General features: G+C 34.2%; 56 protein-coding genes and 1 other RNA gene (1 of these 57 running past the window's edge). 41 read left to right on the top strand and 16 right to left on the bottom strand.

From position 1 onward, the window contains the following. The 14 genes from BLQ56_RS09525 to BLQ56_RS09460 all read left to right on the top strand — a co-directional run. Positions 1–818: the 3' portion of a CCA tRNA nucleotidyltransferase gene (locus tag BLQ56_RS09525; RefSeq protein WP_090852832.1), read on the top strand. It extends 379 nt beyond the left edge of the window; the window shows 818 of its 1,197 coding nt (coding positions 380–1,197); its start codon lies beyond the left edge, outside the window; it ends in the stop codon at positions 816–818. Beyond that, positions 803–1,789: a biotin--[acetyl-CoA-carboxylase] ligase gene (locus BLQ56_RS09520; RefSeq protein WP_090852829.1), complete on the top strand. Its 987-nt coding sequence runs from the start codon at positions 803–805 to the stop codon at positions 1,787–1,789. Before BLQ56_RS09525 ends, BLQ56_RS09520 begins: the two co-directional genes overlap by 16 nt. Before the next feature lie 354 nt (positions 1,790–2,143). After that, positions 2,144–2,980 carry a 3-methyl-2-oxobutanoate hydroxymethyltransferase gene (gene panB, locus BLQ56_RS09515; RefSeq protein ID WP_090852826.1) on the top strand — a complete coding sequence of 279 codons (837 nt, stop codon included), beginning with the start codon at positions 2,144–2,146 and terminating at the stop codon, positions 2,978–2,980. Further along, positions 2,981–3,832, top strand: a complete 852-nt coding sequence (panC, locus tag BLQ56_RS09510) for a pantoate--beta-alanine ligase (protein ID WP_090852823.1) — start codon at positions 2,981–2,983, stop codon at positions 3,830–3,832. A 45-nt stretch (positions 3,833–3,877) separates the two neighbouring features. Further along, a complete protein-coding gene (gene panD, locus BLQ56_RS09505) occupies positions 3,878–4,261 on the top strand; it encodes an aspartate 1-decarboxylase (RefSeq protein ID WP_090852820.1) in 384 nt (127 codons plus the stop codon). 144 nt (positions 4,262–4,405) lie between these two features. Further along, on the top strand, positions 4,406–7,189 hold the full coding sequence (dinG, locus tag BLQ56_RS09500) for an ATP-dependent DNA helicase DinG (RefSeq protein ID WP_090852817.1): 2,784 nt from the start codon (positions 4,406–4,408) through the stop codon (positions 7,187–7,189). Positions 7,190–7,249: 60 nt separating this feature from the next. After that, positions 7,250–8,092, top strand: coding sequence for a ComEC/Rec2 family competence protein (locus BLQ56_RS09495; RefSeq protein WP_090852815.1), 843 nt, complete (start codon positions 7,250–7,252; stop codon positions 8,090–8,092). A gap of 287 nt (positions 8,093–8,379) precedes the next feature. After that, positions 8,380–8,550, top strand: a complete 171-nt coding sequence (locus tag BLQ56_RS09490) for a YpmA family protein (RefSeq protein WP_090852812.1) — start codon at positions 8,380–8,382, stop codon at positions 8,548–8,550. Between the two features lie 15 nt (positions 8,551–8,565). Then, positions 8,566–9,066, top strand: coding sequence for a cell wall elongation regulator TseB-like domain-containing protein (locus BLQ56_RS09485; protein ID WP_175490251.1), 501 nt, complete (start codon positions 8,566–8,568; stop codon positions 9,064–9,066). A gap of 17 nt (positions 9,067–9,083) precedes the next feature. Further along, complete coding sequence (locus tag BLQ56_RS09480) at positions 9,084–10,265, top strand: pyridoxal phosphate-dependent aminotransferase (protein WP_090852807.1); 1,182 nt, start codon at positions 9,084–9,086, stop codon at positions 10,263–10,265. A gap of 224 nt (positions 10,266–10,489) precedes the next feature. Further along, positions 10,490–11,782, top strand: coding sequence for an asparagine--tRNA ligase (gene asnS, locus BLQ56_RS09475; RefSeq protein WP_090852804.1), 1,293 nt, complete (start codon positions 10,490–10,492; stop codon positions 11,780–11,782). Between the two features lie 112 nt (positions 11,783–11,894). Beyond that, on the top strand, positions 11,895–12,602 hold the full coding sequence (locus tag BLQ56_RS09470; RefSeq protein ID WP_090852801.1) for a DnaD domain-containing protein: 708 nt from the start codon (positions 11,895–11,897) through the stop codon (positions 12,600–12,602). 39 nt (positions 12,603–12,641) lie between these two features. Then, on the top strand, positions 12,642–13,316 hold the full coding sequence (gene nth / locus BLQ56_RS09465) for an endonuclease III (RefSeq protein ID WP_090852991.1): 675 nt from the start codon (positions 12,642–12,644) through the stop codon (positions 13,314–13,316). Continuing rightward, positions 13,294–13,821: a YpoC family protein gene (locus tag BLQ56_RS09460; protein ID WP_090852799.1), complete on the top strand. Its 528-nt coding sequence runs from the start codon at positions 13,294–13,296 to the stop codon at positions 13,819–13,821. The genes nth and BLQ56_RS09460 overlap by 23 nt, the downstream gene beginning before the upstream one ends. A 40-nt stretch (positions 13,822–13,861) precedes the next feature. On the opposite strand, the gene BLQ56_RS09455 is transcribed toward BLQ56_RS09460, so the two are convergent. Together BLQ56_RS09455 and recU are read right to left on the bottom strand one after the other, a co-directional pair. Then, a complete protein-coding gene (locus tag BLQ56_RS09455) occupies positions 13,862–16,396 on the bottom strand; it encodes a transglycosylase domain-containing protein (protein WP_238457225.1) in 2,535 nt (844 codons plus the stop codon). A gap of 26 nt (positions 16,397–16,422) precedes the next feature. After that, entirely contained in the window at positions 16,423–17,022 is a 600-nt protein-coding gene (gene recU / locus BLQ56_RS09450; RefSeq protein ID WP_090852795.1) for a Holliday junction resolvase RecU, read from the bottom strand. Positions 17,023–17,188: 166 nt separating this feature from the next. On the opposite strand from recU, the gene BLQ56_RS09445 reads away from it, so the two are divergent. The 3 genes from BLQ56_RS09445 (at position 17,189) to BLQ56_RS09435 (ending at position 19,239) form a co-directional block, all read left to right on the top strand. Next, positions 17,189–18,241: a DUF2515 family protein gene (locus BLQ56_RS09445; RefSeq protein ID WP_090852790.1), complete on the top strand. Its 1,053-nt coding sequence runs from the start codon at positions 17,189–17,191 to the stop codon at positions 18,239–18,241. Positions 18,242–18,572: 331 nt separating this feature from the next. Continuing rightward, entirely contained in the window at positions 18,573–18,830 is a 258-nt protein-coding gene (locus BLQ56_RS09440) for a hypothetical protein (RefSeq protein ID WP_090852788.1), read from the top strand. Positions 18,831–18,885: 55 nt separating this feature from the next. Further along, on the top strand, positions 18,886–19,239 hold the full coding sequence (locus tag BLQ56_RS09435) for a YppE family protein (RefSeq protein ID WP_090852785.1): 354 nt from the start codon (positions 18,886–18,888) through the stop codon (positions 19,237–19,239). Positions 19,240–19,372: 133 nt separating this feature from the next. Here BLQ56_RS09435 and yppF read toward each other — a convergent pair whose 3' ends face one another. After that, entirely contained in the window at positions 19,373–19,570 is a 198-nt protein-coding gene (gene yppF, locus BLQ56_RS09430; protein ID WP_090852780.1) for a YppF family protein, read from the bottom strand. 195 nt (positions 19,571–19,765) lie between these two features. On the opposite strand from yppF, the gene BLQ56_RS09425 reads away from it, so the two are divergent. Next, entirely contained in the window at positions 19,766–20,188 is a 423-nt protein-coding gene (locus tag BLQ56_RS09425; protein WP_090852776.1) for a YppG family protein, read from the top strand. A gap of 164 nt (positions 20,189–20,352) precedes the next feature. After that, entirely contained in the window at positions 20,353–21,609 is a 1,257-nt protein-coding gene (locus BLQ56_RS09420) for an MFS transporter (protein WP_090852774.1), read from the top strand. A gap of 58 nt (positions 21,610–21,667) precedes the next feature. On the opposite strand, the gene BLQ56_RS23470 is transcribed toward BLQ56_RS09420, so the two are convergent. The 4 genes from BLQ56_RS23470 to BLQ56_RS09405 form a co-directional block, all read right to left on the bottom strand. Then, a complete protein-coding gene (locus BLQ56_RS23470) occupies positions 21,668–21,814 on the bottom strand; it encodes a hypothetical protein (protein WP_175490250.1) in 147 nt (48 codons plus the stop codon). Between the two features lie 21 nt (positions 21,815–21,835). Further along, positions 21,836–22,090: a sporulation protein gene (locus tag BLQ56_RS09415; RefSeq protein ID WP_386756482.1), complete on the bottom strand. Its 255-nt coding sequence runs from the start codon at positions 22,088–22,090 to the stop codon at positions 21,836–21,838. Between the two features lie 15 nt (positions 22,091–22,105). After that, positions 22,106–22,306: a hypothetical protein gene (locus BLQ56_RS09410; RefSeq protein WP_090852768.1), complete on the bottom strand. Its 201-nt coding sequence runs from the start codon at positions 22,304–22,306 to the stop codon at positions 22,106–22,108. Positions 22,307–22,438: 132 nt separating this feature from the next. Then, on the bottom strand, positions 22,439–22,912 hold the full coding sequence (locus BLQ56_RS09405; RefSeq protein WP_090852767.1) for an Hsp20/alpha crystallin family protein: 474 nt from the start codon (positions 22,910–22,912) through the stop codon (positions 22,439–22,441). A 337-nt stretch (positions 22,913–23,249) separates the two neighbouring features. Between BLQ56_RS09405 and BLQ56_RS09400 the strand changes: the two genes are divergently transcribed. Then, positions 23,250–23,720, top strand: coding sequence for a hypothetical protein (locus BLQ56_RS09400; RefSeq protein WP_090852764.1), 471 nt, complete (start codon positions 23,250–23,252; stop codon positions 23,718–23,720). A gap of 87 nt (positions 23,721–23,807) precedes the next feature. Here BLQ56_RS09400 and BLQ56_RS09395 read toward each other — a convergent pair whose 3' ends face one another. Beyond that, the gene (locus BLQ56_RS09395; protein ID WP_090852761.1) at positions 23,808–24,089 is read right to left on the bottom strand and encodes a DUF6509 family protein; all 282 of its coding nucleotides are present in this window, start codon (positions 24,087–24,089) and stop codon (positions 23,808–23,810) included. A gap of 58 nt (positions 24,090–24,147) precedes the next feature. After that, positions 24,148–25,650: an HD-GYP domain-containing protein gene (locus BLQ56_RS09390; protein ID WP_090852758.1), complete on the bottom strand. Its 1,503-nt coding sequence runs from the start codon at positions 25,648–25,650 to the stop codon at positions 24,148–24,150. A 430-nt stretch (positions 25,651–26,080) separates the two neighbouring features. Here BLQ56_RS09390 and BLQ56_RS23465 point away from each other — a divergent pair, with 430 nt between their 5' ends. Next, positions 26,081–26,254 (top strand): hypothetical protein, encoded by a 174-nt coding sequence (locus BLQ56_RS23465; RefSeq protein WP_175490249.1) that lies wholly within the window; start codon positions 26,081–26,083, stop codon positions 26,252–26,254. Positions 26,255–26,362: 108 nt separating this feature from the next. Here the strand turns inward: BLQ56_RS23465 and BLQ56_RS09385 are convergent, their stop codons facing one another. Next, complete coding sequence (locus BLQ56_RS09385; protein WP_090852756.1) at positions 26,363–26,563, bottom strand: cold-shock protein; 201 nt, start codon at positions 26,561–26,563, stop codon at positions 26,363–26,365. A 385-nt stretch (positions 26,564–26,948) separates the two neighbouring features. On the opposite strand from BLQ56_RS09385, the gene BLQ56_RS09380 reads away from it, so the two are divergent. Then, complete coding sequence (locus BLQ56_RS09380) at positions 26,949–30,158, top strand: DEAD/DEAH box helicase (RefSeq protein WP_090852753.1); 3,210 nt, start codon at positions 26,949–26,951, stop codon at positions 30,156–30,158. Positions 30,159–30,485: 327 nt separating this feature from the next. On the opposite strand, the gene BLQ56_RS23460 is transcribed toward BLQ56_RS09380, so the two are convergent. The 3 genes from BLQ56_RS23460 to BLQ56_RS09370 all read right to left on the bottom strand — a co-directional run bounded on the left by BLQ56_RS23460 (position 30,486) and on the right by BLQ56_RS09370 (position 33,359). Next, positions 30,486–30,641: a hypothetical protein gene (locus tag BLQ56_RS23460; RefSeq protein WP_175490248.1), complete on the bottom strand. Its 156-nt coding sequence runs from the start codon at positions 30,639–30,641 to the stop codon at positions 30,486–30,488. Between the two features lie 74 nt (positions 30,642–30,715). Next, positions 30,716–31,645: a glutaminase A gene (gene glsA, locus BLQ56_RS09375; RefSeq protein ID WP_090852750.1), complete on the bottom strand. Its 930-nt coding sequence runs from the start codon at positions 31,643–31,645 to the stop codon at positions 30,716–30,718. A gap of 88 nt (positions 31,646–31,733) precedes the next feature. Then, a complete protein-coding gene (locus BLQ56_RS09370; protein ID WP_090852741.1) occupies positions 31,734–33,359 on the bottom strand; it encodes a sensor domain-containing diguanylate cyclase in 1,626 nt (541 codons plus the stop codon). A gap of 199 nt (positions 33,360–33,558) precedes the next feature. Between BLQ56_RS09370 and BLQ56_RS09365 the strand changes: the two genes are divergently transcribed. From BLQ56_RS09365 to BLQ56_RS09320, 10 genes are all read left to right on the top strand, one after another. Further along, a complete protein-coding gene (locus BLQ56_RS09365; RefSeq protein ID WP_090852738.1) occupies positions 33,559–35,808 on the top strand; it encodes a DEAD/DEAH box helicase in 2,250 nt (749 codons plus the stop codon). A gap of 35 nt (positions 35,809–35,843) precedes the next feature. Beyond that, positions 35,844–37,103 carry a ribonuclease H-like domain-containing protein gene (locus BLQ56_RS09360; RefSeq protein ID WP_090852735.1) on the top strand — a complete coding sequence of 420 codons (1,260 nt, stop codon included), beginning with the start codon at positions 35,844–35,846 and terminating at the stop codon, positions 37,101–37,103. 370 nt (positions 37,104–37,473) lie between these two features. Continuing rightward, positions 37,474–37,764 carry a spore coat protein gene (locus BLQ56_RS09355; RefSeq protein ID WP_090852732.1) on the top strand — a complete coding sequence of 97 codons (291 nt, stop codon included), beginning with the start codon at positions 37,474–37,476 and terminating at the stop codon, positions 37,762–37,764. 82 nt (positions 37,765–37,846) lie between these two features. After that, positions 37,847–38,404, top strand: coding sequence for an SLOG family protein (locus tag BLQ56_RS09350; RefSeq protein WP_090852985.1), 558 nt, complete (start codon positions 37,847–37,849; stop codon positions 38,402–38,404). Between the two features lie 90 nt (positions 38,405–38,494). Beyond that, a complete protein-coding gene (gene gpsB / locus BLQ56_RS09345; protein ID WP_090852728.1) occupies positions 38,495–38,788 on the top strand; it encodes a cell division regulator GpsB in 294 nt (97 codons plus the stop codon). An 87-nt stretch (positions 38,789–38,875) separates the two neighbouring features. Beyond that, positions 38,876–39,258: RNase P RNA component class B (rnpB, locus tag BLQ56_RS09340), an RNA gene on the top strand. Between the two features lie 193 nt (positions 39,259–39,451). Further along, positions 39,452–40,591: a THUMP domain-containing class I SAM-dependent RNA methyltransferase gene (locus tag BLQ56_RS09335; protein ID WP_090852725.1), complete on the top strand. Its 1,140-nt coding sequence runs from the start codon at positions 39,452–39,454 to the stop codon at positions 40,589–40,591. 171 nt (positions 40,592–40,762) lie between these two features. Next, the gene (locus tag BLQ56_RS09330; RefSeq protein WP_090852722.1) at positions 40,763–40,957 is read left to right on the top strand and encodes a hypothetical protein; all 195 of its coding nucleotides are present in this window, start codon (positions 40,763–40,765) and stop codon (positions 40,955–40,957) included. Between the two features lie 147 nt (positions 40,958–41,104). Further along, a complete protein-coding gene (locus BLQ56_RS09325) occupies positions 41,105–43,042 on the top strand; it encodes an ATP-dependent DNA helicase (RefSeq protein ID WP_090852719.1) in 1,938 nt (645 codons plus the stop codon). Between the two features lie 22 nt (positions 43,043–43,064). After that, a complete protein-coding gene (locus tag BLQ56_RS09320) occupies positions 43,065–44,576 on the top strand; it encodes a carboxypeptidase M32 (protein ID WP_090852716.1) in 1,512 nt (503 codons plus the stop codon). Between the two features lie 78 nt (positions 44,577–44,654). On the opposite strand, the gene BLQ56_RS09315 is transcribed toward BLQ56_RS09320, so the two are convergent. From BLQ56_RS09315 to BLQ56_RS09305, 3 genes are all read right to left on the bottom strand, one after another. Beyond that, positions 44,655–46,307: a b(o/a)3-type cytochrome-c oxidase subunit 1 gene (locus tag BLQ56_RS09315; RefSeq protein ID WP_090852713.1), complete on the bottom strand. Its 1,653-nt coding sequence runs from the start codon at positions 46,305–46,307 to the stop codon at positions 44,655–44,657. Next, positions 46,304–46,777, bottom strand: coding sequence for a cytochrome c oxidase subunit II (locus tag BLQ56_RS09310; RefSeq protein ID WP_090852710.1), 474 nt, complete (start codon positions 46,775–46,777; stop codon positions 46,304–46,306). Before BLQ56_RS09310 ends, BLQ56_RS09315 begins: the two co-directional genes overlap by 4 nt. A 61-nt stretch (positions 46,778–46,838) precedes the next feature. Further along, a complete protein-coding gene (locus tag BLQ56_RS09305; protein WP_386756483.1) occupies positions 46,839–46,946 on the bottom strand; it encodes a cytochrome c oxidase subunit 2A in 108 nt (35 codons plus the stop codon). An 826-nt stretch (positions 46,947–47,772) separates the two neighbouring features. On the opposite strand from BLQ56_RS09305, the gene BLQ56_RS09300 reads away from it, so the two are divergent. From BLQ56_RS09300 to BLQ56_RS09265, 9 genes are all read left to right on the top strand, one after another. Continuing rightward, positions 47,773–48,546, top strand: a complete 774-nt coding sequence (locus tag BLQ56_RS09300) for an SDR family NAD(P)-dependent oxidoreductase (RefSeq protein WP_090852704.1) — start codon at positions 47,773–47,775, stop codon at positions 48,544–48,546. Between the two features lie 254 nt (positions 48,547–48,800). Continuing rightward, positions 48,801–49,889, top strand: a complete 1,089-nt coding sequence (locus BLQ56_RS09295) for a type III polyketide synthase (RefSeq protein WP_090852700.1) — start codon at positions 48,801–48,803, stop codon at positions 49,887–49,889. A gap of 6 nt (positions 49,890–49,895) precedes the next feature. Then, positions 49,896–50,456: an isoprenylcysteine carboxyl methyltransferase family protein gene (locus BLQ56_RS09290; RefSeq protein WP_090852697.1), complete on the top strand. Its 561-nt coding sequence runs from the start codon at positions 49,896–49,898 to the stop codon at positions 50,454–50,456. 369 nt (positions 50,457–50,825) lie between these two features. Continuing rightward, positions 50,826–54,506, top strand: a complete 3,681-nt coding sequence (locus BLQ56_RS09285; RefSeq protein WP_090852694.1) for a dynamin family protein — start codon at positions 50,826–50,828, stop codon at positions 54,504–54,506. Further along, positions 54,496–55,296 (top strand): nucleotidyltransferase domain-containing protein, encoded by an 801-nt coding sequence (locus BLQ56_RS09280; protein WP_090852691.1) that lies wholly within the window; start codon positions 54,496–54,498, stop codon positions 55,294–55,296. The genes BLQ56_RS09285 and BLQ56_RS09280 overlap by 11 nt, the downstream gene beginning before the upstream one ends. Before the next feature lie 16 nt (positions 55,297–55,312). Further along, on the top strand, positions 55,313–55,573 hold the full coding sequence (locus tag BLQ56_RS09275; RefSeq protein WP_090852689.1) for a DUF2533 family protein: 261 nt from the start codon (positions 55,313–55,315) through the stop codon (positions 55,571–55,573). A 49-nt stretch (positions 55,574–55,622) separates the two neighbouring features. Further along, positions 55,623–56,459, top strand: coding sequence for a sulfurtransferase (locus tag BLQ56_RS09270; protein ID WP_090852686.1), 837 nt, complete (start codon positions 55,623–55,625; stop codon positions 56,457–56,459). A 72-nt stretch (positions 56,460–56,531) separates the two neighbouring features. Then, positions 56,532–56,663 carry a hypothetical protein gene (locus BLQ56_RS24050; protein ID WP_274380217.1) on the top strand — a complete coding sequence of 44 codons (132 nt, stop codon included), beginning with the start codon at positions 56,532–56,534 and terminating at the stop codon, positions 56,661–56,663. 135 nt (positions 56,664–56,798) lie between these two features. Then, positions 56,799–57,662, top strand: coding sequence for a 5'-3' exonuclease (locus BLQ56_RS09265; RefSeq protein WP_090852683.1), 864 nt, complete (start codon positions 56,799–56,801; stop codon positions 57,660–57,662). Positions 57,663–57,671 lie beyond the last annotated feature (9 nt).

The raw sequence follows: 57,671 nt of genomic DNA, 5'->3' as shown, positions 1-57,671 counted from the left end.
TCGATCCCTTTAATGGAAAAGAAGCGATAAAAAATGGTGTGATTGAAACTGTTGGAAACCCAAATGAGAGATTCTATGAGGATGCACTAAGAATGATGAGAGGTATCCGTTTTGTTAGTCAATTGAACTTTTCGTTAAGTGCTCTTACTGAAGAGGCTATTAAGACAAATGGATATCTATTGAGAAAAATTTCAGTTGAGAGGTTGACAAAGGAATTTGAAAAAATCATACTGGCGCATAATACTTCGGAAGGACTTTCACTTTTGGTAAAAACAAACATCTTCAAGTATTTACCAAATCTTTCAGTATATAGAGATGCTTTAAATGAGATGCACTTGTTTAGGTGGAACTTGTTGAAAGATAAGTCTGAAGCATGGTCATTATTCCTGGTTTTATTAAACATATCAGATATTAAGGGATTCCTAAAGGATTGGAAGCTTCCGAATAAATTAATTGTATCGATTGATAAAAATGTAAAGGGATTAAGAAAGGTACAAGAAAATGGCTGGTCTGTTGAAATTTTATATGAATTAGGCTTTGACCATTCCAGGCAAGTCGAAACGATTAGATCTATTCTTTCAAGTGAAGATGTGGAGAACAATATTAACAAAATTAAACAACAATATTTACTGTTACCTATAAAAACTAGAAATGATTTAGTCATTTCGGGGAATGATTTGTTGCTTTGGTCTGATAGAGAACCTGGTCCATGGGTGTCAAAGTCCTTGAGTGAAATTGAAAATTATGTTCTCAGAAATGAACTTCAAAATGATGAAGCAAAAATAAAGGAGTGGTTTTTTCGTTGCAATCGGAAATAAGAAAAAGATTATTGGAATTATTTTCTCATTCAGAAACAGAGTTCATTTCTGGCCAAAAGATAAGTGAGTTACTTGGATGTTCTAGAACGGCTGTTTGGAAGCATATAGAAGATTTAAGAGCTGAAGGCTATGAAGTTAATGCGATCCGAAAGCTTGGATATCAAATTAAAAGCAAGCCAGACAAAATTTCAAGTAATGAAATACAGTTAGGATTAGAAACTAGAATCTTGGGGTCTTCTATACATTTCGAAGAAGTCACTACATCAACACAAAAACTAGCTCACAAACTAGCGTATGAGGGTGTAGATGAAGGAACGATTGTCGTAACAGAGGAACAAACCGAAGGGCGTGGAAGACTAGACCGGAAATGGTTCTCTCCAAAGTACACAGGGATTTGGATGAGTCTTATTCTAAGACCAAATATTCCACCAACCAGTGCCCCACAACTTACTTTATTGGTAGCAGTCGGTGTAGCACAAGCTATACAAGAGGTTACAGGTATAGAGCCAGATATTAAATGGCCAAACGATATTTTAGTATCAGGGAAAAAAGTGGTTGGTATTCTTACAGAACTTCAAGCTGAACCTGATCGCATTAATTCAGTCATTATTGGAATCGGAATTAATGTAAATCAAACTCAGGAGCAATTCCCTGAACCAATAAACAATACTGCAACATCACTTTCAATTATAACAGGCAAAAAAATAGACCGTGCGTTGTTATTACAACAGATTTTGTTACATATTGAAAAGCTCTACTTAACATATTTGAAAAATGGCTTTAAGGTCATTAAATTGTTATGGGAAAGTTATGCAATTAACATTGGTCACCAAATGGTTGCCAGAACCATACAAGGGGATATTAAGGGGCATGCTCTGGGAATAACTGATGATGGAGTTTTGAAAATTCAATCTGACAATGGTGAAATTCATTTGATCCATTCAGCAGATATTGAATTAATCCCAAAGTAAAGTAATCATATTTTTTCAGTGAAAAATGGTAGTAAAAAAAGTGAACTATTGTTATAATTCATTTGAACCTGGGTGGTATCCACTGGAACTACACCAAGCGAACTTTTATTTTTACGAACATCTTTTACGAGTAATTCTGCCTTGATCCAAATACAAGGGACTAGGACAGAGGGATGAATAATAACCGAATTAATATTCATATCCAGAGACTGTCCATAAAGCTTTTTAGTAACTACCAGATAAATTTCTAGAATTAGTTCTAGAGGTATTCTTGTAAAGCTTTTAGTGGCAGTCTCTTTTTATGCATGATAAAAACAATCGGCTGTTCATTTCCTCTTAAAAAGGAGGAGTAAGATGAAGCAATCTACTGATTTTAAGAAAATGAAAGAAAACAAAGAACCTATTGTGATGTTAACGGCATACGATTTCCCTTCCGCTAAACATGCGGAAGAAGCGAATGTTGATATGATTTTGGTTGGAGATTCTCTTGGAATGGTGGTCCTTGGTTATGATTCGACCATACCCGTGACTGTTGATGATATGGTTCATCATACAAAAGCAGTAAAAAGAGGGGCTAAACAAACGTTTATCGTCACTGATATGCCTTTTATGTCTTATCATATTTCAATGGAAGATACGTTAAGAAATGCGACAAGGATTATCCAAGAAGCTGGTGCACATGCTGTAAAAGTAGAAGGCGGAAATGATGTTATACAAGTGATTCAACGATTAACTGAAAGTGGGATCCCTGTAGTTGCACACCTCGGATTAACTCCTCAAGCTGTAGGGGTCCTTGGTGGATATAAAGTTCAAGGGAAAGACATAGAGAGCGCCAAGAAATTAATTGAAGATGCAAAACAATGCGAAGCTGCTGGTGCTATTGGCTTAGTTCTTGAGTGTGTACCAAGACAACTTGCTGAAGTGATTACAGAACAACTAATGATTCCAATAATAGGAATTGGTGCAGGTAATCAAACAGATGGTCAAGTGTTGGTCTACCATGATGTTATCTCCTATGGAGTTGGAAGAGTGCCTAAGTTCGTAAAACAGTTTACTTCAGTAAACGAACAGATTCAAAGTGGATTAAAGCAATATGTTGCCGAAGTAAAAAGCTTAGAATTCCCAAGTGAAGAACACACATTTACGATGAAGGATAATCAACTTTCTTCTCTTTATGGAGGAGTTAAATAAATGAAAATTATTACATCTGTTGCAGCAATGGAAAAAGAAATGCGAATACATCGGGATGCTAATAAATCGATTGGCTTTGTACCTACCATGGGTTATTTACATGAAGGGCATATGACGTTAGTTAAGAAAGCTAGGGAAGAAAATGATCTAGTAATATTGAGTATATTTGTTAACCCCCTTCAATTTGGACCAAATGAAGACTTTGACTCTTATCCAAGAGACTTTGACAGAGATGAAAAGTTAGCAAAAAATAATGGTGTTGATCTTATTTTCTATCCTCAAGTAGAGGATATGTATAAGGATTCATTTTCGTTTGAAGTGAAAGTTGTTAATAAAGTAAATGTGCTTTGTGGAAAGAAACGTAAGGGTCATTTTGATGGCGTAGCTACCGTTCTTATTAAGCTTTTTAATATTACACAGGCAAATAAAGTCTATTTCGGTATGAAAGATGCACAGCAAGTTGCTATTGTTCAGAGTTTAATTAAGGATTTCAACTTTCCGATTGAGTTAGTACCTGTAAATACTGTTCGCGAGGAAGATGGCTTAGCTAAAAGCTCAAGAAATGTTTATTTAACAGAATATGAGCGCCAGGAAGCGCCACAAATCTATAAGGCATTAATTTCAGCAAAGTCTGCTATTATTAATGGAGAAAAAAACAGCTATAATGTTCAGAATGCAATTAAGGAACATATTACTCAACATACATCAGGTGTAATTGATTATGTGGAAGTCCTAAGCTATCCTGAGTTAGAAACGATTGGGGAGCTATCAGGTAAAGTTCTGATTGCGGTCGCTGTTAAGTTTACAAAAGCCAGACTAATTGATAATATTACAGTTGATATGAAACTATAGGAAAAACAATATAAATATATCAGCTAATTAAGAGGGGGAAAAACGGTGTTTCGTACTATGATGAGTGCAAAGATTCATCGTGCACGTGTAACAGAAGCTAACTTAAATTATGTTGGTAGCATCACCATTGATGAAGACATTCTTGATTCAGTAGGTATGGTTGCGAATGAGAAGGTTCAAATCGTTAATAATAACAATGGCGCAAGACTTGAAACGTATATTATTCCTGGACCAAGAGGCAGCGGTACATTTTGTCTAAATGGTGCAGCAGCTCGACTTGTTCAAAAAGATGATATAATTATCGTTATATCTTATGCACTTGTTTCTGGAGAAGAGTTGGCAAGTCACGAACCCAAAATAGCGATTATGGATGATCAAAACCGAATCACACAATTAATTGGAAAAGAACCCGCTTCTACTGTATTATAAAGATAACCCCCATCATTTGGGGGTTTTTAAATTGGAATATTAGATTGATGCTATAGAGTAACAAACAGTATAGAACGTTTATTTTTAATTACATAAATTATACAGTTTATTTTAATAGCGATATAGAACCTGAGGTGAAAAGCAGTGAATAATCGCTTTGTCGTAATAGATATAGAAACAACAGGGAATTCACCGAAAAAAGGTGATCGAATCATACAATTTGCAGCAGTAGTAATTATAGATGGAGAAATTGTTGAGCGATTTTCCAGCTTCATAAATCCTAATCGAAAAATCCCTACATTTATTGAACAATTAACAGGAATCTCGAATGAGATTGTAGAACATGCTCCTGACTTTAAGATGATCGCCCCTGAAATTGTGTCCATGCTTGAAGATTCATATTTTGTTGCACACAATGTTCCTTTTGATTTGTCCTTTCTACAGACAGAATTAGAAAATCACGGATTCCCTACATTTAGTGGTCCGACTATTGATACTGTAGAATTGTCAAGAATCATGATGCCAACTATAGATAGCTATAAACTAAGTTATTTAGCAGGAAATCTTGAATTAAGTCATATTCAGCCACACCGAGCAGATAGTGATGCTGAAGTCACAGCCGAGCTTCTTTTGAGAATATTGGACAAATTAAATGACTTACCTCTTGTGACATGTCAGAAACTGCTATCCCTTTCTAGGGGGCTAAAAAGTGATCTAGATTTAATTATTGGAGAAAGAATCGAAAAAAAAATATCCAAGATTAACAATGATGACCTACTATTTGATATCTTTCGAGGAATTGCTTTAAAGAAAGAAAATGTTGAAACAGTAATTAGGACAAAAGGTATTAATTATGAAGAATTCAAAAAATATAATGTTGAGAATAATAATGGTATAACATTTAGGCCTGAGCAAATTGAAATGATGGATTTTGTCACTTATATTCAAGAAACAAATCAACATGGACTAATAGAAGGTGGAACTGGGATAGGAAAAACACTTGCATATTTGATTCCAAGTATCTTGTTAGCACTTAATAAAGATAAACCCGTAATTGTTAGTACAAATACGATTCAGCTACAGCAGCAGTTGTTGGAAAATGATATCCCATTGGTAAGTCGGTTGTTACCTATTCCATTTACTTATGCGTTACTGAAAGGTAAAACACATTATTTATCATTAAGAAAATTTGAACAATCGTTATATGAACTTGACAATAACTACGATACTGTATTAACTAAATGTCAAATCCTGGTTTGGTTAACAGAGACTACAACAGCTGATGTAGAGGAAATTAATTTGCCCTCTGGTGGACAACTATTTTGGGCGAGAATTAATATTGATTCAACGTATACAGTAATTAAAGATGACCCATGGCAATCAAGGTGCTTTTATGAAAAAGCGAAAGAAAGAGCTAAACAGTCTAATATTGTTATCACAAATCATGCTTTACTTTTATCTGATTTAACGAGTGAGAAGGAATTATTGCCTGACTATGAATTTGTCGTAATTGATGAAGGGCATCACATAGAACAGATTGCAAGTAAACATTTTGGAGAAAGAATCAACTATTTGCAAATCATTGGAATATTAAGCCAATTAGGAACACTTGATAATAATCAACTTATAGCGAAAAGTGCAAAGATTTTTAGAACAATTGGAGAAGATATTCGAACATTTTCTCAAATTGATACACTTTTAAGAGAACTAAAGGTAAATATTGATGAACTTTTTAGTTTGATAAAATCTTATGTAATTGAAACTTCTTCAAAGGTAGAAACGAATCGAATTAGTTATCAATTTAGGTCAAAACTTGAGCAAGGACATGAGTGGGAAGTAATAAGAGATGCGTTAAGCTCAATCATGATCATAGGGGATCAATTGAAGAAAATTGTCGATGCACAAATGCATGTGGTAAATCAAAATAGTCATATGATTACACCATTTCAACAAGGGACTGTAGCTGATTATTATACGGCAATACGTAGATTCATTGGGCTCTTGAATAACTTGAATTCTCTATTATTTGAAGAGAGAGAAGGAGTAACATGGTTTGAAGGGGATTGGAAAGGGGCAAAAAATGCTACCACCATTTACAGCCAACCGATAGATGTATCTGAACTGTTAGCCGATAAATTTTTTACTCATAAGAAAAGTGTCTTACTGACATCAGCAACATTAACAGTTAGAGATTCCTTCGGTTATATGATCGATAAACTTGGTTTAAAGGACTTCCAACCTTTAACATTAAAACTTAATTCTCCATTTGATTTTAAAAGTCAAGCTGTTATCATGATACCTAATGATTTACCTGATTTAAATAATAAAAATAATGATTCTGAGTTTGTAGAAGCATTGTCCAAACATTTAATAGAAATTGTTCTAGTAACTAAAGGAAGAATGCTTGTTCTATTTACTTCCACGGATATGTTGAAAAAATCATATCATCTCTTAAAACAATCCACTCATCTTAATGAGTACATGATTATAGCTCAAGGCATTAGTGGAGGAAGTAAAGCAAAATTGACGAAAAACTTTAAAGCCTTTGATAAATCAATCCTACTAGGAACGAATAGTTTTTGGGAGGGAGTTGACATTACTGGAGATCAGTTAACGACAGTTGTGATTGTTAGATTACCCTTCACTCCTCCTAATGAGCCACTATATAAAGCAAAATCTGAAAAAGTAGAAAAGCTAGGAGGTAATTCATTTACAGAATTAGCTTTACCTGAAGCGGTTATGAGGTTTAAGCAGGGGTTTGGAAGGTTAATTAGAACAGAAAAGGATAAAGGAATTGTATTTGTAATGGACCAACGCATTACAACTACTCATTACGGTAAACAATTCTTATCTTCCTTACCAGAAGTGACAGTAATTGAAAATCAATTGGATGTCTTGTTAGAAAAAGTAGATAAATGGTTATCATAAATTGTAAAAGGGAAACCTAGTTAAGAATGATTTTAGACAAGTATTAGTGGAGGAATTGAATTGAAAAAGTTCATCTTTCTTTTGATCGTTATTACATGTTCTTTACTAACTGGATTTTCTAGTAATGATATACCAACAGAAATTGAAAAAGTAAATTTAAAATTAAGAGAAAATCAAATTGCTATGACGTTTCTTGATCTTTCCAGTGGAGAAGCCACGCTCATACAGCATGGAAGTGGAAGAAACATCTTACTCAATTCGGGAGGTCCAGGAACACAAGAAGAATTACAACAACTACTCAAGCTCTATGATGTTCATTCTATTAATGCGCTTATTCTCACTAAAAATGACCCTGAATACACTTCGAATTTGGAATGGTTAACAACTAATTTTGTTATTGGACAAGTAATAACAGGACAATCCTATTCTGAAGCCATAAGTGAAAAAGTTCATGTTAAGTGGAAAGCGGGTCAAGAACATGAGATTTTACCTGGGTTTGTTACAAAAGTAATCCATGAAAATGAGAGTGTGGTTGGCTCACTTGGAATGGACTTACTTTTTTCATTTAATAATAATCATTTGCTTTATATGACTAGTTCGAGTATTGAATTGGAGAAATTATTATTAAAAAACTTTAATTTATCATGTGTAAATATTCTAAAAGTGGCGGAATTTGCAAGTAAAGATGGGACATCTGAATCTTTTGTTGAGCATCTTGATCCACAAGCTGCTGTGATATTCCGAAAGAAAGGTGTTTTAGCAAGTCAAGATGTTATTGAACGGCTTCAAGAAACATGGATTGATATTTACCTCACAAAACAGTTTGGAAATATCACAATAAAGTTTAATAAAGGTGATTATGAAATTATTACAATTTCAGTGGAAAGTTCGACATCTGTTTAAATTTTATGCGAATTGATCAGAAAGAATGCTGTGTAAAATCAGCATTTCTTTCGTTAATCTCAAAATTGGGGTAGAAAAAAATAAAGAATAAAAAAAACCTGTCATAGACAGGTAAATGTGTGTGAGTAGGAGAATATTTTTTGCGAAATTTATTAACGTAAAGGTGTGAACACCTGTTATAATGGTTAAAGAATTACTTCAACTATATGTTGTAGTAATTATATTGTTACCTTTAAACATCGATCATATAAGTAGCAAAAATTGTGATACATATAGGAGGAGTTCTTATGGAAAGTAAAATAGAAATCCTGTCAACGGTTAAGATAGAGAATTCTCCAGACTTGTATAAAGTAGTTGACAGCCTAAATCGAACATTAAAGCATCAAGATTTGATGTTTGGTTTATCGTTAGACCCAAAGGATCAAAATACTGCGATTTTTACAATATATCGTACATAGAGAAGTGTAAATTTAATGAAGAAATGGATCTTAGTTACTTTTATAGTAGTGGTAATACTTTTAAGTTGGAGAATAACCTCGCTTTATCAGTCTACGATGAACTATAAGTTGGACGAGCAGGAAAAGGCTTTATTAAAAGTAAAAGAAGAAGAGCTTTTAAAAACAGTAAATGAAGTATCTACTTATTATGGTACTGCCGCATATCATGTTGTCATTGGAGATACACATTCTGGCGAGAAAAAGATTATCTGGGTTCCAGAAGATGCTAAGAAAGATACGATTATACGTAAACAGGATGAGGGAGTTACTAAAGAAAAAGCTTTAAGCAAGCTTTATAATAACCCTGATCTAGACCCAAAGGAAATTAGATCTATCAAATTAGGTGTTGAATGGGATTCAAAAACAAGTAAAGATCGACCAATATGGGAAATAATTTATCTTGATCAAAATGATCGAATAACTTATTATAGAAGTTTTTTTTCAACAGGAGATTACTGGAAGATTATAAAACCGTAATGTAGGGGGAAAACCAAATGAAATTAGCAAAAAGAGTGTCTTCATTATCACCATCAACAACACTAGCAATTACTGCGAAAGCACAGGAATTAAAGGCAGCAGGACACGATGTAATTGGTTTGGGTGCAGGTGAACCAGATTTTAATACACCACAACATATTATTGATGCTGCTGTAAAAGCAATGAACGAGGGCCATACAAAATATACTGCAACAGGAGGATTAGCGCCGCTAAAAAAAGAAATTATTGAGAAGTTTAAAAAAGATCAGGAAATTACTTATCAGCCTTCAGAAGTTATTGTATGTTCAGGTGCTAAGCATGCTTTATATACTCTGTTTCAAGTGATTCTAGATGAAGAAGATGAAGTAATCATTCCAACCCCGTATTGGGTGAGTTATCCTGAACAGGTGAAGTTAGCTGGTGGTGTACCAATATATGTAGAAGGTCTTGAAGGAAATGAATTTAAAATCACACCAGAAGACTTAGAGAGTGTGATTACATCACGTACAAAAGCGGTCATTATTAATTCTCCTAGTAATCCAACAGGAATGTTGTACACAGCTGAAGAGTTAGTTGCATTAGGTGAAGTATGCTTAAAGCATGATATCCTAATCGTTTCGGATGAAATTTACGAAAAGTTAATATACGGATCAAATAAACATGTATCAATTGCAAGTTTATCACCACAATTAAAAGAACAAACAATTATTATTAATGGAGTTTCAAAATCACATTCCATGACAGGCTGGAGAATAGGTTATGCTGCAGGTAATAAGGATATCATTACAGCAATGACTAATTTGGCAAGTCATAGTACATCAAATCCAACCTCGATCGCTCAATATGGATCAATTGCTGCATATAGTGGTACACAGGCACCAGTTGAAGAAATGCGGAAGGCATTCGAAGAAAGATTAAATATTGTATTTGAAAAATTAGTGTCAATACCAGGAGTTTCTTGTATTAAACCACAAGGAGCATTTTATCTATTCCCAAATGTGAAGGAAGCAGCTATAAAAACTGGTTATGATAATGTTGATGACTTTTCAAAAGGTTTGCTAGACGAAGTGAAGGTAGCCGTTGTACCAGGTTCAGGTTTCGGCTCACCAGATAATGTAAGATTATCTTATGCGACTTCTTTAGAGGTATTAGAAAAAGCAATTGATAGGATTAATCAGTTTGTTCAATCGAAATTGTAATTTTTCAGTCAAAAAAGTGATCCTTCAATAAGTATTGATACAAATCTCAAGATTCAAATTTTAAAATTGGGTCTTGAGAATCTTTTTGTGTCAAGAACTCCACAGGATTGCTTTTTCTTTTATTTGCGTACCTCTCAATTGAAGGGTATAATATGATGTTGTAAAAGAAATGATGGTATTTATACATATCAATTTGTTAAATTGGCTTGGTGGAGGGAAACAACATGAAAACGACGATTTCAGAAGTACATAAATACGTTGACCAAGAGGTAACAATTGGTGCTTGGTTGGCAAATAAGCGGTCAAGTGGAAAAATAGCTTTTCTTCAGTTACGTGATGGGACAGGCTTTATTCAAGGCGTTGTAGTAAAAGCAGAGGTAGACGAGGATGTTTTTACGAAGGCTAAATCAATTACCCAAGAGACTTCTATGTTTGTTACGGGTACAATTCGAAAAGATGAAAGATCAGCGTTTGGTTATGAGTTAGCTGTGGCAAATGTAGAAATCATTCATGAATCAGTTGACTATCCTATAACTCCGAAAGAGCATGGGACTGAATTTCTGATGGATCATCGTCATCTATGGTTACGTTCAAAGAGACAGCATGCTGTAATGAAAATCAGAAATGAAATCATTCGTGCAACTTATGAGTTTTTTAACAGTAATGGATTCACTAAAGTAGATCCTCCTATTTTAACAGGAAGTGCTCCAGAGGGTACAACTGAGTTGTTTGCAACCAAGTATTTTGATGAGGATGCATATCTATCTCAAAGTGGTCAGTTATATATGGAAGCTGCTGCAATGGCCTTAGGAAAAGTCTTCTCATTCGGACCAACTTTTCGGGCAGAGAAATCGAAAACTAGACGCCATCTAATTGAGTTCTGGATGATTGAACCGGAAATGGCTTTTTATCAGTTTGAAGACAATTTGAAAGTTCAAGAGGAGTATGTTTCGTTTATCGTGCAAGCTGTTCTAGATAATTGCTCACTTGAATTACAAACATTAGGACGAGATACAACAAAACTGGAAAAAATTGTCGCACCATTTCCGCGTATTTCTTATGATGATGCAATTAAGTTCTTGCATGACAAAGGATTCACGGATATTCAGTGGGGGGATGACTTTGGCGCTCCACATGAAACTGCCATTGCAGAAAACTATGAGATGCCAGTATTTATCACTCACTACCCAACAAAAATCAAACCATTTTACATGCAACCTGCGGCTGATCGTGATGATGTAGTATTATGTGCTGATTTAATTGCTCCTGAGGGGTATGGTGAGATTATAGGTGGGTCAGAACGTATACATGACAATCAGTTATTACAAAAACGCTTAGAAGAGCATGGATTAACAAGTGATGCTTATAAATGGTATAACGAACTACGTCAATATGGATCAGTACCACATTCTGGTTTTGGTTTAGGATTAGAAAGAACTGTAGCTTGGATTAGCGGGGTTGATCATGTTCGAGAGACAATTCCTTTTCCACGATTATTAAATCGCTTATATCCATAAACTTATAAATGAAAGGTTCCCAGAAGGGAATCTTTTTCTTATCTTCGACCAATTTTTTCATTCTTAATTACATACCTAATCATGGTATAATTAATGGAGAGGTGTTTTACTTATGAATAAGGAAAAATTGATAGAGTGGTTTCAAGAAGGGAATATATCCATTCCTAAGCTTTTAATTGTGAAATATAAATCATTAGGTTTAAATGAAGAGGAATTTGTTCTTCTTTTGCAGGTGATGACCTTTATGCAAAAAGGAAATTCATTTCCAACTCCTTCAGAATTAGCAACAATTATGACCTTGTCAGATACAAACTGTTCAGATGTCTTAAGGAAACTTATCCAAAAAGGCTTTCTTGCTATTAAAGAGGAACAAGAGGATACAGGTCTAATTTATGAGAGTTATTCCTTAAACCCGTTATGGGATAAAATCATCCAAATGTTATTATTCGAAGATATGAAAAAAGAACAAGCGATCAATAAAAAGGGTGAAGAAGACTTATATACAGTCTTTGAAAAGGAATTTGGTCGACCTCTATCACCATTTGAAATCGAGACCTTGACAATGTGGTTAGATCAAGACCATCATGATCCATCGATAATTAAGACAGCACTTCGAGAGTCTGTTATGTCTGGGAAGTTAAATTTCCGTTATATTGATCGGATTTTATTCGAATGGAAGAAAAATGGGGTTCGAACAATAGAGCAGGCACAGCAGCATTCTCAAAAGTTTAGGCAACATCAACAAAAGCCTAAGAGTGCACCTGAACAAACTAATGAATATAAAAGAGCAATTCCTTTTTATAATTGGTTGGAATCATAAAATTAATATAAAGAGTTTTTTAGAAAAATGGGTGATGGTATGTTGAATAAATCTCAAATAAGATATTGCTTAGATCAAATGGGTGAAATGTATCCAGATGCACATTGCGAACTAGTCCACAGCAATCCTTTTGAATTAGTAATTGCTGTTTCATTATCTGCACAATGTACTGATGCCCTTGTTAATAAGGTGACTAAATCTTTGTTTCAAAAATACAAAACTCCAGAGGACTATCTTGCAGTAACACTTGAAGAACTGCAACAAGACATTCGTTCAATTGGCTTGTTTCGAAACAAGGCAAAAAATATACGAAAGTTATGTGAAATGTTGCTAGATGATTATGGAGGCATCCTGCCAACTGATCGTGATGAATTAACAAAACTACCTGGAGTAGGTCGCAAGACTGCGAATGTTGTGGTGTCTGTAGCTTTTAATATCCCAGCAATTGCAGTGGATACACATGTAGAAAGAGTCAGTAAAAGATTAGCTTTTTGTAAATGGAAGGATTCTGTATTAGAAGTTGAAAAAACACTTATGCGCAAAATTCCAAAAGAGGAATGGTCTGTTACACATCATCGCTTAATATTTTTCGGTCGATATCATTGTAAGGCACAAAATCCTCAATGTGAAATTTGTCCGTTATTGGATGTTTGTAGAGAAGGTAAGAAAAGAATGAAGGGAAGAGAGCGTGTTGGAACAGGAAACAAAGTTTAAGATTCCTTCAGACTTTTTTCATCCTTTATTTTTTTCTTGTGATGCTAACCATCTGTTGAAAATTGAACCTGATATTAAAGAAACATTGAAGAGTTCTCCATTTATCTTTGATATTGCTTTTATTAGTAGTCATACAGATGTACTGAAGCCATGGGAGGAACAGTCTACATTTTTCCCACTATTAATGGAACTATGGAACGATGAGAAGAAAGAACTGAATGCATTATTCAAAATACGTGACCGTAAGAAAGTTAAAGCCAGAATGATAAAAGCACTAGGTTATTATGTTCAGTTTCTTAATTGGTCAAATGGACAGGCTGTAAGAGAGCTTAAGAATTGGCAAACATCTATTTCTAATCTTAATAATAAGCCTATCAATGCTGTTGAACGTCTTGAATTTATTATCGTTAAACCAGATCAATATCACTCTTTTATTCAGTTATCACAACTTTTTGAAGAAAGTGTAAAACAGTACTATAAAAAGCTTGCTTTAAGAAAAAAATAGGAATAGAAAAAGCGCAAGGATGGTCACCTTGCGCTTTTTCTTATTGAGAATTTTCGCCTGTTTGTTCATCATTGGTACCACCAGGTGGCACTATAATGTCAGGTATTCCATCTTCGTTACTATCATCATTTTCATCCTGATCACTATCATCTGGATTTTCATCTTCGTTTTGTGGTTCTTCTTCTTCTCCGTCCGGAGGAGTGATTTCAATTTCATCCTCTGGTTTTGCAGGAATAACAATCTCTTGTAAACCAGCTTGACTTCTGTTTTCTTTATTTTCATCACTTACAGCAACAATTTCATAACGATAAATAGCCTCAGGAATCGGGTTATTTATTGTATATTTTAATTCTTTTGTCGTTCCGATGACTTTATAACTTCCTTCATCAATAGATTCTCTAATTTCGAAAGAAACATTTGCGCTATTCTTAGGATAGCTCCAAGATAATGTAATCTGATTTGTATTTTCATCATAGTTAATATTAATATCAGTAGGCGGATCTAATTTCATATATCGATCAGATTGTTGAGTTGGTTCAGTCCCTTTATGGAAATATTCACTTACAATTTGGTCTTTAGGTGTGAATTCACTTGCAAGTTTTGCTGGGTTTGAACCTTTTTCAACAGCTACCTTTACAACACTGTTTGGAACATCAAAGTCTGGCTTTTCTTCATCTTCTGTTAAATAAGTAATAAGGCTTTTAAACAAAATTTGAGGAATTTTTTGTTCTGATCCCACTAATCCTTGTTTATTATCTGCATACCCAGTCCAAATGGCAATTGAGTAATTTGGTGTATAACCACTAAACCATGAATCCGGTACAGCTTTACTTGAGATATTATACTTTTCTCTGTCTTCTTTAGAGTAATTTGTTGTACCTGTTTTACCTGCAATATTCAGTCCTGGTACATAGGCTGCTCGACCTGTACCGCCAGGCAGTAGAACTGACTTCATTACATCTGTAATCATAAATGCTGTTGAATCCTTCATAACAGCCTCAGGAGAAGGTGCGGTCTTTACCTCAGTATCATCAGCATAGACAACCCGATTTACAGCGTGTGGCTTTATATACATTCCAGCATTTCCAAATGCACCATAAGCTCCCGCCATTTGTAAAGGCGATATACCACTTCTTGTACCACCAATTGCATATGGTTCAAAGATTTGTTCTTCCATAGGAATTCCTAGACTCACAGCAAATTCACGAGCTCGTTCTAAACCGACCTGTTGCAAAGCTTTTAGAGCAGGGATATTTCGCGAATCTGCAAGAGCAGTTCTAAGTGAAATCTGTCCTAAGTGTTTTTGATTATAGTTATTTATCGGTGTACCATCAGAGTAGGTATAAGGTTCATCTACAATCTGCTCATAGGTGGACCAATTTAGATATTCCATTGCAGGTGCATAATCTAAAATCGGTTTAATTGTTGAACCAGGCTGATTGGAAGATTCTAGAGCAAAGTTTCTACGCTTTGTTTCAGATTGATTTCTGCCACCACCTAAAGCAAGGATTTCACCTGTTTTAGTATTTGTTAAGGCAATTCCTGCTTGAACCTCATCATTAGCATACTCTATCACCTTGTTAGAGTTTAATAGCTCATCGATATAACTTTGTGCTTCAGGATCGAATGAGGTATGAATCGTTAGTCCTGCTGTGTAAACATCTATATCACCTAGTTCAGCGATCTCAAGTTTCACCTGATCTAAGAAGGCCTCTATTGGCTGTGCTTCTGGTTGTGCGTCTACAAGAGATTCTTCTAAAGGAACTATTTTTGCTGTGGCAGCTTCCTCACTTGTAATGAAGCCGTGATTGGCCATTTGATTAAGAACAACATTGCGACGATTTTCTGCGCCATCTGGATTAGTGAAAGGATTATGCATACCAGGATTTTGACCTAGTCCAGCTATTAGTGCAGCTTCATGAAGTTCTAGTTCGGAAAGTGATTTTCCAAAATAAATCTCTGCAGCTTTAGCAACTCCATGAGTATTCCCAACACCATAATATATTTTATTTAAGTACATTTCTAAAATTTGATTTTTTGAGTATTTGTTTTCTAATTGAAAAGCCAGCCATAGTTCTTGAGCTTTTCTTTTTAATTTCTTCTCTGGACTTAAGAAAGAGTTTTTAATAACTTGTTGAGAGATTGTACTTGCTCCCTCGGCACCGAAACCTTCTTGAAAGTTAGCGATTACTGCTCCAACTAACCGAATAATATCTAAACCGTGATGCTCATAAAAACGCGCATCTTCAATAGCAATTACAGCATTCTTCATATCTTCAGGGATTTCATCAATGGACACATAGGTTCGTTTCTCTACACCAAATTCATAAATCTTATCTCCATTTTTATCGAGTACTTTTGAAGATAAGGGATCCTTTAGTAGTGCTTCATCTAGAGGAGGTGCATCTTTTGCTAGTACAAAGAAGGTTGTCGCACCAGCTACGATTCCAATGATTCCTAATATTATAAGGGTTAAGAATATTTGTTTTAGTATATTTCGTTTTTTCTTTTTTTGTTTTTTCGTATTCTTTGTTGCGGTTTTTCTTTCTTCACGACTCTTGTATTTTTCAGACATCATCTTTCCTGCCTTTCAAAGCGATCTTAAAAGTATAGTTTATCAATAATATTAATATAATCAATTCTTGGCTGATAACCAAGGGTGATTTTATGGCCACACTCATCTATTTCTTCCTTTTTGATTGATTTTCTACCTCCATTAAGTTGTCGGTCCCAAAAATAAAGAAGGTTTTTAGCATCCAAATAATAGATTTCATCTAAACTTGTAAATCGTAATAATACAAAACAAACACCATTTTGGCTAATGACATCTTTCATATGTTTAACTTGATGATTGTGAAAGTTTTGTAGAGGGAAGGATGTTTTATTTTTAGTTTCCTTTGCCTCAAAATCGATGTACATTCCTTTATATACCCCATTATAATCAGTTGTTGATGCTTGTTTAAAGTAAGCCTCTTTAATTACTGCTGCACTTCTTTTGGGATAATTTACGTTAACTATTTGTACCGGTGTTGGTTTCTTGTGTATAACAGCTATTTGTTGTTCGAGATAATAACGGTTTGTCTCATTAATATCTTCCTCTAGTGTCATCCCTCTGTTACTGTATAGTTGTTTTTTCTCTTGAGGAGATTTCTTAGCTTCTGTTTGTTTATATAATTTTCCGTTTGGGTATCGAACGTTCATTAGGAAACATCCCTCCTAAAAACCTATTATCTATAATAGCAGAAAATAGACAACAGTTGGTGGAATTATTATTAAGATCAAATGTTCTTTAAGTGAAATCATATTTACTTGTATATCTTACATGATTGTAGATAATTTGTTAAAGCTAAGAAGAGGAGGGAATTTCATGGCAGATCGACTACTAAGAAAATCCATTAGCGAAATTGATTACAGAAGGAAAAAGACGAAGTGCTATTCTTCTTATGATATAGAATTAATAAAATATATAACAGAGGAGACTGAAAAAAATAACCTAGATAATATTTCAAGGACAAAAGCTTATGAACGATATTTTACTCATAACCAAGAAATCCCCTGGTCCTTTTTAGCTAGTATGGTATCAAGAAATGCAGGTTGGAATATGGCTGATCTTGAGGGAGTATGGTTTCCTCAAAGTTTAACTAGGGAATATCGAGAGTTGCTTTTCTTAACATACGAACGTGCAAACTGGCTAATATTTTCAGATGCGTATCCACAATTATTGTTGTATGAATATAGTAAAAAAAACGGGAAATCTTACTTTCATTTAGCTAGTGCCTTTAATATATCAAGATTTATAGAGGCAGAATGGGAACTGTTTTTAACCTATTTAGATGTAAAACGACTAATGACCTCACAAATTATCAATGAACAAAATGTCATACAATTACCAGTAATTGAACATCCTTTTTATAAAAAAAATGTATTTAGGAGTATGGTATTTAAACTGCAAGATTGGTTTCATTTTAGCGCTGTCTTGTTCCCAGTATGTTCAGGTAGAATCTATGGTTATTCTGTCCATGAATTTCGAAACCTCTCAAATCGTATTGAATTAGGTACAAAATTATCACAGCTTTTGTTTGATCAGAGATACTTTCCGTTGTTCTATCAATTCTCGAAAAATACAGAACATACCGGGTCTCGAATTGATTATGAGAAGTATTTGAACCCAACAAAGCGAAGAGACACTCCTTTTCTTCGAACAACCTTTCCGATTATCAATCATCATAAAAGGGAAATGAAAGATTGGTATTCATTTTCATCTGTTAAGAGTAAATGGTATAATCATTCGCTTGATTTTGGTAAAAGCCAAATAGATTTAACAGAATGGTATCAGCAAAAACAACAACAATTGCACCTTGGTATTACATTTGAACATTTAATAAAAGCAAAAATTGAAAAAGAACTACCTAAAATGTGAATGAACATCTTAGGTAGTTCTAAAAGGTTAAGTTGAAGGGCGATTTGGTCCATCTAATTTCTTGTCACCGTATCCTGGAGTAGTGTCTTCCCCTCGTTTTGTTTGTTGTTTCTTTTTGTTCTCTTGCTTAGTCATTATTACCACCTCCTAGAAATAGTGTAAACATACAATGATTTTTCATTCTTAAAAATAAAAAAAGGTGCTGTCGAAAAATGTTTCTAAGACTAAAAATGCACTTTCTTTGACGAATAAAAACTAGTTTTGTCAACTGTGAAGGGAGTACAAATGATTTCTAGAATAGAATATAAAACGGATACGGGGGGTTATTTAAATGAATTCACTTGTTTCAAAATATAACGTAATAAATGAAATTGATAGCATTCTTAGCCTTACTTCACAAATCGATGAAAATTTAAGATTTAAAACAGACGAGCAAATCAATAAAGGATTTGATTCTCAATATGAAGAGATCGCTTCTATAGCGGCTGAATTAAGAAATTTAGATTTAGCTTTAAATGAGCAATTTGAAGAATTCACCATCGAAGAAAAGAAGAGAAGTCATTCCCTCATATATAAATTAAGCTTTTAGTTATCCAAATTACCAATTTTCTGCTATCATAAATGAGTAGGGGTGAAAGTGGAAAATGAATAATAATGATTTAGAAAAATATACAAAAGAACTAGTTTTTTATACTGAAGAAAGTTATCAGCGATATTTTGAGTTAATGGAAGATGAATCAATAAATTATGACTTTTTTGAAGTAGTGAAGCCTTATGCAGATAAGGTGAAGGATGTAGCTGATGAATGGAAGAACATTGCGACTATTTGGATTAAAGAGGAAAAGCCTAAATATTTACACTTGATACAAATAGAAACAACATACGATCATATTCTTTCTTTCACTGTAAGTGGATTTTATCGTGACACGAAACAAAAAAGGTTTAAGGACACGTATCAATCTATATTATATGTTCTAAATCAAATAGTAGAGAAATGAATACAAACTTCAAGTCTGATTAACCTTGTGAAAAGGTGAAAAATCAGGCTTATTTTTTATATAATTTATGCGTTGATAATTTTAACTTAATGTAAATAAAAAAGGAGAGAGTAATTCTCTCTCAATCCTAGAGTTAATATAAATCTTCTAATACATACTGAGGTTTACGAGCTCCTTCATTCTCTAAGAGTTTAATAACATTTCTATATTGAAGAATGGTTAGATGACCAAATAGGTATTGCTGTCTGGCAAAATCTAATAACTCATTAGTATCCATGGGTTCATACTTCTTCACTGCAATAAATGTGTTCCGAAGATCCTGAATTAGCATCCTAAAACCCCCTTAATTATTTTCTTACCAAAATCGTACCATGAAAACAGACTTAACGAGATTTTTTGAAAAATTTAAACTTCCGACAGAGTTTGACACTTATCTTTACTATTTATTTATGGTCGTTTATCACACCTACACCATTTTTCAGCATATTCTATAGTGAATCCAGAAATCTATTGGAGGTTAGATATAATGATTAATAATAATCGTACTTATACAAAGCAACAATTACCTCATGGGTACTATGATTACCACTATCCATCTAGACATCAGCGTTTTATGAATCCGAATATGACAACCCAGCAATATCCTCAAATGAATTACAATCAGCAGAATATGGGATATCCTTTTGCAAATGGTAATTTTCAGACCCCTTTTAACAATCAATTGACTAATCAGCAAGGCATGTATCCACAGTTTCAAGCCCCATACCCGGTCAATAATCAAATGCCAACTGGGCAGCCAACAGGGATACAGTCATTCATGTCTCAGTTTAAAGCAGAGGATGGAACATATGATTATAATAAAATGATGGATACAGCAGGACAAATGATGGGTGCAGTTAATCAAGTAAGTGGATTAGTTAAAGGTATTTCAAGTGTCTTCAAATCATAATGATATAGCTTCATTAGTAAGTGTATTAAAATAAATTTAGATTTTAGAAATTTGTTCACTAATGATAAAAAAATAGATATTGCATGTTCACTGAGAAAGGAGTAAACTCCATCTAGATACATTTCGTAAACCGAAAAGATGGACGAAAGAAGTGGATAGATTAGATGGGATATTCGCCAAAGATAATCCGTTATAATGAAAAAATCAGTATATGGAATGGAGCAGCATCAGTTATTACGAATAGCTTTATAACTAGCTTTATCCCCTTATTTGCAATTGGGGTACTAGGAGCAAGTAATCAACAAGTTGGCTTACTTAGCTCACTACCACCACTCATGAGTATGATTGCAATGATTCCAGGAGCCATTTGGATAAATAGACTTGAAACGAAGAAAAAATTTACCGCGATCACATTATTGATGGCGAGATTTTTTCTTTTGCTACTAATTTTTATCCCTTTTATCAATTTTGTAGAGCAATCATGGATTTTAGTAGTAATGATTGCTCTTATGAATTTACCAACGGCCATTACCACTCTATCATGGCAATCTTTTATTGGTGATTTAATTCCTGATCAAAGAAGAGGCCAATTCTTTAGTGAAAGAAGTAAAATCTTAACGATTGTCGGCATGGTTGTTACGTTCTCAACAGGGATTTCATTAAACTTTTTTGAACAAAATGCTGCATATCCTTATCAAGTTCTTTTTTTACTTGGATTTATCTTTGGAGTAGTAGAGGTGTATTTTTTATTTAAGCATATTGAGCATAAAAAGGAACAAAAGGTTTATTCGAAAGAGCCTTTCTCAAAGATATTGAAAACATTATTAGTAGAACGACAATATACTACCTTTCTCATTTGTGCAGTCATTTTCAACTTTGGTTGGCAAATGGCTTGGCCACTTTTTTCGATTTACCAAATAAATGATGCGCATGCTTCCGCATTTTGGATTAGTCTGTTTGCTGTCGCAAATCAAATCTCACAGATCTTAAGCTACAAATGGTGGGCAAGGAAGGCAGAACAATGGGGAAATTCGATCATGTTATTTATTGCTGGAATAGGTATGGCACTAGCACCTATTTTAACAATATTGTCAACAAATTTAATTTATTTGGTTCTTATTAACTTCTTTACGGGAATTTTTGTTGCTGGAACAGTTATGCTTCTGTTTAATCAACTTCTGCGTGTTTCTCCAGACCATAGTCGCACAGCATTTTTGGCCAGTTATAATATTGTTCTTGGTGCGGTTGGTTTTATCGCTCCACAAATAGGAGTTTTGTTATTGGAAATGATGAGTATGAGCTTTGCGATGTCAATCTCATCAATCATTAGATTGGTGGGGGGATTATTGTTCTTAATTGTAGTCATCACAAATGATAAGTACACAAGGAGAAAAAAAGGTTACTCCGAAGCTTCAATATAAATTAGGTAAAAGTGATGTCACCACAACAAAAATAAAATAGTGGTGACATACACTGCGTCTAATTATGCTTTCTACTTCGCTCATAATTCATTGCTAATAAGGCTAACACTTCGTTATAAGATAGTCCAGATTGAGCATTTAGTTTTTTAACTTCTTCAATATTAGTATCTGAATACTGTTTAGTATTTTTACTGTTCGGCTGCATGTTCTACTCTTCCTTCTTTCACTAATACAATAGTTCATAAACCTCATTAAGCTCGTTTACCCGTTTATAATCTTTCTCATTCATTGCATAATTAATCTCATCAGGTAGGATATTATTCAGAAAAGAGATTTCATCTTCTGTTAAATCCCTAATAAACATGGTTTCGCTTTCATACCTATTTTCATTTATTTTATTTTGTATACTTAGTGCGTCCTTCTGTTCGTCACTATAATTAGAAATCGATTCTCTTAAATAACCTAATGCTTCAATCAAAATTGTTCACTCCACTTCTCATTGTTTATCACTGAAGTATGAAGAGAATTTATCTTCATCTGATTTTCCTTCAACGAAATATGGATTTTCATCAGTAGGTCCTTTTGGGTCTAGATTGGTTTTAATGACAATAGAAGGCTCTGGACTAGGATTGGCAATGATTCTATCACTTAGTTGTTGAAAGTCAGGCATTTCTTCGTTACCTTTATTTTTTTTCATATAGCACCTCCTAAAAATAGGGTGCTATATATCATTTGAAACTATGTAAGGAAAATATCTAATTTATTTTCTACAAAGCACCACAAGTATTTTTAAACAAAAATATGAGGTAGTGTGGTGCTCAGTCATCTTTTAATCAGTAATTTCTATCTTATGACGTGGTTCTCTTGGTACTTTTATTAATAATTGACCGTTTTTGTAAGATGCTTTAATTAGACGTTCATCTACTATATATGGTAGTGGGATTGTTCTTGAAGAATAATTAATGCTTTGTTTATTAAAATAAAAATCTTTTGAAACATTGTTTTCCTCATACTCTTCTTCGTGTTTTATTGAAATAATAATTGCTTGTGGAGAATAATCTAGTGTAATTTGCTGCTTCTTTATACCAGGTAAATCTGCTTGTATGATTAATGCTTTTTCAGTCTCGTGCATCTTAATAGGGATAGTGGGGAGTGGAAATGGTTGCTCAAAGAACTCATCAATTGAATCAATTAGGCGCTTAACAGGTTTTTGATTAAAAAATTCATTCATTGATTTCATCAACGGATTGGTTAATGATGGTTGGTGCTTTTTCTGAAAGTTGTTATTATCCTTATCTTTCATTACACACACTCCTTAGCAAGTCTTTAATTTAGTATATTCATGCCTAAAAAAATGGTCTGGGTATTTGACCAATTATTTATTTTAAGAAGTCATTTGTGACATGGGTAAAAGAGATCAAAAATTTAAATGTTGTTTTTAATACATATATTCCAACCTTTTACATCATCATAAGGGTACAAAATATTTATAAGGGTGATCCTTATGGTTGATAAAAATGTTTATTTCCCAAGCACACAACATATAAAAAAGGTCTTTTTTATATTCACTTCTACATAGTTGGAATTTTGAAAAAGGGTGGTTTCTATAAGACAAAAAAATTTAATAAAAGGAAAATAAAATGAATAAAGACAAAACATTAGAAGTGGTATTATGGAGTATCGCTTTTCCAGGGTTCGGACAATTACTAAATAAGCAAATGACAAAAGGATTTGTATTTATATTTTTAGAAATATTGATTAATGTTTTCAGCCACTTTAATATGGCGATATTATATAGTTTTATTGGAGATATAGAAGGTGCCATCAATATAACTAATTATCAGTGGCTTATGTTTTACCCATGTGTGTATATGTATGCAATTTGGGATGCTTATAAATTTTCCCATAAGGGAGAAGAAACTAAAAGATACATCTATCTTCCATTAGCTTTTGCTGCGTATTTTGTTACGATTGGGTTAATGTATTCATATACGATTAAAATATTTGGGGTGTTACTAGGACCTGTATGGCTTCCAATTCTATTCCTATTCCCGGGGCTAGGAATAGGCTATATCATTAGGGCGATTATTTTGCGCTTCCGGTCAGAATGAAAGAGTGGAGATCAATTTGTAATGAAAAAGAGGTGTCAGCTACAAGGAACTTGGTACTGGCACCTCTTTTGAAAATTCAATTGATTATTACTGTAAATGTCTAGAGCAATAGTCCTTAATAAGGATTTCTTCATCTTCCTCTAATTCAAAGTCTAGTATTACTTCTGTAACTTGTTCAATAATATAGTATTGAGCAAGCCTTACATCAGATTGATTTACAACAAATATTGCTTTAATTTTCAATCCATGTTCAGAGTATAATTCATCATCCTCTGGCACTTCTATGTTTAGAATAAATTCATAACGTTCCCCTAGAAGGATACCCGTAGGGTCGATTAGTTTTTCTACAGTATGGCTGATTATTTTCATCATTTTTCATTCCTTTAAACAAATTAGTGTTCTATTTATAATGTCCGTTTCGTCTATATTATACACTTTCTGCCTTATCACTACCAACGGCCATAAATTCTATAAATAATTGTGCCAGCTCAGCATCCCATTGAGTACCACTTCCATTACTAATAATATGGAGTGCCTTTTCTTTATCCATCCCTTTTCGATAAGGGCGATCAGAAGTCATAGCATCATAGGCATCAGCAACAGCTATTATACGTCCATATAAGGGGATATCCAATCCCTTTAAGCCTCTAGGGTACCCTTTGCCATCAAATCGTTCATGATGATATAACACACCTTCAATCAATGGGTCTAGTTCAGAAAATTCTTGGACTTGTGTCAATATCTTCGCTCCTATTTCTGGATGCTTTTGAATCGCAGCAAATTCAATATCATCTAATTTCCCATCTTTTAACAAGATACTATCAGAAACTCCAATTTTACCAATATCATGGATAAGGGCAGATTTCTTTAGTAAAGACAATTCTTCATTACTTAATCCAGCACGTTTACCAATCTCAAATGAATAACCAGCAACCCGAACCGAGTGCCCAGCAGTATAAGGGTCTCTAGCATCGAGCGCAGTTGAGAGACTTTCGAGAAAGCTTTCAAACATTTGCTGATTTTTTAAATCACGAAGTTTTATAGCATCGACCATGTGATTAAAACCATTTACTAATCCAGAGAATTCATCTGAATAGATATCGTCTGTTTTAGAGAGATTTCCCTCTTGTACTTTTTTCATCGAATTCTGAAGTTGGGTAATTGGTTGGTTTAGATCAGAATATAACAGCTTGGCTCCAAAAAAAGCAAACGTTAGTGCAAGAATAATAATAAAGTTTGCCCAGTTCCAATAGTGAACACCACTTAAAGAAATAACATTTAATCTTACTTGGGTTGCTAAACTAAATAAAAGGATAGGGAATGCAGTTATATATAGAAAACTAAGTTGAAACTTCTTTTTTATTGATAATACCATTTGACCTTCTAATGAAATGCCATGGTTAAATTTCTTGATAGAATATTCCTCTAAGTATTTCAATAGGGGCTGAATAGCTTTTATTGTAAGAAACAACTCTATAATACCATGCATTCCCGCAACTAAAATTGCACCAATCATAGCCAGAAAAATATATTGAAATGGAATAATTAATAGTTCAATTTTTATAAAAATATAACACATGATCGAAGCCGGTATGGATAAGCCTAATAAATGTGGACCCATTATTCGTTTGAAAGTGATGATTGGGTATCTGTGAATATAATTGAAAACTGTTTGAATGGTGGAAATACTATGGTTTTCATTGTGAAAAATATCGGATATAGGTCTTAAATCACGGGTAAATTTTAGATACTCAATAGGTAACATAATGAGAAGAGAAGATAGTAAAACCATGGCCATATAACCTTTTTCCATTTTGGAGAGATCGAGGGTTAAAAAAATAAAAACGCCACCTACACCACATATAGCGATAAATGAACCTAATAAGTAGTTATAGAATAGCTGTTTTTTAAACGACAAATATATGTTCACATTTGGTTCCTACTTTCAAATCATCTTTTTTTATTTTTCTATTATAAACCTACATAAATAAAGTTGTCATTGTGAGATTTTGTAAAACTTACTTTAAGTTGATCGTGAATTGGGTTATTCATTCACTATACACCTCGTGCAAAAAAGGTAATCGAACTTTCTATGGACGAAGCAAGAAAAAAGTTGGTAGAAGATATTATTTCGTTTCTACCTAATAACCTTGCATTAAAATGATTGAATGGTTAAAAAATATTAGTACGAACCTGAGTTAGAAAGATTTTGAATAGGGTTTTAAAAAAATTAAAAAGATGGGGGAGGAAATATCTATCTAGATATACGTGACGATTTGTAATAAAGGAATGAACCTCAATATTTATAAACACAATGTTTCAATATGTGGTATAATATAAAATAAAAGGTGGATTTATTATTGAAGAATAAAAATAAGTATCAAAGTGGAGAATCTGTGAAAATTCAATTAACAAACGAATTGGTCACAATCAATAAATGGCAATATGTTAACAATATGAAAAAATATTCTTATACAGTTAATGAACATCCTTCTACATTCTATTTTGAAGAAGAATTAACTAAAAATGACTAAAATTGAGCCTACTCAAAGATGAGTAGGCTTTTTTTTTACGCTCAAGTTATTATTAAAACGCAAAAAAAGCAGACTCTTTAAAGAGTCTGCTTCGGATAAGCATAATTATTATGCTTTTTGAACGTTAGAAGCTTGAGGTCCACGAGCACCTTGCTCAACGTCAAAAGTAACTTTTTGACCTTCGTCTAAAGACTTGAAACCTTCACTTTGGATAGCTGAGAAATGTACGAATACATCGTCCCCATTTTCACGCTCGATGAATCCAAAACCTTTTTCTGCATTAAACCATTTTACTGTACCTTGTTCCATTTTTGTTGCCTCCTAGTGTGTATCACACAATGTATTACTATCCTTGCCCAAAGTGATCATCAAGACGAAAAGTCAAAACTTACTATCCTTTACACCGAACAAAAATAATTCTTACTTATCATAACAGGAAATTTATACAAATGCAAATTTATATCTTGTAAATTTGATTATTTTTTTCTAATACATGAATCTAAGTATTTCTAGGGTGTTTTCTGTGAACGTTTAATCTCGTCCTAGCTTTAGTTGGACGAGATTTTTTTAGTTCAAACTGTAAATTATTAGAAGTGTTTTATAGTTTAAATAAATGTAAGAAAAGTACTAAATATGTTAAATTGTAAAATGTAGATTATTTTAATTGAATCCCTAAGGGAAGGGAGAAAGCTTATTGGACATTAGGTTAAATCTAAAAGTTATTAAAGAAATGTGCGGTTCTGTCTCCTTTAAAAGAGGGGATGCTTTTTATCGGTCTAATAAAGTCACTTTTGATTTATATAGTCTTAATAGTTGTAAGGCAGTGGTGTCAGGAATTGAAGATTTTGTTGTTTTGATTGAAAGGAAAGACAACGAGAACTTTGTCGCAACATGTACATGTCCTAAATTAGGTTCCTTTAAAATGCATTGTCAGCATATCGCCGCAGTTCTATTGTCGGTATATGAACACCAAAAAAACAAAACAAATCCTAGTCAACTAATAGAAGAAGGCTATGAGTTAAATTCAAATCTTGCTGATGAATGGTTAAATGTTTTCGATGACCAACCTATTCGGACAAGCAGCCACCAGTTTCACTTTGAAAACCGACAGGTTCTTGAGGTTGAGTTTATATGCAAGCTTATAGCTTTAGTCAAGGGACATCGAATGATTGGAATAGAACTGAATATCAACGGAATCAACGTGAAAGATATAAGGACATTTTTAGAGCATGTTAAAGAAGGAAAGCTAATTCCCCTTTCTAATTCATTTATTTATAACCCAAACCTGCATTGTTTTTATAGAGAAACTGATACAATCGTTCACCAATTAATTAAAATTGTTCAGGATGAAGAAATCTATACCGAAACACGGTTAGATAGTAATGAAGAGCAGGGTAGAACCCCAATACTCCTTGTGCCACCAAGCTCTTGGGAACGGCTTAGTTCATTCCTAAAGAAAGTCTCGTCGGTAAAGGTAGAGTACGATGGAAATGTGTTTCATAATATTATCTTTTCTAATGAACGACTTCCTTTACATTTTAAATTGGAAAAAAGAGAAACAACAGGTTTTAGCCTTAATATTAGGGGATTAAATGAATTAATAGTTTTAAATTCCTACAAAACTATTCTATCGTATGGAAAGTTTTTTAAGGTGGAACAGGATGACTGCAGACGTCTATTAGAGCTAAAGCAGATGGTTAATGAAGCTGGAACAAATCGACTACCAATCACAGAAAATCAATTAGGTTTCTTTTTAGAAAAAGTAGTTCCGGGTTTAAAGCGATTAGGAATGGTTGAAATTTCTAAAGATATCTCAAACCAAACCGTAAAAACACCTTTGATTGCAAAATTATACTTGGATCGAGTGAAAAATCGACTTCTTGCTGGTCTTGAATTCCATTATGAAAATCTAGTGATTAATCCTCTGGAAGAAAACCAACCTATTAATACATTACTAATAAGAGATGAAGTAAAGGAATTAGAAGTTCTAGAACTAATGGATGAGAGTTTGTTTTCCACGACAGAAGGTGGGTACTTTATCCATAATGAGGAACTCGAATATGAATTCTTGTACAACATTGTGCCTAAACTTAGTAATCTAGTGCAAGTATATGCTACAACAGCGGTAAGAAACCGAGTCTTTAGAGTGAATACTCGTCCGCAAATAAGAGTCAAGGTGAAAAAGGAGAGAACGAATTGGTTAGAATTTAAATTTGAGATGGAGGGAATAGCTGATCATGATATTCGTGATCTTCTCCAGGCTGTTGAGGAAAAACGGAAGTATTATCGATTACGTGATGGCTCTTTCTTATCTTTGCAGACAAGAGATTTTGAGGAAATTAGTCGATTTTTAACTGCACTTCCCATTCAATTAGATGATTTAGAAGAAGGTCTAAATTTACCGTTTATTAAGGGGTATCATCTTCTTGACTCTGCAGAGGAAGGGATATTTACTTTTGAAGAATCATTTCGGTCATATTTAGAAAGTCTTACAAATCCAAGTGCAATGAATTTTGAACTTCCGAAAGGTTTAGAAACAATCTTAAGAAATTACCAACAGGACGGTTATAAGTGGATGAAATCATTAGCCCATCACGGGTTTGGAGGTATTCTTGCAGATGATATGGGGCTGGGTAAAACATTGCAAAGCATTGCCTTTATTGTCTCGGAGCTTAAAGAGATTCGTGAAAAGAAATTGCCTGCTCTCATTGTTTGTCCTTCATCTCTGACTTATAACTGGTTAAGTGAGTTTTTTAAGTTTGCTACAGATATCCAAGCGGTAGTGGTTGATGGAAATAAGGAAGAGAGAGTCACCTTACAACGAGAAATAGCAGAAATGGATGTTGTGATTACATCATATCCTTTGTTACGAAAAGATGTAGAATGGTATGCAAAACAGTCGTTTCATACGGTGTTCTTTGATGAGGCACAGATGTTCAAAAATCCAGTAACGCAAACTGCTAAAGCTGTAAAAAGATTGCATGCAAAGCATCGATTTGCATTAACAGGAACACCAGTGGAGAATTCATTAGAGGAACTATGGTCGATTTTTCACATCGTATTTCCTGAATTATTCCAAGGACTAAAAGAGTTTAGCCACCTTTCTAGAAAAACAATTACAAGAAGAATCCAGCCATTTTTACTTCGGAGGTTGAAAGAAGATGTACTTGAAGAGCTTCCTGATAGACAAGAAGCATTAGAATCGGTGGAGCTACTAGAAGATCAGAAAAAATTATATGCTGCGTACTTAGCGAAGCTGCGACATGACACATTAAAGCACTTGGATAAAGATACACTTCGAAAAAATCGAATCAAAATATTAGCAGGATTAACTAGATTGCGGCAAATATGTTGTCATCCAGGCTTATTTGTAGATGGATATGAGGGCAGTTCAGCAAAATTCGAACGCCTCATGAAAATTTTAAAGGAATCGAACGCATCGGGTAGAAGGGTCCTGATTTTTTCACAATTTACGAAGATGCTTGAATTAATAGGTAGGGAGTTGGCGAAACAAGGAAGGCCATTTTTTTATTTAGATGGACAAACACCTTCAGACGAGAGGGTGGCTACCTGTAACCGATTTAATGCAGGTGAACGTGATTTGTTTTTAATTTCATTAAAGGCAGGGGGAACTGGACTTAATGTCACGGGAGCAGATACGGTTATCCTTTATGATATTTGGTGGAATCCAGCTGTCGAAGAGCAAGCGACAGCACGTGCACACAGAATTGGTCAAACCAAGGTTGTTCAGGTGATAAAATTAATAACCAGAGGAACTGTCGAAGAAAAAATGAATGAGCTACAAGATAAAAAAAGAGATTTGATTGAAGAAATTATCGATAATAACCAAAAGTCGTCTAGACTTACTGATGAGGACATACGCGAAATACTGAGGCTTGATTGATCATAAGCTACAGTGGTGAAAAATAATTTTAAAAGGGATAAGCGTCATTAGCTTATCCCTTTTTTAACAACACCATATCTGAGATTTCTTCTGAAAAACTCTTTATCGTAAGACGTAAGTTGGTTTACCTAATAACCAGCTTAGACTAAAAATTATCTTTCGAACTGAGTAGTTAATTGTCATTAAGCTAACTCTAATCGATGTAATTAAATGAAAAAGAGTGTTCAATCGGAATCCCTCCATATGTTGTCATAGGTGTGAGTTACACCATTTATTAGTTTAACCCAAAGTAGTATTATTATTAGGTCAATCTATAATCATTAAGACCTATTGTTTATTACGCTGACGCCCGCTTTTCTTCTGACTTTGATGTTGAGAATTTCCAATCTGTGTCTCGGGGTCAGTTGCTAAGCTATTTTTCTCGTCCTGTTTTTCGATTTCAGCTCTCGTTTGGTTGGAATTATGTCTTCCTTGTTTAGACATAGAGGATGCCTCCTTTTTTAGGATTCTTATCTAATATGTTCAAATTTTAACCAAGTATGTATCAAAAGAGGTTGCTAAAACATACTAAGGGAATAATTTTTAGATAATAATTCTAATAATTTTATTCCGGCTATGCTGTTTCCTTGATTATTTAAAGATGGACCAAATATACCAATACCAAACTTACCTGGAACAGCACCCATAATTCCTCCAGAGACTCCGCTTTTTGCTGGGATTCCAATTTTTATTGCGAATTCACCAGAAGCATTATACATTCCACAAGTGACCATGAATGTCTTGCAAATACGTGCAATTTCTTTTGGTATTATTTGTTTTCCACTTGTAGGATCGATTCCATCCATTGCAAAAACGACTCCAATTCTGGCCAAATTCAATGAGTTCATCTCAATCGAACATTGTTTTGTGTATAAGTCCATTAGTTGTTCAATGTCTTCATTGATAATCAGATTTTGCTTAAGAAAATAACATAAAGCTCGGTTTAAATGTGCCGTCTCGAATTCAGAACGTGCCACTTCCTCACAATAATTAATTGTTGAATCAGTTGTCATCTCATGTATAAAGCTTAATAATCGGTCAAATCGAGATTCAACAGATGTGCCTTCTATCATATGCGTGACAGCAAGTGCTCCTGCATTAATCATTGGGTTTAATGGCTTGGCAAGAGCCATCGTCTCTAATTTAACAATTGAATTGAATGGGTCTCCAGTCGGCTCCATCCCAACACGGTTAAATACATACTCTGACCCTTTTTCAATTAGAACAAGAGCCAAGCTAATTACTTTCGAAACACTCTGTAATGTGAATTTCTTTTCAATATCCCCAGCTGATAAGCAATCCCCGTTAGGGTAATGAATAGCTACAGCTAAATCATTTTGATTTGCTTTACCTAGTGCTGGAATATAATCTGCTACTTTACCTATCTTTGTATAGGTTTTCGCTTCTAAAACTAATGCATGCAATTCCTCGCTTGAGTTACAAATCATATTAATCACCAATATTAGTATAAGCATAGTTCAAAAAAATATGAAAAAACAATCAAACAACATGAGTGCTTTTCCAATGGATGTAATCTTATTCTTTTGTAAATAGAGTGATTTGATTTTTTCCTTTTTCCTTAGACATATACAAAGCTTTATCTGCATAGCGAAGGACTTGGTACGATTCATTGTCATGAACTGGCCATAAAGCAGCCCCAATACTACAGCCAACAGTCACATAGGTACCTTCAATATTTAGAGGTTGGTTTAAGGAATCAATCATTCTATTCCCAACCATGTTAATCGTTTCAACGCTATCCGTATTTTGAACTTTTATAATCGCCACGAATTCATCTCCACCCAATCTACAAATAAATTCGTTACTTCTAATACAGCCTTTCATTTTTTCGGCAACTACCTTTAAAAGCTGATCCCCATGATGGTGCCCGTGTATATCATTTATGTTTTTGAAACCATCAAGATCTAAGTACAATACAGCATAATGATCTAGTTCGGAATGTATAGAAAGCTTTTTTAAATATTCGTCTAGAGCTAACCTGTTAGGGAGACCTGTTAGCTTATCTAACTGAGCAATTAACTCCATTTTACCTAATTCTGATTTTGTTTTAGTTAAAGCAGATATTAAATCTCTTAGTGATGTTGATAGTGTTTCAATATCATGGATACCTCTTTTTATTGGAATCTCAGTCTTTTCACCATTTTTCAATCTTTCAGCAGATATCGCCAATTGTCTAAGAGGATTAGAAATAATACTGGCTAAAAACCATCCAATTAAACCGAAAACTACTACTGAGAATAAACCAATTATAATCACTTGGTTTCTTAGCTCTTTAACACTAAAAAACGCGACTTCTTCAGGTTGTCTCACAATTACAGTCCATTCTAGCCCTGGGTAATTTAAATGGCCATCAGCTAATGCATAGCCAGTTAAGTAGTTTTTTTCGTCTGACCATTTCTCTAACGACCAACCATTTTTACCAGATTGAGCTTTTCTTACTGATTCTAATTGAAGTGGTTGACCGATCATATCTTTAGGTCCTAGAAGAATGGTATTATCATGCTTACTCACAATAAACATTTCAAGCTCTTCATCTTTATTCTGATTAGGCATTATTATTGTGTTTTGGACTTCTACAGCCCATTCCCAACTTAGATGGGAAGCAAGTACACCGATAAAATCGTTTTTTTCATTGAAAATGGGAGAGCTTATATCAACAAACTTTAAGTCCTCTCCAGTGGGGTTTGGTAGTAGTTTTGCTAATAGAACAGCTTCGTGAACATCACCAATAAAGGTTTCCGTTAGAGCATCTTTGAATACAGGGCGCTTAGAAATATTTTCCCCTAATAAGATATTATCTGTAGATGCGATTACATTACCTGAAGAATCTGTATAACCAATCCAAGAATAAGCAGGGAAATTTAGTTTTAATTCATTTAACAAAGTATTAATTTCCTCGGGATTTTGTTGATTCTCAAGCGTTTTTAGATTGCTTAATATTGTGATTTCACCATATCTAGACCACATAAAATGATCAAGGTCATTAGCCATTTGATAGGCTTTTTCCGTTAAATCATGCCCAATTTGTTTCTCGAAACTCTGGCTAGATTCTTTATTTATTGCAAAGCTAATTACTGTCGTGAAAATTATCACAAAGGCTGAGAGAATTAAAATAAAATATGTGCGTAAGTTTATAGACATAGTGTACTCCTAAAATCAAATGTGGTTAATAGTTATCATATCAGAAAATGTCGAATCTTGTCTTTAAAATAAATATGTACAATATTTAACACTTTGATTAATTAGGATTATAGGAAAAAAATACATCTAGTATTCTACTATCTTTCTATAGAAATCCAAACAAACATTCGCTAAAATGGAAATAATAGAGGTGAAACGAATGTTAAAGAAAAAAACACTAAGTGAATTGATAGAGGAACTAAGAAAGAATGAAAATGTTATACATTGGCATGAAATAGAACCACAGGAAGCTAAAACAATGCCTATGCCAGAAGAGGTGGATGTTCGTATCAGCACAGCTTTACATAATAGAGGAGTTAAACAACTATATACACACCAATATGAGGCTTTTCAAGCGGTTAGACGTGGAGAAAATATCGTTGCTGTTACACCTACTGCGTCGGGTAAAACATTGTGTTATAACCTGCCAGTATTACAGACAATTGCAGAGGATTCTAATAACAGAGCACTTTATCTCTTCCCGACAAAGGCTCTTGCTCAGGATCAGAAAAGTGAGCTTAATGAAATTATTGATATGATGGGCCTTGATATTAAAAGCTACACATATGATGGTGACACCGCACCCAATATCCGTCAAGTGGTACGAAAAGCAGGACATATAGTGATTACAAATCCAGATATGTTACACTCTGCGATTTTGCCGCACCATACTAAATGGGTCTCTCTCTTTGAAAATCTAAAGTATATCGTTATTGATGAGTTACATACTTATCGGGGCGTCTTTGGAAGTCATGTAGCAAATGTCATACGTCGTTTGAAAAGAATTTGTAGCTATTATGGTAGTAATCCTGTTTTTATTTGTACTTCAGCTACGATTGCAAATCCTAAGGAATTAGCACAAGAACTTACCGGTCTAGAGGTTACACTTATTGATAATAACGGTGCACCTAGAGGTAGGAAACACTTTGTTTTTTACAATCCACCTGTTGTTAATAAACCACTAAATATTAGAAAAAGTGCGACAAGGGAAGTTAATGAGTTTGCAAAATCCTTTTTAAAGAACAAAATCCAAACAATTGTGTTTGCTCGAAGTAGAGTAAGAGTCGAGATTATTTTAAGTCATATTCAAGAACTTGTGAAAAAAGAATTAGGCACTAAATCGATTCGAGGTTATCGTGGAGGTTATTTACCAAAGCAGCGTCGTGAAATTGAACAGGGTTTAAGGAATGGAGAAATTTTAGGTGTTGTTAGTACAAATGCTCTTGAATTAGGTGTTGATATAGGGCAACTACAAGTTTGCATAATGACAGGATATCCAGGATCTGTTTCAAGTACTTGGCAACAAGCGGGTAGAGCAGGTAGACGGCATGATGAGGCATTAATTTTAATGGTTGCTAGCTCGACACCAATTGATCAATATGTAATGGTTCATCCGGAATACTTTTTTGATCGGAATCCAGAGTCTGCGAGAATTAATCCTAATAATTTAATTATCCTAGTAGATCATGTTAAATGTGCTGCATACGAACTCCCTTTTAAAGAAGGAGATCAATTTGGAGATTTGGAGATAGAAGAAATATTGGAATTTTTAACTGAAGAGCGGGTTTTACACCATTCCGGAAACAAATGGTATTGGATGAGTGATGGGTTTCCTGCACATAACATAAGTTTAAGATCAGCTTCTCAAGAAAATGTCATTATTATTGATCAAACCGAGACAGCAAACCATAAAGTGATAGGTGAGATGGACCGTTTTAGTGCAATGACCCTTTTGCATGATGAAGCGATTTACCTACACGAAGGAGTTCAGTTTCAGGTTGAACTGCTTGATTGGGAAGAAAAGAAAGCTTTTGTGAGACAGGTTGATGTAGAATATTTTACAGATGCTAATCTGGCAGTAAATTTAAAGGTACTTGAAATTGATAAAGAGATAAAAAAGGTAAACTCAGAGGTTCATTATGGTGATGTAACAGTAAATGCCATGCCAACGATCTTTAAGAAGATAAAAATGAGTTCATTTGAAAATATTGGCTCTGGACCTATACATCTACCAGAAGAAGAACTTCATACCAGTGCCACTTGGATCGACATTCATCATATGGGGGGCATTGAAACAAAGGCTTTAGAACAAGTGCTGGTTGGTATTTCTAATGTATTAAGGCATGTAGTACCAGTTTTAGTGATGTGTGATGCAAATGATGTTCATGTGGTGCCCCAAATTAAAGCTACTCATTCAGGTCTTCCTACTATTTATTTGTATGATCGCTACCCTGGTGGAATTGGTTTATCTGATGAAATCTTTAAACGAATAGATGAAGTGATTTCATCAGCCATTCGCTTAATCAAACACTGTCCATGTGAGGATGGATGTCCTTCGTGTATAGGAAATGAAATAGAAGCGAAGAAGGCAAAAAGTACGAGTATTAATTTGTTAAGTGAGTTGATTTAAGAAGTAAAAGTTGCAAAAGTAGAAGGAGTTATTTCATGAGTCTAAAAGATAAGTTAAATCGTCACAAAAAAAATATCGTCAGAGAAGAAAACGTAGGGGCCACATTTTCAAGTGAAATTAACTTATCTTTAGAGATTCCCTATCTTGAAAAATGGAACTCATTTGATGCTGAACCCTATTATTTTGATGGATCTTATTGCTTTGTTAGAAGAGTAAAATACCCCCTATCTTATAAACACGGACTCTATCGTTTTGAGGAACTTGAAACAATAGTTACTGATTGGAACGAATCAGTGACAGAACATCCTTTATCAAGCAGGGGGTTTCAATCAGATCAGTTATTTTTCTTTGATACAGAAACCACGGGTCTTGGCGGTGGAGCAGGGAACACGATATTTCTATTGGGGCAAGCAGTGGTGAAAAATGATTGTGTAGAGGTTATCCAACATTTCTTACCAAACCCTGGCGCAGAAGTCGCTCTATACCAAAGTTTCTTAGAGAAGATTGATTATACAACGCTTGTTACCTATAATGGAAAATCTTTTGATTGGCCACAAGTGAAAACAAGGCATACATTAGTACGTGAACATGTACCAAGATTACCGGAGTTTGGTCATTTTGATTTATATCATCCGTCAAGGAGACTTTGGAAGAACAAACTAGATTCAGTTCGACTTTCAAACGTGGAAAAAGAAATACTTTCTATACAGCGTGAGGGTGATGTACCAGGGTATTTGGCACCTATGCTTTATTTTGATTTTCTGCAAAGTCAGGATCCAGAGGGAATTCAGGGTGTTCTACATCATAATGAGATTGATGTTCTATCACTTATTAGTCTATATATTCACTTATCAAAACACTTACTTAATAAAAGTAAACAAAGTACCTCTACGGAAAAGTATGAGATTGCTCGTTGGTATAACGTTCTGGGAGAAGTAAATGTAGCCGAATCAATGTACCAGAATGTAAGTATCACAGAAACAGATGAAGCGATAAAAGCAAAATTAGAGTTAGCTTATCTCTATAAAAAGAAAAAAGATCATAAAACAGCTCTCACCTATTTTCTTGATGTTATTAATAATGATAAAGAGCATTTCCACACTGATGCTGCAATTGAAATAGCTAAAATTTATGAGCATCATGAAAAAGATTATGATAAAGCTTTGGATTTTGCACTTATTGCGAAAAATATTTACAAAAGTCAGAAAAGTTTACCTAGCGATCCTAACGGGTATAAAAAAGAAGACTTGGATAAAAGAATAAATCGCATTAGAAGAAAATCTGGAAATAAATGAATCGAATTATTCCCCGGGTAAGCGCACGAATAGTGTTTTTTCGCAGTTTAGATGTCGAAATCGATGAAAATTAGTCCTTGATTTATTTAACGTTGTAGAATTGTGTAAAACCTTGTAAAATAGAGAATTGTTATGAGTATAGAAATAAATTGATTAAATTGGAGAGAGAGCAGTGTATAAAGCAGTTTTCATTTTATATTTTGTTGTGGTTACTCTTATCTTTTTAGTATTAACTGGAGTAAAAGAAGGATTTTATGCATTTTTATAAAAGTTTTTTTAAAAAATAGGTGTTTGCATTAGTACATGTATCTCACTTTTTTCATAAGTTGTTAGTGAAAGACAGATGAAAATTGAAAGGAGATTATTAATTATGCATTTTAGACCTAATGTATTACCACCAATTGTTTATCCTACGAAGTGCTGTGTTCAGAATACGTACCAAAAGACAATCGTACCACATATTCACCCAACACACACACAAAATGTGAATCACCATAAATATGACCATTTACACTATTATCCACACACTGAATCATTTGCAAACGAGGTGGCTAGCCAACATTTCAATTGTGGCGCAACACCTCCAGCTGGAATGCTACCAACAGCAGCTCCAGTACCACCGAACGCTCCAATAGCTCCAACACCTTATTTTGAGAGCTAGGCTATTAAACACTTCAAGCAGGAACAAATGGAGAAGGGTTCCTGCTTGATTTTAATAAAGTAACAATAAGGAGATCTTTGTGATAAAAGTATTAGCCATTACAGGATATAAGCCATTTGAGTTAGGGTTGTTTGATAAAAAACATCCCGGTATAGTCTACATAAAAAAAGCCATAAAAAATAAATTATTGGCCTTATTAGATGATGGTCTAGAGTGGGTAATTATTAGTGGGCAATTAGGGGTAGAGTTATGGGCTGCAGAGGTAACGCTAGATTTGCAAATGGTACACCCTGAATTAAAACTTGCTGTTATTACGCCTTTTCTTGATCAGGAAGAAAAATGGAATGAATCAAATAAAGAATTGTATGAATTTATTCTGTCACAAGCAGATTATACGAATAGCATTACTAACAAAAAGTATGAAAACCCAACTCAATTTAGACTAAAGAATACTTTTTTTATTGATAAAAGTGATGGGTTGCTCATTGTTTATGATGACGAAAATGAAGGTAGTCCAAAATTTATTTATAATCAAGCAAAACGGGAATCAGAGCAATCTGCATACGAGTTGATGGTGATTAATGGTTATGACCTTCAAGTTATTGCAGAAGAGGAACAATTTAATGGGAATGATTTTTGATAGACAAACATAAAGATAAAATTGACAACCCGAAGAATATTTGAAAAAATAGACTAAGAACAATGGGGAAAGTGTATTGAGGTGAAGAGTATGGATAACATTAAGTTAACCGCTAAAGATATTTTAGAAAAAGAGTTTAAATCCGGTATTAAAGGGTACAAGCAAGAAGATGTCGACAAATATCTTGATTTAATTATTAAAGACTATGAGGTATTTCAGCAAGTGATTGAAGATCTTCGACAAGAAAATCTACGTCTTAGAAGGCAGTTAGAGGATACTAGTAAAAAACAACCAATTCCTCAATCGGGAACAACAAATTTTGATATTTTAAAACGTCTTTCGAATCTTGAAAAACATGTGTTTGGAAGTAAACTATTTGATTAACAGAGCCTGAGCTGGATAAAAGATCCAGTCAATAGTACTTGATTAAATTTTAATTTTTTACTATAATATTACATGCTAACATCAATAACGTTCGGGTAATCGCTATAGTTTTTTAACTGTAGAGGAAAGTCCATGCTCGCACAGTCTGAGATGATTGTAGTGTTCGTGCCTAGCGAAACCATAAGCTAGGGTAGTTCATGTGATGAACTAACGGCAGGGAAAAAGCCTAAGTCCTTGGATATGGCTTGAATACTTTGAAAAGTGCCACAGTGACGAAGTCTTGTAAGAAATTACAAGAGTGGAACGAGGTAAACCCCTCGAGCGAGAAACCCAAATAATGGTAGGGGCACCTTCTCTAAGGAATTGAACGATGAGAGGGACAGATTTAGGTCTGTAGATAGATGATTACCACCTATGTACGAGGTTCATTACCGATTGTAGTACAATGGAACAAAACATGGCTTACAGAGCGTTATTGATGATAGAAAAACTAACAAATTTAAGCTCTCCAGTTTAATGGAGGGCTTTTATTAATATAATAATACATAATGAGTAATTATAGATTTTTAGTAGGACAATTTGCACGCGGAGCCCTGAGTTTTAAATCAACATAGTTTACGAAAATAGGTAAATAAATTTAAAGATAAGTTAGGTGAATATAATATGGGACAAGTTACACTTATCGCAACAGCTGCAATGGGAATTGAATCGGTCGTCGCAAAAGAGGTTCAAGATTTAGGTTATGAATGTACTGTGGAAAATGGAAAAGTGATTTTTGTAGCGGATGAAAAGGCAATATGCCGAGCAAATTTGTGGTTAAGAACAGCAGATCGAATTAAATTAAAGGTTGGAGAATTCAAGGCAACGACTTTTGATGAGTTATTTGAAAAAACAAAGGCTTTGAATTGGGGTCAGTATATTCCTGAGGATGCTGAATTCCCAGTTATCGGTAAATCTGTAAAATCGACGTTATTCAGTGTATCTGACTGTCAAAGTATTGTTAAAAAAGCCGTTGTAGATAGCCTTAAAAAGCACTACCGTAAGGATGGGTGGTTCGAGGAAACAGGAGCTTTTTGTCGGATTGAAGTTGCTCTTCTTAAAGATACTGTGACATTGACATTGGACACGAGTGGTGTAGGTTTACATAAACGCGGATACCGAGTTGGACAAGGTGAAGCGCCATTAAAAGAAACCCTTGCCGCAACCTTAATTAAATTAACAAATTGGACACCTGATAAACCATTTGTCGATCCGTTTTGTGGATCGGGAACAATCCCAATTGAAGCTGCTTTAATAGGTCAAAACATAGCTCCTGGTTTTAATCGTGATTTCGCCTCAGAGAGTTGGGATTGGGTAGGTAAAGCAAATTGGGATGAAGCGAGACAAGAGGTTGAGGATTTAGCGAAGTATGACCAACCACTTGATATTCAGGGGTTTGATATTGACCATAGGATGGTTGATATCGCAACGAATAATGCTGAAGAGGCTGGTTTTGCTGATTTAATTAACTTCAAACAAATGCAGGTCAGAGACTTCACGACGAAAAAGCAATACGGGGTAATCGTAGGAAACCCTCCATATGGTGAACGTATAGGTGAGAAAAAGGAAGTTGAAGAAATGTATAAGGCAATGGGACGCGCGTTTGCTCCGCTAGATACATGGTCAATCTATATGTTAACTTCGAATCCTGATTTCGAGAAGCTTTACGGGAAACCTGCTACTAAAAAGCGTAAATTATTTAACGGATTTATCCGAACGGATTATTATCAATATTGGGGGAAGCGTCCACCAAGAACGACATAAATTAATAGCATGAGACTGATGCAAAAAAAGGTCAGTCTCAAACAGTTAAATGATATATGATTTAAAACAACTTCAAGTTTTTTATTTTGTTATGAATAAGTTGGTTTGTTCTCACATAAAATGTTTATTATTCGTTTTGCACGAACGCAAAATCAAACAGGAGTGATTACAATGGACCAACTACAATTTGATGTAATTAATAAGGCTTTACAGTCATCAACTTTGGCTTTGGAAAATGAAGGAATAGCATCATTGGATCAAGCAAAAGAAGATCTCTTACAAGCATTATCAATTGCAATGTCAGTTGATAAGGTATATTTAACCCGTCTAGCTGATGAAAACATGACATACCAGAATCAAACATAACTTGGCAAATGCCAGGTTTTTTTATTTGATATTAGGGTACTTGCTAGACTATTCCTTTTTACGTTTTATTTCATTTAGATTGACTACAATATCAATATATCAGATAATAATAAATTAGTGTTATATATGGCTGGAGGAAAAATACTTATGTTACGTGAACGATTACCTTTTGAAATATCGAAGACAGAAAATTTTTATGATAAATTTAATGAATGGATTGGTGATGTGTTTTACGATATCCTTCCTGAAAAAGGTTTCGAGCTTCGTGATGAGCAAGTCTTCATGGCTTTTCAACTTGAACGTGCCTTTAAAGAGAAAGCAGTTGTATTTGCTGAAGCTGGTGTTGGAACAGGAAAAACCATTGTATATCTTCTATATGCTATTTGTTATGCAAGATATGTTGGGAAACCTGCTATCATATCCTGTGCGGATGAATCACTCATTGAACAACTTGTAAAAAAAGAGGGGGATATAGCAAAACTCTCAGAAGCATTAGAATTAAATATTGATGTACGTTTAGCCAAATCACAGGATCAATATTTATGTCTTCAGAAGTTAGATAAAGCAATAGAGGTTCATGATTTAGATGTGTATTTCGATATTCATGCAGATCTCCCAGAATTTGTCGGAAACGCAACAACATTACAAAATTTCTACCATTATGGAGATCGAAAAGATTACCCTCATTTAACAGATGAGGAATGGCAAAGAGTAGGGTGGGATACTTTCCAGGATTGTTTTTCATGTCCTGTAAGACATCGCTGTGGTCAGACTCTATCTCGAGATCATTATCGTAAAGCTGCTGACATCATTATTTGTTCACACGACTTTTATATGGAGCATATTTGGACAATTGATTCACGGAAAAGAGAAGGTCAACTTCCGTTATTACCTGAAGCTAGTTGCGTTGTTTTTGATGAAGGACATTTGTTAGAATACTCAGCTCAGAAGGCACTGACTTATCGAGTAAACGAAACAGTATTGGAAACGTTATTAACTAGGGTTTTGGAAAACGATATAAGAGAAGAACTTGCACTTTCCATTGAAGATACGCTGGAGCAAAATAGTTTCTTTTTTGATTTATTAAGAGATCACTCTAGTCCGGTAAAAGGTTCTAGTCGTAAAGAAGTGAATTTTGTTCCTGATTTAATAAAAGCTGCCAAAGCATTACATAACCATCTAATAGGGATTGGCGAAGGATTGGTTTATGAAAGTCAGTTATTTACAATTGATCATTATGAGTTAAATATTGTGGACGAATATATTGACCAAATGGAATTTTCAATAAACCTCTTACTTAAAGAATCAGATGTGATTAGTTGGGTAGAAACAGATGCTAAACAAGAGACACTTGTGATTATGCCAAGAGCGGTTAAAGATGTTTTAAGTGAAAAAGTATTTTCAAAGACCATGCCGTTTATATTCTCTTCAGCTACTTTATCAGAAGATAAATCATTTGATTACATAGCGTCCAGTCTAGGAATTAAAGACTATCAATCATTCTCAGTGGCGTCGCCATTTGATTATGATGAGCAAATGAAGATCTTCTTTCCTAAAGTATCAGAAGGTGACAAAGGTTTCATTGAGAAATTTGATTACACTCTTGAACAAATTAAGGAAACGAATGGACGAGCATTGATTTTATTTAATTCAAAAGAAGAGTTAGCTTTATTCAAAAATCAAGTACAAGGAAAGACGGACTTTAGCTTTTTATTTGAAGGGGAGAAAGAAATAAGTGAGCTTGTATCCACCTTTCAAAATAACGAGGAAAGTATTCTTTGCTCTGTGAATTTATGGGAAGGTTTAGATATACCAGGACCATCATTATCAAATGTCATTATTTGGTCAGTTCCTTTTCCACCCAATGATCCTGTTTTTCAGGCGAAGAGAAAGTCGGTTAATGATCCTTTCTTAGAAGTGGATGTTCCGTACATGATTCTTAGACTAAGACAGGGTATTGGACGTTTAATCCGCACACATCAAGACCAAGGGATTATAACCATATTTGGTTCTAAAGAATTAAATCCTGCTGTTCAAGAGAAAATTCTAAATGTATTACCAACTTCAGTCCAAATGAATAAATAAAAATATTAAGGGGACGAAGAACATGAATGATATAAAAGCTGAAAAGCAATTTTTAGATTATGTGAAAAAAATGACAAGTTATAACGAAGCAATTGGTTTAATGTATTGGGATTTACGTACAGGTGCACCAAAGAAAGGCGTTGAACAACGCTCTGAGGTCATCGGAATGCTTTCTACAGAAGTGTTTAAAATGTCAACTTCTCAAGAAATGGCGGCTTATATTTCTAAGCTTACACCATTAGCAGACAGTGGAGATCTTTGCGAAGTTACATCTAAAACACTTAGCGAATGTAAGAAAGAGTATGATCGAAATAAAAAAATACCACAAGATGAATATAAAGAATATGTCATTCTGCAATCTAAAGCAGAATCTATTTGGGAAGATGCAAAAGCTGAAGATAATTTTTCACTTTTCCAACCATACCTAGAAAAGCTTGTTGAATATAATAAAAGATTTATTGAATATTGGGGTTATGAAGGAAATAAATACAATACGCTGTTAGATATGTACGAGCCTGGTGTAACTGTCGAAATAATTGACAAAGTGTTTGATCAACTAAGAGAGAGTATTGTTCCATTAGTTCAGCAAATCGCTGAGTCAAATAACAAACCCAACACGTCATTTCTATCTCAGTATTTTCCTAAAGAAGCACAACGAAAGTTAAGCTTAGAGCTTTTAGAAAGATTAGGGTATAACTTTGATGCAGGTCGATTGGATGAAACGGTACATCCTTTTGCAACAGGCTTAAATCCTGGTGATGTCCGTATTACAACAAATTATGATGAACACGATTTTAGAACTGCTGTTTTTGGTACTATCCATGAGTGTGGCCATGCTCTTTATGAACAGAATATTTCAGATAAGTTTATTGGGACATTATTGTGTACGGGTACTTCAATGGGGATTCATGAATCACAATCATTATTTTATGAGAATTTTGTTGGTAGAAATTTTTCGTTTTGGAAGAAGAATTATGAGCTTTTAAAAGAATTTTCGACTGGACAATTTGATCATGTTTCGTTAAATGAGTTTTACCAAGCTATAAATGAATCTAAACCTTCACTTATTCGAATCGAAGCTGATGAGCTAACATACACTCTACATATAATGATTCGATATGAAATTGAAAAGGGTCTTTTTAATGGTGAGATTGAAGTAAAGGACTTACCAGAAATATGGAATAAGAAATACGAAGACTACTTAGGAATAAGACCTGAAAGTGATGCTAAAGGTGTATTACAGGATGTTCATTGGTCAGGAGGAAGTTTTGGTTATTTTCCTTCTTATGCGTTGGGATATATCTATGCTGCACAAATCAAACAAGCAATGCTAAAGGATATTCCGAACTTTGATGTTTTATTAGAAGAAGGCGACTTGCTTCCAGTTAAGCAATGGTTGACCGAAAAAGTACATCAATTTGGAAAATCAAAAAAGCCTCTTGAAATACTACAAGATGTTACAGGGGAAGGGTTAAACGCCCAACATCTAATTACCTATTTGCAGGAAAAGTACAAGAATATTTATAAATTGTAAAAGTAAAAGAAGCTGTCACAAGTGTTCGTTTGCACTAGAGGACAGCTTCTTTTTTGTTAACTGATACTATTAATTTATTTATAATAAGTTACTAAAGCCTTTTGATCCTGGTGGAGCGTGTTGGATCATTTCGATAAATGGAACCGTGTATGCCACTAGAATTAGAGCGATAATGATACCAACCCACAATTTCCAGTTTTCTAGTATCATTGGTGTTTTTTCGGCTGCTTCTTCGACTTCACCTATTGGGAATTCTGTTTCACCTTTAGGTGCAAAGAAAGCAAGATTAGCTACGATAACAATAATTAATATGATTCCGATAAAAAGAATTGTTCCACCAATAGCTTGAGCGATTTGATATGGAATCCATTCTAAAGCTTGTGCAGAATCACCGTAGGTAGAGAACGCAGAACGACGTGGTGCTCCTAGCAGTCCTGCAAAATGCATAGCAGATGACATAAATGTCATTCCAATCACCCAAACGATTGTCTGAACAATCGCTAATTTATTCATCGCTTTAGTCATGATTCTTCCAGTTAAGTGAGGAATTAACCAATAGGCAATTCCAAAGAACGTTAACAATACTGTTGTCGCAACTGTTAGGTGGAAATGTCCTGTTACCCATATCGTATTATGCACAACTTGGTTTAACTGATGACTTGCGTTAATGATCCCTCCAGCACCTGCAGGAATAAATATTAGCATTCCCATGAAGGGTGCGAAGAACCTTGCATCTCCCCATGGTAATTTACGAAACCAGCCAAATAATCCAGTAGCACCCTTTGAACGACCATACATTTCGAACGTGGCAAACATAGAAAATGCTGTCATTAAGGAAGGGATAATAACTAAAAATGTTAGTACGACCTGTAAATACTTCCAAGAAGGTGCAATACCAGGTTCTGTTAACTGATGATGAAATCCTACCGGGATTGAGAATAGTAAGAATAAAACAAAAGATAATCTTGCCAATGAATCCGAGAATATTTTTCCACCGATAATCTTTGGTATGATCACATACCAAGCCATATAAGCAGGAAGTAACCAAAAGTAAACGAGTGGGTGCCCGAAATACCAAAACAGCGTACGACTTATCAGCACATCAATCGTATCCACCAAGCCTAAAGACCAAGGAATATATTGTATTAATACAGTGGCAGCAACACCTAATGTTGCAATTAACCATAATATCATGGTAGCAATCGCCATATAACTCAATAATGGAGATGCTTGACCCGGATTAAGCTTTTTCCATTTTGCAAAATGGATGAACATCGCAAATCCGCTTACCCAGCTACCAACAACCACTAGCGCTAACCCAATATAAAAAGTAGGATGAGCCATAAGTGGGGCATAAAATGTATATAAGACAGATGCCTTACCTGTTAAGATTGCTGATGCAGTTAATGCTGTACCGAAAGTCATTAACCAAAATCCAACCCAACCGTAAAATCGAATCCTGTTTGAGAGAGTACCCGATGTTTTACTTAACCCAGCAAACAGAAATCCAATAATAAAAAAGGTAGTAAGGACAAGACCTAGGAGTACTCCGTGTACTGTAAGTAATTGATAATAGCCAATTCCTGCAGGTAGTATAAACTGACCAGAACGAACAAGGGTTTGAAGAAGACCTGCAGTCCCACCAAGTACTAAGGCGATAAAGGCAACATAAATATGAGCCATTGATAATTTTGCATCTAAAGAATTTACTTTAGTGTCTTGGTTCATCATTGTTCAACCACCTCAATTCGAGCATTCATTAAATGATGACCTGCTCCACAATACTCATTACAGAGAATTAAATACTCACCTGTATCATTAAAAGTTTGCGTATATCTACTTATATACCCGGGCTCTACCATCATGTTAACGTTCGTACCAGCAATTGAAAAACCATGTACAACATCAGTTGTTGCAACAATAAAAGTTACTTCAGCGCCTTTTGGTACGGTTATTTGATTCGGTGTAAACATAAATGCACTTGTTACAATAACTACCTCATACTTATTATTAGAAATCTGCTTAACACCAGGTTCATCAAATGGTGCTGTTTCGTTTACCTTTTCAGGATCAATCGTTTGTATGTTACTTGCAGGTTGATGTCCCATTGCAAAGGCACCAATTCCTACTGTAGTTAAGAAAATAACAAGCATTCCTATTCCAAAAATGAGCCATATTTTTTCAAACTTATGGATATGCATGGCTGTTTCCCTCCAACCTTATAAGTATTCGTTTTAATAAATTATGATATCAATAAGCTAACTACAAACGATCTAGAAATAGAAAGTACACGCCAAGCCATGTAGCAATCAAGAAAAAACCAAGTAAAAAAACAGATGCCAAAGTTCCTCTTAACGTTTCTTCTTTCATATTGGTTTTTGTCTTTTTAACCTTGTTAAACTCCACTTTAGGCATGGGTCATTCATCTCCTTTCATGTTATAAAATACAATGAATATATTTTCATCATACAAAACTATTTTGTTATGAAAATACCCGATTACGAGTTTCACAAAATGTTCATTGATACCCTTAAAACTATGATAACTGTGGAAAATTGGTTTAACAGTGATATTAATCACTAACCATTAGGTTGAAATGTGGAAAATTTGTGAAATTGACGATACTCTACTTTTTCAAAAATGAGGTTAAAGATGAAAGGTGATATTCATAAATCGTATGAATAATTATTAATGGTAGGTGTGAATCAACAATACTTACAAATTTCATATACTAATAATAAAGTCAAAGAAGGGTGAAGTCTTTAATGAAAAGATACTACTGCTCACAATGTCATACATTGCTTAATGATGAGAATGAAAAGTGTTGTAAGTGTGGGAATACTAAAATTAATCATATTGAAATTAATGTGCAAAAATAATAAGGATAAGTTAGCCTTATTTTTTTATTAGGCTGTTTTAGTATAGATTGTTGGTTTTAAAGCCGCAGTCTGAATACACTCCGCGTCCGGCGGGTGACCAGTGAGCCTCCTCGTCGCTACTGCTCCTGCGGGGTCTCACTTTGGCCACTGGTCCCGCAGGAGTCTACGTGTATTCAGCCTGCTTGTAGCTAGCATTTCAATATAATATATCTAAAACAACAAACTTTGATAAAACAGCCTTTTATAATAAAAAAATAAAGGTATATAATATTCGGCTGTCGAAATAAAAAATGTAGGTATAATTAGGGAGGGTCTTTATGTTTTTACCATCGTTTCAATTAGAGAACAAGGTTGCAGTTGTAACAGGAGCAGGTAGAGGGATTGGTCGTGCATTGGCCATTGGATTAGCGGAAGCAGGTGCGCAGGTTGCCCTTCTTGCTAGAACAGAGCAAGATATAATCAATGTCGCGAGGGAAATTAACTCTATAGGAGCAAAAGCTTATCCAATTGTCACAGATGTAACAAATAGAGATGAAGTGAATCAATCGATCGCTAAAATTATAGAAACAACGGGAACAATTGATATTTTAATAAATAACGCTGGGATGAATATTCGATCTCAAGCTTTAGATGTCACAGATGTGGAATGGCATAAAATTATGGACACTAATTTAAAATCAGCCTTTATTATGTCTCAAGAAGTCGGTACTTTCATGAAGAAACACGGTACTGGAGGTAAAATAATTAATATCTCATCTGTAGCAGGGCATGTTGCCCTTAGAACAGGTGTAGTGTATGCTGCGACAAAGGCTGCGATGATTCAAATGACGAAAGTTTTGGCACTTGAATGGGGACAATATGGGATAAATGTCAATTCAATTGGGCCTTGGTATTTTAAAACACCTCTGACGGAAAAGTTACTTCAGGATGAGAAATATGTAGATGATATTCTGGCTGTTACTCCTCTAAAGCGAATCGGAGAGCTTGAAGAACTTGTTGGGCCAACTGTATTTCTAGCTTCAGCTGCCGGGAATTACATAACCGGACAAACTCTTTTTGTAGATGGTGGAATGACTATTCAAGGATTTTAATCAGTAATGAATGGTAAGAGAAGACAGTTAGAGAACCTTACTATTCTTTATCAAACTGAACTTAACCAAAAATTAACTGATGATTATCGTGAAATAATAAGCTATAATATAAATGCACAGCAACAAAGAAACAACTCCTTTAAAACGTTGGCTTTCCCATAGGGAAAGCTTTTTTTGTGCAATTATTGAGGTATAGATTCGTGTAATGTGGAGATAGTAACCTTAATGCAATCTCAAACGATGAGGTGTTACTAGTGCCATCAGTTATATCAATAGGATTATATAAGCCCCCACATGAGATTTCTCAACAAGAAACAGTGGAATTTGCACGAGAACTGTTTCATGATTCCTACCATGACATTGATCGGCTATTAAAGGTATTCAGTAATGGTCAAATTAAAAAAAGAAACTTCACAGAATCCCTCGGTTGGCTAAAGCAGGATCGCAGCTTTGAAGAGAAAAATAATGTTTACATAGAACGTTCTATTACATTTGGAATTGAGGCAATAAAATCTTGTCTATCAGATTCGGTATACCTGAAGAGGCCTGTTGACTATAAACAAATTGACGCGATATTTTTTATATCGACTACTGGACTAAGTACCCCTAGTATTGAAGCGAAAATCATGAATAGGTTACCATTTTCTCCTCATACAAAAAGAATCCCGATATGGGGCTTAGGCTGTGCTGGAGGGGCATCAGGACTTTCCAGAGCATTTGAATATTGTAAAGCCTTTCCAGAATCAAAGGTCCTTGTGCTTACAGTAGAATTATGTAGCTTAACTTTTCAACAAGATGACCACTCAAAAAGCAATTTGATTGGTACATCTTTGTTTGCTGACGGTGTTGCTTGTGCATGTGTAGCCGGAAATGATGCTGATTTGTCTAATTGTAAGCTAGAAACAATACCGGAAATTATAGATACACAATCCACACTTATGCCAGATTCAGAGGATGTGATGGGCTGGAACGTAAAGAATAGTGGGTTACATGTCGTATTCTCAAAGGATATTCCATCAATCATTGAATCATGGCTAAAAGATAATGTTTACTTCTTCTTGAAGAAACAACAACTTAATCTCAGAGATATTTCTCATTTTATCGCGCACCCTGGTGGGAAAAAGGTCATTCAGGCTTATGAAAAAGCACTAGGGTTTTCAGAGGAAATGACAAGGGTTTCACATACGGTATTACAAAATCATGGCAACATGTCCTCAGCAACCCTTTTATATGTCTTAGCAGAGTTTATGAAATCTTCGAAAGTATCTAAAGGTGACTTTGGGTTGGCGGCAGCACTGGGGCCAGGTTTTAGCTCTGAGTTACTTTTGATTAAATGGAGGTAAACGATAATGGTCATTTTTTGTTTGTTTTTTCTCTTTCTGGTTACTCAGCGAATTACTGAACTGATTATTGCTAAGAAAAATGAGAAGTGGATGAAATCAAATGGAGCATTCGAAGTTGGTCAGGAACATTATAATTTGATTGTTAGTACACATGTTTTGTTCTTTATGAGTTTTTGCATTGAAGTGTTACTAAAGGGGATTGAGTTATCTCAAATATTTCCGATTATCTTCACCTTTTTTATCCTTTCACAATTCATGAGAATTTGGGCAATTGCTTCCTTAGGGAGATATTGGAATACAAAAATTATTATCATGCCAAATGCTGAAATCATTAAGAAAGGGCCGTATCAATATTTAAGGCATCCCAACTATGTTGTGGTTACGCTTGAATTAATCATAATACCTTTATTATTTAATGCTTATATAACAGCTACCATTTTTACACTTTTAAATGTTCTAGTTTTATCTATCCGGATCCCTGCTGAGGAAAAGGCTTTAGAGTTACTTACAAACTATGAAGAACAATTCTCGAAAACTGGGCGTTTTATTCCAAAATCTATAAAATAATTCAGAATAATGTTGAAAATCATTCTCATTATTGGTAAGATAAGTGTATTGATATTAATTATCAATATCGTTTATCCACTATTGAAGGTAGGTGAGTAGAATGTTAGGTTTCTTAATTGTATCTACCATTGTTATTTATAGCTCTCTTATGTACTTTGTACTGAAAAAGGTGTCAAAAGTAACCAAAGCAAAAACATCAAACTATTCATTATCTTAATAATAATGAAAGTTACATATCTTTAAATCCTGCCGGGTACTTACCTGGTTTTTTTTATGCCGTTTTACTTAGTAAGAATTGTTTTATTTTAAATTAGAATAGAGTAAAATACTATTTATACGTAAATAAAGGGAATATGAGGGGTATATGAAATGATTGATGTCAGGGGTCATGTGAAAGTTTCAAAAGAAGAATTATTACATAGGTTAACGGCAATATATCAAGAGATGAAGGATGACCAAGAACATGCTAAAAAAATGATTCAACTAATAAAAAAACTTAACCAATCACAATTTATGATTGGGTTTTGTGGACACTTCTCAGCTGGGAAATCAAGTATGATTAATGAATTGATCGGTGAGGAGTTACTTCCTTCAAGCCCGATACCAACAAGTGCAAACTTAGTAATGGTTAAAAGCGGTAGGGCATATGCGAGGGTTTATTATAAAAACAACGAAATCATTGAATATCCTGCTCCATATAATTATGATGTGATTAAAGAGTATTGTAAGGATGGAGAAGAAATTGAATCCCTAGAAATTAGTCACGAAACAAGAGTGCTTAAAGAGGGAATCACAATCATGGATACGCCTGGTATAGATTCAACAGATGATGCACACAGAGTAGCAACTGAATCGGCATTACATTTAGCGGATCTCTTGTTCTATGTAATGGACTACAACCATGTCCAATCAGAACTTAACTTTCAATTTACTAAAGAAATGACTGATCGAAATAAGACAATTTATTTAATAATCAATCAAATTGATAAGCACCAGGAAACAGAGTTATCATTTGAAAGCTTTCAACAAAGTGTAGAACAAGGGTTTAATGACTATCAGGTATTTCCTGATGGAATCTTTTACACGAGTCTAAGGGCTGATGAACATCCATTTAACCAACTTTCTGAAGTGAAAAAGTTAATTAATGAAAAAATTATTCAGAAGGATGAACTTCTTTTCAATAGCATTATAAATTCTACACACCAAATTATTGAAGAACATTTGATTGAAACTAACCAAATAAAGAGTAGTGAAAAAGAGAAGTTAGAAGATTTAATCAGTAGTCTAAGTGATAATGAACGACAAATAATCCCAAACCAAGTTAAAGATCTTGAAGGTAAGCTTCGGGAGTTAGATGCAAAACGGGATCAGGCAAGAACCAATTTTATGGAAGGGTTTAATAAGGTTCTTCATAACGCATACTTAATGCCATTTTCTACAAGAGAACTGGCAAAAAGTTATATAGAATCTTGTCAGGAGGAATTTAAAGTTGGTTTTTTGTTTTCAAAAAGCAAAACTGATCAAGAGCGTCAAACCCGGTTAAATCATTTTTATCATGATTTACAGGAAAAGGTAAATGAACAAATTGAATGGCATTTAAAAGATTATGTAAATAGTTATTTAAAGGAAAATCAACTTAATCAATTGTTATCAAAAGTGGAAGTTTTTGAAACTGGTTTAAATAAGGACATATTAACTACCAGTTACAAAGCAGGCGCAAGATTAACTGGAGATTATGTATTAACTTATACTGAAGATGTAGCAAATGAAATAAAAAAACAATATCGACAGATTGGTATGCGTTTTTTAGATGATATAAGCATCCATATTGAAGCAAAAATCATAAAAGAAATCAAAGAGCTTGAAAGTGAATTACAGATTTATAAGTCTTATCAAGAGGCAATATTGAAGTTAGAGGATATGAAATATGAACGAGTTCAGAAAAAAGGTAAGTTACAGGATATTTTAAACAATGGAGAGTATCAACCAATAAAAGTTAATTTCGAGCAACTTATTAAAGAAGATAGAGTGATTAAAACTTCTTCTACCGAAGATTTGATGGAAATGAATAAATTTTCAACACCAGAATTGAGTGAACGACCTAATCTTGCATCCTCATCATCTAACAGTTTAGACGAAGAGGAAAGAGTTCAAAACACAATTAATGATTTGCTGAAAGTTAAAAGCGAAATTGAAACGATAAAAGGGTTAAGTACTTTGGCAAAGGATATGGCTGATAAGGCAGAAAGACTCGACCAAAATCAGTTTACCGTTGCCTTATTTGGGGCATTTAGTGCAGGGAAATCCTCTTTTGCTAATGCCTTAATTGGAAGTCATGTTCTACCTGTTTCCCCTAACCCCACGACTGCTACAATCAATAAAATTAAGCCACCGAGTGATATGTATCCGCATGGTACTGTTGTGGTTAAGATTAAGTCGAAAGAGCAGCTTCTAACAGATTTATCTCATTCATTGCAAATGTTTGATAAAGATGCAGAGAACTTGGATTTAGCGATTAGCTCAATTAAAAAGTTAATCAATGACAAAGCTGAACTTGGGTCAAAGGAAAAACCTCATTTTCGCTTTTTAAAGGCTGTGAGTGATGGCTTTGAAGCAATCAATGGGAAATTGGATCAACAACTTATAGCAAGTATGGATGAATTTAAAGAATATGTGGCGGTAGAAGAGAAGGCTTGTTTTGTTGAATGGATTGAACTCTATTATGATTGTGAGATAACAAGAAAAGGGATCACATTAGTTGATACACCTGGTGCAGATTCAATAAATGCAAGACATACAGGTGTGGCGTTTAACTACATAAAAAATGCAGATGCTATACTGTTTGTCACCTATTATAATCATGCATTCTCTAAGGCAGATCGAGAGTTTCTGATTCAATTAGGAAGAGTTAAAGATACTTTTAGTATGGATAAGATGTTTTTTATTATAAATGCAGCTGATCTAGCATCTTCTCTTTCAGAATTGGAAGATGTGAAAGAGTATGTATCATCACAGCTAATTAGATATGGAATTAAAACACCAAGATTGTATGCATTATCAAGTCAGATGGCAATAAAGGAAAAAATCACAGCTAATACTATTCAGGATAGTGCAGTATTGAATTCTTCTAACATTGCTGATTTCGAGAAAGATTTTCATCAATTTATCGTTTCAGAACTAATTGATATGACGATTGTTTCTTCCTATGAAGATATTCATCGAGCGAAAACGATTATCGATTATTATATTGAATCAGCGATGGAGAGCAAGGAAGAAAAAAGACAGAAGCTTGAAAGGGTAATAAAGCAAGAGGCACAAATGCAAGAGATTATTCATTCAAGAGCATTTGACATTGAAAAAAAAGCTCTAGAGCAAGAGATTTCAGAACTTGTTTTCTATATTAAACAAAGGGTCTTCCTTAGATATTCTGATTTCTTTAAAGAGGCCTTTAATCCAGTTACTCTTAGGGACGATGGACGAGATTTAAGAAAATCACTTATTATTTGTTTAAATGAACTAATTGAATCAGTTGGCTTTGATTTAAGTCAAGAAATGAGAGCTACTTCATTAAGAATTGAAAGGTTTTTACATCTTACAACAAAAGATATCTTAGGAGATTTAAATCAGAAACTTAGTGAAATAGACGAGCATATAATGCTACCTAAATCTGTTAAACATGAATTTGCAGAGATTGTTTTTGAAACTGGACTACAAGACCTGGACCAAGGTCAATTTAAAAAAGCACTTAGTCTCTTTAAGAATCCTAAAGCATTCTTTGAAAAGAATGAAAAAAAGTTGATGAGTGATGAAATTGATTCCATTCTGCAAAGCCCAGTAACGGTGTATTTAGAAGAACAGAAGGAAAGATTAATTTATTTCTATTCGCATGAGTTTTATATCTATATAGAAGAACTTAGGGTGAAATCATTAAAAGAAATTGACGAATACTTTGTAGGAATTAAACAAGCATTATCCGAAGAAGTAAATGTCGAAAAGCTTATAGCCATTCAAAATTTATTATTCAAACTGGAAGAAAAGAATGAAAGATAATATGATAAACTATTTAAAGACAATCGAAGATAAATATAGGATCAAGATTATCTTTGCATCTGAATTTGGTAGTAGGGCATATGGGACTCATGGTCCCTCTTCTGATTTTGATATACGCTTTATTTTCATTCAATCTTTAGAAAATTATTTACAGATTGAAAGGCCTATTGAATCGATTGTAGTTCAAATGAAGGAGCAAATGGAGTTCCATGGTTGGGATATTCTTAAGGCAGGTTTTCTATTGTATAAATCAAATCCTTCTATTTATGAATCTTTATTCTCTCCGATCGTTTATAGAGAGGATATAGAGCAAATTGAAGGGTTCCGTCAAATAGCTCGAGATTCTTATTCTTTAAAATCTTTATACCATCACTATCATAAAATACTCAAATCTAATATTCATTCATTACAAGTGACTAGAGATAAAGACAACCTTACTTACCGTGATTTAAAAGTTCTCATACAAGCAGTAAGGGCTTTACTAGCCGCTCACTTTATAGTTAAAAATCAAAATTTGCCGCCTATAATTTTCAATGATTTAATTATTGGTAGTTGTTATAATAATGAAACAAAGCAAAGAATATCAAAGCTATTAAATAATAAATTATCCTACCCTGAAATAGAAGAGTCTTTTATTTCTGTCAGGCTACTCGATGAGTGGTTGGACTTTCTAACAAATGAATATGAGAATTTACAAAACTGTGAACAGTTTTCTATAAGGGAAGGTAATAAGCAAAAGATAAATCGTATAATATGGGATATTTTGCAGAAAAAGAATGAAAAAAATTAATAGGGGGACTCAGATAATGAGTAATGTACACGAAGAAATTTCAAAGCACTCAAAAAAGCAACATGAGCTTGTAAAAGCGTTTCTAACACTGGAGAATCAACGAGAGAGTTTTATCGCTGAAGCAGTTTCTCTTGCTAAGAATGATCAACCATTTACGGTTGAACATATTAATATGGTTACAAAGGAAATCAATAATTTAGCAAGAAATGGAATCGCTCCTACAAGGAAGCTAGTTACTTCAGAGATGGTCATTGAATTTGCAAAGAGAGATAAATAGGAAGTTTCTCTTTTGGTATTAATTTTAGAAGAAGAGGTAGGGGAGTTTCATGTTCAAAAATGTTGTCAGTATAGAATGGCTAAAAGAACAATTAGGGTTCGAAGATCTCCGAATCATTGATTGCCGTTTCGATCTTGCTAATCCAACAAAAGGGTTAGATGAATATATTGAAAGTCATTTGCCAGGTAGCTTGTATTTTAACTTAGATGTAGATTTATCTAGTGAGGTTCAAAAGCATGGTGGTAGACATCCACTCCCAGAAATAGAAAACTTTGTTAAAAAGATAGAAGCTGCTGGTATCTCTCCTTCTACTAAAGTTGTTGTGTATGATAATCAGGGTGGAGGAATTGCTTCTAGACTTTGGTGGTTATTACGCTTCATAGGTCACACTCGTGTATTTGTATTAGAAGGGGGTTATTCTTCATGGGTTCGTGAAGGATACCCTATTACAAAAGATGTTCCTATTTTTCAAAAAGTGAGTTATAGCCCTGTCATACAACATCAAATGATTGCTACTATTGATGATGTTAAAAGAAATATTAAAGATCAGACAAGTTTTTTAATTGACTCAAGAGAAGAGTTGAGATATCTCGGAATCGAGGAGCCAATAGATAACACAGCGGGACATATCCCTGGTGCGTTGAACTTCTTTTGGAAAGATGTTTTGGAAGGTTCAAAGTATAAGGGTAAAAATGAATTAGAAGCTAAGTTTTCTTCTCTTAATAAAGAGAGTGAAGTAATTGTTTATTGTGGATCAGGGGTAACAGCATGTCCAAATATTCTTATGCTTAATGAATTAGATTTTGACAATGTAAAGCTTTATGCTGGTTCTTGGAGTGATTGGATCTCTTATCCAGATAATCCAATAGCAAAAAGTAAAGAATAATTTAATACATAATTTATCATGTTTTTCCCAATATAATAATGATCGACATTTTTGTTGAAGGGAAGAATGTATATGACCAAAGAAAAAGAGAAAGCTGAGCTCTCACATTTAACTGACGCTATTAAAAATAAAGAATTAAAAAGAGACTTTGCATTATATTCAGAAATAGAGACTGAAAAAATGATGGATCCGAATAAAAAATAATATGGAGAACTACTGGTAATAACATTTACCGGTGGTTCTCTGTTTTTGTTTTATAGGTAGTAACAGAGCTTGTCCCTGATATGTTATAATAGTTAAAGTTTCTGTTATAGACGTTTTAGGAGGGATTTTGATTTAATGAAGAATAATGTAATGTTAATAGATGGTATGGCCCTATTATTTCGTTCTTTTTATGCAACTGCAATGAGTGGCTATTTTATGATAAATAGTAAAGGTATTCCGACAAATGCTATTCATGGATTTATAAAGCATATGATGACTGCTATTAGAACATATGAGCCTAGTCATGTTGTTTGTTGTTGGGATATGGGGAGTTCAACCTTTAGAAATGAATTGTTTTCTGAATATAAAGCTAATCGTGGTGAAGCACCAATTGAATTGATTCCACAATTTGATTTAGTAAAAGAGGTTGTTGAAACATTTGATATTCCTAATGTAGGTTTAATTGGCTATGAAGCAGATGATTGCATTGGGACACTCGCAAAACTTTACAGTCACCAAGCTACCGTTCAAATTTTGACAGGTGATCAAGATATTCTACAATTAATAGATGATAATATTTCTGTGTTATTGTTGAAGAAGGGGTTTGGGAATTATCAAGAATACACAAATGAGACATTTTCTTCTGAAAGAGGAATTACCCCAAGGCAAATGATTGATTTAAAGGCATTAATGGGTGACAGCAGTGATAATTATCCAGGTGTTAGAGGAATTGGAGAAAAAACTGCCATGAAGCTGTTACAACAATATCATTCAATTGAAGGTATACTAGAAAATTTAGAAGAGCTACCTAAAGGGCAGAGAACAAAGATTAAAGAGGACTTAGAAATGCTTCATCTTTCTAGAAAGCTTGCTGAGATTAAATGTGATGTACCTGTTACTTGTTCTCTTGATGAAGCTGTGATTTCAATTAATCGAGAAAAAGTACATTCAAAAATAACTGAACTAGAATTTAAAGGCCTTACCCAATATATTAGTTAAATAGTAAAA

It is taken from the genome of Litchfieldia salsa, from assembly GCF_900104555.1.
In the GTDB taxonomy this organism is placed as follows: domain Bacteria; phylum Bacillota; class Bacilli; order Bacillales; family Bacillaceae_L; genus Litchfieldia; species Litchfieldia salsa.
The sequence above is the reverse complement of the archived record's forward strand: the minus strand, read 5'-3'. Positions and strand labels throughout refer to the sequence as shown.

What these genes read in the sequence shown, in the direction of transcription:
- panB (WP_090852826.1), top strand. Translation starts at nt 2,144, where the DNA reads ATGAAGCAATCTACTGATTTTAAGAAAATGAAAGAAAACAAAGAACCT.
- panC (WP_090852823.1), top strand. Translation starts at nt 2,981, where the DNA reads ATGAAAATTATTACATCTGTTGCAGCAATGGAAAAAGAAATGCGAATA.
- BLQ56_RS09490 (WP_090852812.1), top strand. Translation starts at nt 8,380, where the DNA reads ATGGAAAGTAAAATAGAAATCCTGTCAACGGTTAAGATAGAGAATTCT.
- BLQ56_RS09485 (WP_175490251.1), top strand. Translation starts at nt 8,566, where the DNA reads ATGAAGAAATGGATCTTAGTTACTTTTATAGTAGTGGTAATACTTTTA.
- BLQ56_RS09480 (WP_090852807.1), top strand. Translation starts at nt 9,084, where the DNA reads ATGAAATTAGCAAAAAGAGTGTCTTCATTATCACCATCAACAACACTA.
- asnS (WP_090852804.1), top strand. Translation starts at nt 10,490, where the DNA reads ATGAAAACGACGATTTCAGAAGTACATAAATACGTTGACCAAGAGGTA.
- BLQ56_RS09470 (WP_090852801.1), top strand. Translation starts at nt 11,895, where the DNA reads ATGAATAAGGAAAAATTGATAGAGTGGTTTCAAGAAGGGAATATATCC.
- nth (WP_090852991.1), top strand. Translation starts at nt 12,642, where the DNA reads ATGTTGAATAAATCTCAAATAAGATATTGCTTAGATCAAATGGGTGAA.
- BLQ56_RS09455 (WP_238457225.1), bottom strand. Translation starts at nt 16,396, where the DNA reads ATGTCTGAAAAATACAAGAGTCGTGAAGAAAGAAAAACCGCAACAAAG.
- recU (WP_090852795.1), bottom strand. Translation starts at nt 17,022, where the DNA reads ATGAACGTTCGATACCCAAACGGAAAATTATATAAACAAACAGAAGCT.
- BLQ56_RS09445 (WP_090852790.1), top strand. Translation starts at nt 17,189, where the DNA reads ATGGCAGATCGACTACTAAGAAAATCCATTAGCGAAATTGATTACAGA.
- BLQ56_RS09440 (WP_090852788.1), top strand. Translation starts at nt 18,573, where the DNA reads ATGAATTCACTTGTTTCAAAATATAACGTAATAAATGAAATTGATAGC.
- BLQ56_RS09435 (WP_090852785.1), top strand. Translation starts at nt 18,886, where the DNA reads ATGAATAATAATGATTTAGAAAAATATACAAAAGAACTAGTTTTTTAT.
- yppF (WP_090852780.1), bottom strand. Translation starts at nt 19,570, where the DNA reads ATGCTAATTCAGGATCTTCGGAACACATTTATTGCAGTGAAGAAGTAT.
- BLQ56_RS09425 (WP_090852776.1), top strand. Translation starts at nt 19,766, where the DNA reads ATGATTAATAATAATCGTACTTATACAAAGCAACAATTACCTCATGGG.
- BLQ56_RS09420 (WP_090852774.1), top strand. Translation starts at nt 20,353, where the DNA reads ATGGGATATTCGCCAAAGATAATCCGTTATAATGAAAAAATCAGTATA.
- BLQ56_RS23470 (WP_175490250.1), bottom strand. Translation starts at nt 21,814, where the DNA reads ATGCAGCCGAACAGTAAAAATACTAAACAGTATTCAGATACTAATATT.
- BLQ56_RS09410 (WP_090852768.1), bottom strand. Translation starts at nt 22,306, where the DNA reads ATGAAAAAAAATAAAGGTAACGAAGAAATGCCTGACTTTCAACAACTA.
- BLQ56_RS09405 (WP_090852767.1), bottom strand. Translation starts at nt 22,912, where the DNA reads ATGAAAGATAAGGATAATAACAACTTTCAGAAAAAGCACCAACCATCA.
- BLQ56_RS09400 (WP_090852764.1), top strand. Translation starts at nt 23,250, where the DNA reads ATGAATAAAGACAAAACATTAGAAGTGGTATTATGGAGTATCGCTTTT.
- BLQ56_RS09395 (WP_090852761.1), bottom strand. Translation starts at nt 24,089, where the DNA reads ATGAAAATAATCAGCCATACTGTAGAAAAACTAATCGACCCTACGGGT.
- BLQ56_RS09385 (WP_090852756.1), bottom strand. Translation starts at nt 26,563, where the DNA reads ATGGAACAAGGTACAGTAAAATGGTTTAATGCAGAAAAAGGTTTTGGA.
- BLQ56_RS23460 (WP_175490248.1), bottom strand. Translation starts at nt 30,641, where the DNA reads ATGTCTAAACAAGGAAGACATAATTCCAACCAAACGAGAGCTGAAATC.
- glsA (WP_090852750.1), bottom strand. Translation starts at nt 31,645, where the DNA reads ATGATTTGTAACTCAAGCGAGGAATTGCATGCATTAGTTTTAGAAGCG.
- BLQ56_RS09370 (WP_090852741.1), bottom strand. Translation starts at nt 33,359, where the DNA reads ATGTCTATAAACTTACGCACATATTTTATTTTAATTCTCTCAGCCTTT.
- BLQ56_RS09365 (WP_090852738.1), top strand. Translation starts at nt 33,559, where the DNA reads ATGTTAAAGAAAAAAACACTAAGTGAATTGATAGAGGAACTAAGAAAG.
- BLQ56_RS09360 (WP_090852735.1), top strand. Translation starts at nt 35,844, where the DNA reads ATGAGTCTAAAAGATAAGTTAAATCGTCACAAAAAAAATATCGTCAGA.
- BLQ56_RS09355 (WP_090852732.1), top strand. Translation starts at nt 37,474, where the DNA reads ATGCATTTTAGACCTAATGTATTACCACCAATTGTTTATCCTACGAAG.
- gpsB (WP_090852728.1), top strand. Translation starts at nt 38,495, where the DNA reads ATGGATAACATTAAGTTAACCGCTAAAGATATTTTAGAAAAAGAGTTT.
- BLQ56_RS09335 (WP_090852725.1), top strand. Translation starts at nt 39,452, where the DNA reads ATGGGACAAGTTACACTTATCGCAACAGCTGCAATGGGAATTGAATCG.
- BLQ56_RS09330 (WP_090852722.1), top strand. Translation starts at nt 40,763, where the DNA reads ATGGACCAACTACAATTTGATGTAATTAATAAGGCTTTACAGTCATCA.
- BLQ56_RS09325 (WP_090852719.1), top strand. Translation starts at nt 41,105, where the DNA reads ATGTTACGTGAACGATTACCTTTTGAAATATCGAAGACAGAAAATTTT.
- BLQ56_RS09320 (WP_090852716.1), top strand. Translation starts at nt 43,065, where the DNA reads ATGAATGATATAAAAGCTGAAAAGCAATTTTTAGATTATGTGAAAAAA.
- BLQ56_RS09315 (WP_090852713.1), bottom strand. Translation starts at nt 46,307, where the DNA reads ATGATGAACCAAGACACTAAAGTAAATTCTTTAGATGCAAAATTATCA.
- BLQ56_RS09310 (WP_090852710.1), bottom strand. Translation starts at nt 46,777, where the DNA reads ATGCATATCCATAAGTTTGAAAAAATATGGCTCATTTTTGGAATAGGA.
- BLQ56_RS09305 (WP_386756483.1), bottom strand. Translation starts at nt 46,946, where the DNA reads ATGAAAGAAGAAACGTTAAGAGGAACTTTGGCATCTGTTTTTTTACTT.
- BLQ56_RS09300 (WP_090852704.1), top strand. Translation starts at nt 47,773, where the DNA reads ATGTTTTTACCATCGTTTCAATTAGAGAACAAGGTTGCAGTTGTAACA.
- BLQ56_RS09290 (WP_090852697.1), top strand. Translation starts at nt 49,896, where the DNA reads ATGGTCATTTTTTGTTTGTTTTTTCTCTTTCTGGTTACTCAGCGAATT.
- BLQ56_RS09285 (WP_090852694.1), top strand. Translation starts at nt 50,826, where the DNA reads ATGATTGATGTCAGGGGTCATGTGAAAGTTTCAAAAGAAGAATTATTA.
- BLQ56_RS09280 (WP_090852691.1), top strand. Translation starts at nt 54,496, where the DNA reads ATGAAAGATAATATGATAAACTATTTAAAGACAATCGAAGATAAATAT.
- BLQ56_RS09275 (WP_090852689.1), top strand. Translation starts at nt 55,313, where the DNA reads ATGAGTAATGTACACGAAGAAATTTCAAAGCACTCAAAAAAGCAACAT.
- BLQ56_RS09270 (WP_090852686.1), top strand. Translation starts at nt 55,623, where the DNA reads ATGTTCAAAAATGTTGTCAGTATAGAATGGCTAAAAGAACAATTAGGG.
- BLQ56_RS24050 (WP_274380217.1), top strand. Translation starts at nt 56,532, where the DNA reads ATGACCAAAGAAAAAGAGAAAGCTGAGCTCTCACATTTAACTGACGCT.
- BLQ56_RS09265 (WP_090852683.1), top strand. Translation starts at nt 56,799, where the DNA reads ATGAAGAATAATGTAATGTTAATAGATGGTATGGCCCTATTATTTCGT.